Annotated in this window: 51 protein-coding genes, 1 tRNA gene, 1 other RNA gene and 3 pseudogenes (1 of these 56 running past the window's edge); 31 read left to right on the top strand and 25 right to left on the bottom strand. The window is 64.7% G+C overall.

What is annotated here, in order from left to right:
• From AC13D8_RS03130 to AC13D8_RS03105, 6 genes are all read left to right on the top strand, one after another.
• Positions 1 to 573, top strand: partial view of an HAD-IA family hydrolase gene (locus AC13D8_RS03130; protein ID WP_482967574.1) — the 3' portion only. Its footprint begins 111 nt before the window's first position; 573 of the gene's 684 nt are visible here — the last part of the coding sequence; its start codon lies beyond the left edge, outside the window; the stop codon is at positions 571 to 573.
• Positions 570 to 1292 (top strand): ATP12 family chaperone protein, encoded by a 723-nt coding sequence (locus AC13D8_RS03125; RefSeq protein WP_482967573.1) that lies wholly within the window; start codon positions 570 to 572, stop codon positions 1290 to 1292. The genes AC13D8_RS03130 and AC13D8_RS03125 overlap by 4 nt, the downstream gene beginning before the upstream one ends.
• A gap of 202 nt (positions 1293 to 1494) precedes the next feature.
• Positions 1495 to 2514, top strand: a complete 1020-nt coding sequence (locus AC13D8_RS03120; protein ID WP_129432265.1) for an amino acid ABC transporter substrate-binding protein — start codon at positions 1495 to 1497, stop codon at positions 2512 to 2514.
• 120 nt (positions 2515 to 2634) lie between these two features.
• Positions 2635 to 3849 (top strand): amino acid ABC transporter permease, encoded by a 1215-nt coding sequence (locus AC13D8_RS03115; protein WP_129432264.1) that lies wholly within the window; start codon positions 2635 to 2637, stop codon positions 3847 to 3849.
• A gap of 3 nt (positions 3850 to 3852) precedes the next feature.
• On the top strand, positions 3853 to 5142 hold the full coding sequence (locus AC13D8_RS03110; RefSeq protein ID WP_482967572.1) for an amino acid ABC transporter permease: 1290 nt from the start codon (positions 3853 to 3855) through the stop codon (positions 5140 to 5142).
• Positions 5143 to 5156: 14 nt separating this feature from the next.
• Positions 5157 to 5924, top strand: coding sequence for an amino acid ABC transporter ATP-binding protein (locus tag AC13D8_RS03105; protein ID WP_482967571.1), 768 nt, complete (start codon positions 5157 to 5159; stop codon positions 5922 to 5924).
• 96 nt (positions 5925 to 6020) lie between these two features.
• Here AC13D8_RS03105 and AC13D8_RS03100 read toward each other — a convergent pair whose 3' ends face one another.
• The 4 genes from AC13D8_RS03100 to argB are packed head-to-tail and all read right to left on the bottom strand — an operon-like array spanning position 6021 to position 9180.
• Positions 6021 to 7136, bottom strand: a complete 1116-nt coding sequence (locus AC13D8_RS03100) for an acetoin utilization protein AcuC (protein WP_482967570.1) — start codon at positions 7134 to 7136, stop codon at positions 6021 to 6023.
• Between the two features lie 5 nt (positions 7137 to 7141).
• Complete coding sequence (locus tag AC13D8_RS03095; RefSeq protein ID WP_482967569.1) at positions 7142 to 7630, bottom strand: SixA phosphatase family protein; 489 nt, start codon at positions 7628 to 7630, stop codon at positions 7142 to 7144.
• Positions 7627 to 8277 carry a ferredoxin gene (locus tag AC13D8_RS03090; protein WP_482967568.1) on the bottom strand — a complete coding sequence of 217 codons (651 nt, stop codon included), beginning with the start codon at positions 8275 to 8277 and terminating at the stop codon, positions 7627 to 7629. Before AC13D8_RS03090 ends, AC13D8_RS03095 begins: the two co-directional genes overlap by 4 nt.
• 9 nt (positions 8278 to 8286) lie before the next feature.
• Entirely contained in the window at positions 8287 to 9180 is an 894-nt protein-coding gene (gene argB, locus AC13D8_RS03085) for an acetylglutamate kinase (protein ID WP_482967567.1), read from the bottom strand.
• 118 nt (positions 9181 to 9298) lie between these two features.
• On the opposite strand from argB, the gene AC13D8_RS03080 reads away from it, so the two are divergent.
• On the top strand, positions 9299 to 10030 hold the full coding sequence (locus AC13D8_RS03080; protein ID WP_482967566.1) for an SDR family NAD(P)-dependent oxidoreductase: 732 nt from the start codon (positions 9299 to 9301) through the stop codon (positions 10028 to 10030).
• A 244-nt stretch (positions 10031 to 10274) separates the two neighbouring features.
• Here AC13D8_RS03080 and yihA read toward each other — a convergent pair whose 3' ends face one another.
• The 5 genes from yihA to ttcA form a co-directional block, all read right to left on the bottom strand.
• Positions 10275 to 10937 (bottom strand): ribosome biogenesis GTP-binding protein YihA/YsxC, encoded by a 663-nt coding sequence (gene yihA, locus AC13D8_RS03075; protein ID WP_482967565.1) that lies wholly within the window; start codon positions 10935 to 10937, stop codon positions 10275 to 10277.
• Positions 10937 to 11680, bottom strand: coding sequence for an MOSC domain-containing protein (locus AC13D8_RS03070; protein WP_482967564.1), 744 nt, complete (start codon positions 11678 to 11680; stop codon positions 10937 to 10939). The genes yihA and AC13D8_RS03070 overlap by 1 nt, the downstream gene beginning before the upstream one ends.
• Positions 11680 to 13524, bottom strand: a complete 1845-nt coding sequence (yidC, locus tag AC13D8_RS03065) for a membrane protein insertase YidC (protein WP_482967563.1) — start codon at positions 13522 to 13524, stop codon at positions 11680 to 11682. Before yidC ends, AC13D8_RS03070 begins: the two co-directional genes overlap by 1 nt.
• A gap of 183 nt (positions 13525 to 13707) precedes the next feature.
• The gene (locus AC13D8_RS03060) at positions 13708 to 14331 is read right to left on the bottom strand and encodes a hypothetical protein (RefSeq protein ID WP_482967562.1); all 624 of its coding nucleotides are present in this window, start codon (positions 14329 to 14331) and stop codon (positions 13708 to 13710) included.
• A 41-nt stretch (positions 14332 to 14372) separates the two neighbouring features.
• Positions 14373 to 15242, bottom strand: a complete 870-nt coding sequence (gene ttcA / locus AC13D8_RS03055) for a tRNA 2-thiocytidine(32) synthetase TtcA (RefSeq protein WP_482967561.1) — start codon at positions 15240 to 15242, stop codon at positions 14373 to 14375.
• A gap of 242 nt (positions 15243 to 15484) precedes the next feature.
• Here ttcA and AC13D8_RS03050 point away from each other — a divergent pair, with 242 nt between their 5' ends.
• The 5 genes from AC13D8_RS03050 (at position 15485) to AC13D8_RS03030 (ending at position 19344) form a co-directional block, all read left to right on the top strand.
• The gene (locus AC13D8_RS03050; RefSeq protein ID WP_482967560.1) at positions 15485 to 15985 is read left to right on the top strand and encodes a type III secretion system chaperone family protein; all 501 of its coding nucleotides are present in this window, start codon (positions 15485 to 15487) and stop codon (positions 15983 to 15985) included.
• A 36-nt stretch (positions 15986 to 16021) separates the two neighbouring features.
• Entirely contained in the window at positions 16022 to 16837 is an 816-nt protein-coding gene (gene proC / locus AC13D8_RS03045; RefSeq protein WP_482967559.1) for a pyrroline-5-carboxylate reductase, read from the top strand.
• Positions 16830 to 17168 carry a tRNA-binding protein gene (locus AC13D8_RS03040; RefSeq protein ID WP_482967558.1) on the top strand — a complete coding sequence of 113 codons (339 nt, stop codon included), beginning with the start codon at positions 16830 to 16832 and terminating at the stop codon, positions 17166 to 17168. Before proC ends, AC13D8_RS03040 begins: the two co-directional genes overlap by 8 nt.
• Positions 17165 to 18121, top strand: coding sequence for a 2-hydroxyacid dehydrogenase (locus AC13D8_RS03035; RefSeq protein ID WP_482967557.1), 957 nt, complete (start codon positions 17165 to 17167; stop codon positions 18119 to 18121). The genes AC13D8_RS03040 and AC13D8_RS03035 overlap by 4 nt, the downstream gene beginning before the upstream one ends.
• Positions 18122 to 18222: 101 nt before the next feature.
• On the top strand, positions 18223 to 19344 hold the full coding sequence (locus AC13D8_RS03030) for a beta-ketoacyl-ACP synthase III (protein ID WP_482967556.1): 1122 nt from the start codon (positions 18223 to 18225) through the stop codon (positions 19342 to 19344).
• 23 nt (positions 19345 to 19367) lie between these two features.
• Here AC13D8_RS03030 and AC13D8_RS03025 read toward each other — a convergent pair whose 3' ends face one another.
• The 4 genes from AC13D8_RS03025 to AC13D8_RS03010 all read right to left on the bottom strand — a co-directional run bounded on the left by AC13D8_RS03025 (position 19368) and on the right by AC13D8_RS03010 (position 22627).
• Entirely contained in the window at positions 19368 to 19697 is a 330-nt protein-coding gene (locus AC13D8_RS03025; RefSeq protein ID WP_482967555.1) for a DUF1294 domain-containing protein, read from the bottom strand.
• Positions 19698 to 19745: 48 nt separating this feature from the next.
• Complete coding sequence (gene recR, locus AC13D8_RS03020; RefSeq protein WP_104020344.1) at positions 19746 to 20339, bottom strand: recombination mediator RecR; 594 nt, start codon at positions 20337 to 20339, stop codon at positions 19746 to 19748.
• Positions 20340 to 20408: 69 nt separating this feature from the next.
• Positions 20409 to 20753: a YbaB/EbfC family nucleoid-associated protein gene (locus AC13D8_RS03015; RefSeq protein ID WP_482967554.1), complete on the bottom strand. Its 345-nt coding sequence runs from the start codon at positions 20751 to 20753 to the stop codon at positions 20409 to 20411.
• A 104-nt stretch (positions 20754 to 20857) separates the two neighbouring features.
• On the bottom strand, positions 20858 to 22627 hold the full coding sequence (locus AC13D8_RS03010; RefSeq protein ID WP_482967553.1) for a DNA polymerase III subunit gamma/tau: 1770 nt from the start codon (positions 22625 to 22627) through the stop codon (positions 20858 to 20860).
• A gap of 112 nt (positions 22628 to 22739) precedes the next feature.
• Between AC13D8_RS03010 and AC13D8_RS03005 the strand changes: the two genes are divergently transcribed.
• On the top strand, positions 22740 to 23237 hold the full coding sequence (locus AC13D8_RS03005; RefSeq protein ID WP_482967552.1) for a protein-tyrosine phosphatase family protein: 498 nt from the start codon (positions 22740 to 22742) through the stop codon (positions 23235 to 23237).
• Here the strand turns inward: AC13D8_RS03005 and ffs are convergent.
• Both ffs and AC13D8_RS02995 read right to left on the bottom strand, forming a co-directional pair.
• Positions 23232 to 23329: signal recognition particle sRNA small type (ffs, locus tag AC13D8_RS03000), an RNA gene on the bottom strand. The genes AC13D8_RS03005 and ffs overlap by 6 nt on opposite strands.
• 111 nt (positions 23330 to 23440) lie before the next feature.
• Positions 23441 to 25270: pseudogene (locus tag AC13D8_RS02995) on the bottom strand (bifunctional 2',3'-cyclic-nucleotide 2'-phosphodiesterase/3'-nucleotidase); the annotation flags it as partial.
• Positions 25271 to 25481: 211 nt separating this feature from the next.
• Here AC13D8_RS02995 and nudC point away from each other — a divergent pair.
• The gene (gene nudC, locus AC13D8_RS02990) at positions 25482 to 26453 is read left to right on the top strand and encodes an NAD(+) diphosphatase (RefSeq protein ID WP_482967551.1); all 972 of its coding nucleotides are present in this window, start codon (positions 25482 to 25484) and stop codon (positions 26451 to 26453) included.
• Positions 26454 to 26509: 56 nt separating this feature from the next.
• The gene (locus AC13D8_RS02985; protein WP_104020339.1) at positions 26510 to 26977 is read left to right on the top strand and encodes an SRPBCC family protein; all 468 of its coding nucleotides are present in this window, start codon (positions 26510 to 26512) and stop codon (positions 26975 to 26977) included.
• 9 nt (positions 26978 to 26986) lie between these two features.
• On the opposite strand, the gene AC13D8_RS02980 is transcribed toward AC13D8_RS02985, so the two are convergent.
• Positions 26987 to 27682, bottom strand: a complete 696-nt coding sequence (locus tag AC13D8_RS02980; RefSeq protein ID WP_482967550.1) for a GntR family transcriptional regulator — start codon at positions 27680 to 27682, stop codon at positions 26987 to 26989.
• Positions 27683 to 27842: 160 nt separating this feature from the next.
• Here AC13D8_RS02980 and AC13D8_RS02975 point away from each other — a divergent pair, with 160 nt between their 5' ends.
• Positions 27843 to 29264: an NCS1 family nucleobase:cation symporter-1 gene (locus AC13D8_RS02975; RefSeq protein ID WP_482967585.1), complete on the top strand. Its 1422-nt coding sequence runs from the start codon at positions 27843 to 27845 to the stop codon at positions 29262 to 29264.
• Between the two features lie 57 nt (positions 29265 to 29321).
• On the opposite strand, the gene AC13D8_RS02970 is transcribed toward AC13D8_RS02975, so the two are convergent.
• On the bottom strand, positions 29322 to 30164 hold the full coding sequence (locus AC13D8_RS02970) for a prephenate dehydratase (RefSeq protein WP_482967549.1): 843 nt from the start codon (positions 30162 to 30164) through the stop codon (positions 29322 to 29324).
• A 123-nt stretch (positions 30165 to 30287) separates the two neighbouring features.
• On the opposite strand from AC13D8_RS02970, the gene AC13D8_RS02965 reads away from it, so the two are divergent.
• The 5 genes from AC13D8_RS02965 (at position 30288) to AC13D8_RS02945 (ending at position 37348) form a co-directional block, all read left to right on the top strand.
• Positions 30288 to 31322 carry a c-type cytochrome gene (locus tag AC13D8_RS02965; RefSeq protein ID WP_482967548.1) on the top strand — a complete coding sequence of 345 codons (1035 nt, stop codon included), beginning with the start codon at positions 30288 to 30290 and terminating at the stop codon, positions 31320 to 31322.
• A gap of 221 nt (positions 31323 to 31543) precedes the next feature.
• Positions 31544 to 33409, top strand: a complete 1866-nt coding sequence (locus tag AC13D8_RS02960; protein WP_482967584.1) for an extracellular solute-binding protein — start codon at positions 31544 to 31546, stop codon at positions 33407 to 33409.
• Between the two features lie 30 nt (positions 33410 to 33439).
• The gene (locus AC13D8_RS02955; protein ID WP_482967547.1) at positions 33440 to 34528 is read left to right on the top strand and encodes a microcin C ABC transporter permease YejB; all 1089 of its coding nucleotides are present in this window, start codon (positions 33440 to 33442) and stop codon (positions 34526 to 34528) included.
• Positions 34529 to 34622: 94 nt separating this feature from the next.
• The gene (locus AC13D8_RS02950) at positions 34623 to 35729 is read left to right on the top strand and encodes an ABC transporter permease (RefSeq protein ID WP_129432309.1); all 1107 of its coding nucleotides are present in this window, start codon (positions 34623 to 34625) and stop codon (positions 35727 to 35729) included.
• Complete coding sequence (locus AC13D8_RS02945; protein ID WP_482967546.1) at positions 35726 to 37348, top strand: ABC transporter ATP-binding protein; 1623 nt, start codon at positions 35726 to 35728, stop codon at positions 37346 to 37348. Before AC13D8_RS02950 ends, AC13D8_RS02945 begins: the two co-directional genes overlap by 4 nt.
• A gap of 27 nt (positions 37349 to 37375) precedes the next feature.
• Here AC13D8_RS02945 and AC13D8_RS02940 read toward each other — a convergent pair whose 3' ends face one another.
• The 3 genes from AC13D8_RS02940 to dapF are packed head-to-tail and all read right to left on the bottom strand — an operon-like array spanning position 37376 to position 40102.
• On the bottom strand, positions 37376 to 37996 hold the full coding sequence (locus AC13D8_RS02940; protein WP_482967545.1) for an FMN-binding negative transcriptional regulator: 621 nt from the start codon (positions 37994 to 37996) through the stop codon (positions 37376 to 37378).
• A gap of 13 nt (positions 37997 to 38009) precedes the next feature.
• The gene (gene mtaB, locus AC13D8_RS02935) at positions 38010 to 39266 is read right to left on the bottom strand and encodes a tRNA (N(6)-L-threonylcarbamoyladenosine(37)-C(2))-methylthiotransferase MtaB (RefSeq protein WP_482967544.1); all 1257 of its coding nucleotides are present in this window, start codon (positions 39264 to 39266) and stop codon (positions 38010 to 38012) included.
• Positions 39263 to 40102, bottom strand: a complete 840-nt coding sequence (dapF, locus tag AC13D8_RS02930; RefSeq protein ID WP_482967543.1) for a diaminopimelate epimerase — start codon at positions 40100 to 40102, stop codon at positions 39263 to 39265. Before dapF ends, mtaB begins: the two co-directional genes overlap by 4 nt.
• Before the next feature lie 109 nt (positions 40103 to 40211).
• On the opposite strand from dapF, the gene AC13D8_RS02925 reads away from it, so the two are divergent.
• Positions 40212 to 40287: transfer RNA gene (locus AC13D8_RS02925), tRNA-Lys, on the top strand.
• A gap of 329 nt (positions 40288 to 40616) precedes the next feature.
• Here the strand turns inward: AC13D8_RS02925 and mntR are convergent.
• Positions 40617 to 41090: a manganese-binding transcriptional regulator MntR gene (mntR, locus tag AC13D8_RS02920; RefSeq protein ID WP_482967542.1), complete on the bottom strand. Its 474-nt coding sequence runs from the start codon at positions 41088 to 41090 to the stop codon at positions 40617 to 40619.
• 140 nt (positions 41091 to 41230) lie between these two features.
• On the opposite strand from mntR, the gene AC13D8_RS02915 reads away from it, so the two are divergent.
• From AC13D8_RS02915 to phnE, 4 genes are read left to right on the top strand one after another with little or no spacing between them, the layout of a single operon-like run.
• Complete coding sequence (locus AC13D8_RS02915) at positions 41231 to 43093, top strand: cytochrome c peroxidase (protein WP_482967541.1); 1863 nt, start codon at positions 41231 to 41233, stop codon at positions 43091 to 43093.
• Positions 43093 to 43971 carry a phosphate/phosphite/phosphonate ABC transporter substrate-binding protein gene (locus tag AC13D8_RS02910; RefSeq protein ID WP_482967540.1) on the top strand — a complete coding sequence of 293 codons (879 nt, stop codon included), beginning with the start codon at positions 43093 to 43095 and terminating at the stop codon, positions 43969 to 43971. Before AC13D8_RS02915 ends, AC13D8_RS02910 begins: the two co-directional genes overlap by 1 nt.
• Before the next feature lie 5 nt (positions 43972 to 43976).
• Complete coding sequence (locus AC13D8_RS02905; protein ID WP_482967539.1) at positions 43977 to 44747, top strand: phosphonate ABC transporter ATP-binding protein; 771 nt, start codon at positions 43977 to 43979, stop codon at positions 44745 to 44747.
• Positions 44744 to 45505, top strand: coding sequence for a phosphonate ABC transporter, permease protein PhnE (gene phnE / locus AC13D8_RS02900; protein WP_482967538.1), 762 nt, complete (start codon positions 44744 to 44746; stop codon positions 45503 to 45505). The genes AC13D8_RS02905 and phnE overlap by 4 nt, the downstream gene beginning before the upstream one ends.
• 375 nt (positions 45506 to 45880) lie before the next feature.
• Here the strand turns inward: phnE and AC13D8_RS02895 are convergent, their stop codons facing one another.
• The 3 genes from AC13D8_RS02895 to AC13D8_RS02885 form a co-directional block, all read right to left on the bottom strand.
• Positions 45881 to 47863: an ATP-binding protein gene (locus tag AC13D8_RS02895; protein ID WP_482967537.1), complete on the bottom strand. Its 1983-nt coding sequence runs from the start codon at positions 47861 to 47863 to the stop codon at positions 45881 to 45883.
• A gap of 201 nt (positions 47864 to 48064) precedes the next feature.
• Complete coding sequence (locus AC13D8_RS02890; RefSeq protein WP_482967536.1) at positions 48065 to 48820, bottom strand: winged helix-turn-helix domain-containing protein; 756 nt, start codon at positions 48818 to 48820, stop codon at positions 48065 to 48067.
• A 173-nt stretch (positions 48821 to 48993) separates the two neighbouring features.
• Complete coding sequence (locus tag AC13D8_RS02885; protein ID WP_482967535.1) at positions 48994 to 52284, bottom strand: PAS domain-containing protein; 3291 nt, start codon at positions 52282 to 52284, stop codon at positions 48994 to 48996.
• Between the two features lie 328 nt (positions 52285 to 52612).
• Here AC13D8_RS02885 and AC13D8_RS02880 point away from each other — a divergent pair, with 328 nt between their 5' ends.
• The gene (locus AC13D8_RS02880; protein ID WP_482967534.1) at positions 52613 to 52819 is read left to right on the top strand and encodes a hypothetical protein; all 207 of its coding nucleotides are present in this window, start codon (positions 52613 to 52615) and stop codon (positions 52817 to 52819) included.
• 109 nt (positions 52820 to 52928) lie between these two features.
• Entirely contained in the window at positions 52929 to 53291 is a 363-nt protein-coding gene (locus AC13D8_RS02875; RefSeq protein WP_482967533.1) for a hypothetical protein, read from the top strand.
• Here AC13D8_RS02875 and AC13D8_RS02870 read toward each other — a convergent pair.
• On the bottom strand, positions 53227 to 54333 hold the full coding sequence (locus tag AC13D8_RS02870; RefSeq protein ID WP_482967532.1) for an NADH:flavin oxidoreductase/NADH oxidase: 1107 nt from the start codon (positions 54331 to 54333) through the stop codon (positions 53227 to 53229). The two genes, AC13D8_RS02875 and AC13D8_RS02870, sit on opposite strands and share 65 nt — an antisense overlap.
• 92 nt (positions 54334 to 54425) lie before the next feature.
• Here AC13D8_RS02870 and AC13D8_RS02865 point away from each other — a divergent pair, with 92 nt between their 5' ends.
• From AC13D8_RS02865 to AC13D8_RS02855, 3 genes and pseudogenes are all read left to right on the top strand, one after another.
• Positions 54426 to 54791 carry a hypothetical protein gene (locus AC13D8_RS02865; RefSeq protein ID WP_482967531.1) on the top strand — a complete coding sequence of 122 codons (366 nt, stop codon included), beginning with the start codon at positions 54426 to 54428 and terminating at the stop codon, positions 54789 to 54791.
• A 22-nt stretch (positions 54792 to 54813) separates the two neighbouring features.
• Positions 54814 to 55162: pseudogene (locus AC13D8_RS02860) on the top strand (DUF6441 family protein); the annotation flags it as partial.
• Positions 55062 to 55571: pseudogene (locus AC13D8_RS02855) on the top strand (phage tail tube protein); the annotation flags it as partial. The pseudogenes AC13D8_RS02860 and AC13D8_RS02855, both read left to right, overlap by 101 nt.

The following is a 55571-nucleotide window of genomic DNA, read 5'->3' as shown; positions in this document are numbered from 1 at the left end:
GCGCCTTCGCGCGAGACGATCCTCGGGATCGTCGGTTTGTCGCTCGACGTGGCGGTGGCGCGGCTCGCGCCGCACCTTCCGGACGCGGCGCGGCGCGAGATCGTCGAGGGCTACAAGTCGGCCTACATGAAACTGCGGGCCGGGCAGGCGGTTGCCACCTCCTCACCGTTCTACCCGCAAGCGCGCGAGACCCTGGACGCGCTGCGCGCGGTGCCCGAGCTGCTCTTGGGCGTGGCCACCGGCAAATCGGCGCGCGGGCTGGCGAAGCTGGTGGAGGGGCATGCGCTGGAGGGTTATTTCGTCACCAGGCAGGTGGCAGATCATCACCCCTCCAAGCCGCATCCCGCGATGCTGCACGCGGCGCTGGCCGAGACGGGTGTCGCGCCGCAAGACGCGGTGATGGTCGGCGACACGAGCTATGACATGGAGATGGCGCGCGCCGCCGGGATCGCCGGAATCGGCGTAACATGGGGCTATCACCGCGCCGACGCGCTGGATGGCGCCGCACGGCTGGTGGACGATTTCGGCCAGCTTGCGGCGGCGCTTATGGATGACTGGGGGATGTGGCGATGAGCGAATGGGCGGCCAAACGGTTCTGGAATGCGGCGGAAGTCGTGGAGGCCGGGGGCGGCTTTGGCGTGCGGCTTGACGGGCGGGCGGTGCGCACGCCCGCCAAGGCCGAACTGGTGGTGCCGACGCAGGCGCTGGCACGCGAGATTGCCGCCGAGTGGGACGCGCAGGAGGGCGAGATCGTGCCCGCGACCATGCCCCTGACCCGCGCCACCAACGCCGCAATCGACCGGGTGGCGCGTGAGCAGGCAGCGGTGGCCGCGATGCTGGCGGAGTATGGCAGCAGCGACCTGCTGTGCTACCGGGCAGAGAGCCCCGCCGAGCTGGTCGCGCGGCAGGCAGAGGCGTGGGATCCGCTGCTCGATTGGGCCGAATCGGTCTTTTCGGCACGGCTGCGCACGACCAGTGGCGTCATGCACGTGACGCAGGACGCGGCGGCGCTGGAGCGGCTGCATGCGGAGGTTCGGCTGCTCGACATATGGGCGCTGACGGCGTTTCACGATCTCGTTTGCCTGAGTGGCTCGCTGGTTGTCGGTCTTGCGGCGCTGCGCGATCAGGCTCCACTGGAGGCGCTCTGGCGGGCGTCGCGCATCGACGAATCCTGGCAGCAAGAGCAATGGGGTAGCGACGAAGAGGCCGAAGCGGTGGCGCGAAAGAAAGAATGTGACTTCTTCAACGCCAAACGCTTTCACGATCTTTCGCGACCCCTTTGGGCGCGGTGATTTCACCGGCATGCCGCGTTAACCCTGCGGCACCGGCGCCGGGATTTGCGGAACAAAGTCTTGACGGCGCGAGGTGAATCCACACAAACTCGCGGTCACTGTCGGGGGTTTGAACCCCTTATCCAGTGTCATACGGGCCTCGTGACAACGCGGGGTCTAAAGAACCGCTCTTGAAAGAGCGGGCAATCAGGAAGAGGTAAACATGAAAAAAACCGTATTTCTGGGCGCTCTGACCGTGGCCGGCCTTGTTGGCGGTGCGGCGGCTGCGGCCACGCTTGACGACGTGAAGGCGCGCGGCACGCTCAATTGCGGCGTGACCACCGGTCTCGTCGGCTTTGCCGCGCCCGACGCCAACGGGGTTTGGGAAGGCTTTGACGTGGCCGTGTGCCGCGCCGTCGCTGCCGCCGTTCTGGGCGATCCGACCTCTGTCGAATTCGTGCCGACCACCGGCAAGACGCGGTTCACCGCGCTCGCCTCTGGCGAGGTCGACATGCTGGCGCGCAACACGACGTGGACCTTTTCGCGCGACACCGACCTCAAGTTCGATTTCGTCGGCGTCAACTACTATGACGGCCAGGGCTTCATGGTGCCCAAGGCGCTGGGCGTGAGCTCGGCCAAGGAACTCGACGGCGCGACCGTCTGCATCCAGACCGGCACCACCACCGAGCTGAACCTTGCGGACTTCTTCCGCAAGAACAACATCAGCTATGAGCCGGTGCCGATCGAGACCAACGCGGAAGGCCAGCAGCAGTACCTGGCCGGGGCTTGCGATGCCTACACGACCGACCGCTCTGGCCTGGCCGCGACGCGTGCCGCGTTCGAGAACCCGGGCGATCACGTGATCCTTCCGGAAACCGTCTCGAAGGAGCCGCTTGGCCCGCTCGTGCGTCATGGCGACCATGAATGGGAAGACGTTGTGCGCTGGACGCTTAACGCGCTTATCACCGCCGAAGAGCTTGGCGTGACCAGCGCCAACGTCGCGGAACTGGCCTCCGGCCCGACCAACAGCCCGGAGACCAACCGTCTGCTTGGCACCGAGGGCAATCTCGGCGAGATGATCGGACTTGACTCTGACTGGGCCGTGCGGGCGCTTTCCGCCGTGGGCAACTATGGCGAGGTGTTCGAGAAGAACATCGGCGAGAAGACCCCGATTGGTCTTGCGCGTGGACTGAACGCGCAGTGGACAGATGGTGGCATTCTCTACTCGCCGCCGTTCCGGTAAGACAAGAACTGACGAAGGGCGCGGGACATTCCGCGCCCTTCGCGCATGACGGATCTCAAAGAAACGGCCCACGGCGAAAACGCCGATAAAAAACCGGGTCGAAGAACAGGGAAATCCCAGATGACGACCATGACCGACCCTCCACAGGCGTCGTTCCGGCTGTCGCAGTTGATCTACGACACGCGGTATCGCTCCTACACGTTTCAATTCATCGCGCTGATGCTGCTGATCGCGCTGATGGCCTATCTCGGCGCCAACCTGGTGACGAACCTGGCCGAGCAAGGCCAGAATATCGCCTTCGGGTTCCTGGCAGAGCCGTCCGGCTATGACATCAACCAGCGTCCGATCGAGTATGACAGCCAATCAAGCCATCTGCGGGCCTCGGTGGTGGGCGTTCTGAACACGCTGATAGTGGCCTTTCTCGGGTGTCTGACCGCGACGATCCTCGGCGTGATCGCCGGTGTTCTGCGGCTCTCGCCCAACTGGCTCGTGCGCAAGCTGATGGCCGGGTATGTCGAGGCGTTCCGCAACGTGCCGGTGCTGATCTGGATCCTCATCATCTTTACCATCATGACGGCGGTTCTGCCGTCGCCGAGCGCGTTCCGGGGCGACACCCCGGATGCAAGTATGCTCTTCGGGTCCTTCGCATTCACCAATCGCGGCATCTATGCGCCTCTGCCGATCTGGGAGCCGGGCTCGTCGGTGGTGGTGCTGACCTTCCTTGCCTCGATCGCGGGCGCGATCTATTACCGTCGCTACGCCACCAAACTGCTCTACGACACCGGAAAGCTGCTGCCGATGGGGTGGCCGTCTCTGGTGATTCTGTTTGTCCCCACGATCCTCATCTTTTTCGTCATGGGGCGGCCGATCTCTCTGGACTATCCCGCGCTCGAAACGTTCAATTTTCAGGGCGGCATGCAAATCCGCGGCTCGCTCATCGCGCTGTGGTTCGCTCTTGCGATCTACACGGGGGCCTTCATCGCGGAGAACGTGCGTGCGGGGATCCTGGCGGTGAACCGCGGCCAGACCGAGGCGGCGGCCTCGCTGGGCCTGCGCCCGGGGCGGATCATGAACCTCGTGATCCTGCCGCAGGCGCTGCGCGTCATCATCCCGCCGGTGATTTCGCAATATCTCAACCTCACCAAGAACTCGTCGCTGGCCATCGCCGTGGGCTACATGGACGTGACCGGCACGCTGGGGGGGATCACCCTCAACCAGACGGGCCGCGCCATCGAATGCGTGCTGCTGCTGATGCTGTTCTACCTGACGATCAGCCTCGCAATCTCGTCGGTGATGAACCTCTATAACAAGTCCATTGCGCTGAAGGAGCGGTGAGCCATGTCGCACGATAATGTCGCCTTCCACCGCGAGCATATGCTCCCCGAGGCACCGCCGCCGGTGACGGAGACGGGGGTCATCAAGTGGCTGCGTGAGAACCTGTTTTCCTCGGTGGCCAACGGCCTGCTCACGGTGGCTACTGCTTATGTCATCATCAGTATCGTGATCGCGGCGGCGCCGTGGTTTTTCAACGGTATCTGGGACAGCCCCAGCCTTACGGCCTGCCGCGAGATGCTCGATGGGCGAACGGGGGCCTGTTTCGCGGTGCTGACCGAGCGCTGGAACCAGCTTCTGTTCGGGTTCAAGTATCCCGACGAGCTCTACTGGCGGCCGACGCTGGCCTTCGTGCTGCTGTTCGCGGCGATCGCGCCAGTGCTGTTCATCAAGTTCCTGCCGCGCATCCTGCTGATCTTTACCGGGCTCTACCCGTTCATCGCTTATTGGCTGATCTGGGGCGGGTCGATCATGGTGCCGATCATGGCGCTCCTGGGCATGCTGTTCGGCGTTCTCGTCTACCGGCGCACCCTGACCGTCAGCGCCGGTGTTGCGGTCCTTGCGGGGATCGTGGGAGCGATGGTGTTCTGGTGGGCTGCCGGGTTTTTGACCGGGACCACTGCCGGTTTCATGGCGCTCGAGCCGGTGGCGTCGCGCGACATGGGCGGTTTCATGATCAACCTGATGCTGGGTGTGGTCTGCGTGTCGCTGTCGCTGCCCTTCGGGATCGCGCTGGCGCTGGGGCGGCAATCCAACATGCCGATCATCAAGTGGATCTGCGTGATCTTCATCGAGTTCATACGCGGTGTGCCGCTCATCACGCTCTTGTTCGTGGCGAACGTGGTGCTGGCATATTTCCTGCCGCCGGGCACGAATTTCGACCTCATCCTGCGGGTCATCATCATGATCACGATGTTCGCCTCGGCCTATATCGCCGAGGTGATTCGGGGCGGGCTCGCGGCGCTGCCGCGCGGGCAATACGAGGCGGCTGACAGTCTCGGGCTCGACTACGCGCAGTCGATGCAGTTCATCATCCTGCCGCAGGCGCTGAAAATCTCGATCCCGGGCATCGTCAACGTCGCCGTGGGGCTGTTCAAGGATACCACGCTGGTCTCGGTGATCTCGATGTTCGACATCGTCGGCATGATCCGCGGCCCGATCCTCGCCTCGGCGGAATGGAACGGCGTCTATTGGGAGCTGTTCGGCTTCGCCGCACTGCTGTTCTTCATCACCTGCTACGGCATCTCGCAATATTCGCAATGGTTGGAGCGTCAGCTTCAGACCGATCATCGGTAAGGAGGGTCATCGACATGGCCGCAGAAGCACAAATGAAGGTCTCCGACGAGGTTGCCGTCGAGATCAACAAGATGAACAAATGGTTCGGCGCGTTCCACGTGCTGCGCGATATCGACCTGACAGTCTATCAGGGCGAGCGGATCGTGATCGCGGGGCCCTCGGGATCGGGGAAATCGACGCTCATCCGCTGCATCAACGCGCTGGAGGAGCATCAGAAGGGGTCGATCACCGTCGATGGCACGGTGCTGTCGAACGATATCAAGAACATCGACCGGATCCGATCGGAAGTCGGGATGGTGTTCCAGCATTTCAACCTGTTTCCGCACCTGACGATCCTCGAGAACTGCACGCTGGCCCCGATCTGGGTGCGCAAGACGCCCAAGCGCGAGGCCGAGGAAATCGCGATGCATTTCCTCACCAAGGTCAAGATCCCCGAACAGGCGGACAAGTATCCCGGCCAGCTCTCGGGAGGGCAGCAGCAGCGGGTGGCGATTGCCCGGTCGCTGTGCATGAAGCCGCGGATCATGCTCTTTGACGAGCCCACCTCGGCGCTCGATCCCGAGATGATCTCGGAGGTGCTCGACACCATGATCGAGCTGGCAGAGGAAGGCATGACCATGCTCTGCGTGACCCACGAGATGGGATTTGCCCGCAAGGTGGCGAACCGGGTGATCTTTATGGACCAGGGCCAGATCGTGGAGCAGAACGAGCCCGAGGAGTTCTTCAACAACCCCAAGAGCGAGCGCACCAAGCTGTTCCTGAGTCAGATTCTGGGGCACTGATGGTCTTGGGGGCGCTGCCCCCGTCGCGCGATGCGCGACTCCCCCGGAATATTTTTGGCAAGATGAAGGGGCGGTCCGAGTGGCCGCCTTTTCGCATCAGACCCACGCGGCGCGGCGTTCGCGCAGGGTGGTAATCGCGGCACGCAGGTCGTCGGCGATCACGCCTTCGCGTGGACGGTCGCGCAGCGTATCCACCAGGGTATCGGGCGGCAGCGCCGGGCGGCGCGACCACGTGAGCGCGGCGAGGATGCTGCGGGCGCGTTCGGGCAGGCGGTCAGGGATGTCATACCCGTTCAGGGTGGCCCAGACACCCGCCCAGAGGCGGCCTACGGTCCACGGGTTGTAGCCGCCGCCGCCGAGGACCAGCAGGCGGGGGCCGAGCGTGCGGAGGGCCGCGACGGTGGCCCAGTGGGCGTTATTGGAGAGCGCGAGGCGCGAGAGCGGATCCTCGGCCACCGCGTCGGCCCCGCATTGCAGGACGATGGCCTGCGGCCGCATCGCCTGCAGGCTGGGCAGGATCACCTCGTGCAGCGCCATCGAGAAGCCGCTGTCATTGGTGTCGCGCGGCAGCGGCAGGTTGATGGCGTGACCGCCTGCGCGGTCGTCGAGCGCGCCGGTGAAGGGCCAGCGCCCGGCCTCGTGGGTGGAAATCATGAGCACGCGGCTCTCGCCGTGAAACGCCGCCGCGACCCCGTCGCAGTGATGGGCGTCGATATCGACATAGGCGATGCGGGTGAGGCCCTGGGCGAGGAACGCCTTCAGCGCCAGAACCGGGTCGTTGAGGTAGCAAAATCCCGCCGCCCGGTCCGCCATGCCGTGATGGGTGCCGCCGCCGGGATTATAGACTGTGCCACCCTTGCCGAGCAGGTCGGCCGCGAGGAGCGAGCCGCCCGCCGCCGTCGCGGGACGACGGAACATCTCTGGAAAGACCGGGTTCGACAGCGTGCCGAGGTGGTGGCGGGCCCGGGTTTCGGCGGTGACGTGCCCCTCGGTCTCGGCGCGTTGCAGTGCCGCGATATAGGCCGGGCTGTGCCACGCGGTCAGGGCCTCCGCCTTCGCGCGGGGGCTGGTGACATACTGGGTGTCCGGGAGCCAGCCCACGGCGCGGCAGAGGTCGATCACCGTCGGCACGCGCGGGATCGAGAGCGGGTGGCGCGGCCCGTAGCTCGAGCCGCGGTAGATGTCCGAGCCGATGAAGCGCGGTGTCTGCATCGCGCTCAGATCAGGTCTCGCGGGATGACGAAGTGCAGCGCCGTGCCGGTGCCGGGGGAGACATCGGCCCAGTCGTCGATGTCGAAGCGTGCGACCAGCGTCGCCCCGGTGGGGTAGTCATGGAAGCGGTCGTGGTCTGGCGGGGCGGCGACGAGACGGGCGGCGAACTCGGCGATGCCCGGGTTGTGGCCGAGCATCAGCACCTGCGAACCGGTGGCCCCGCGCAGCACCCGAAGCATGTCCGGTGCCTCGGCGAGGTAGAGCGCGTCGTGAAGCTCGGGGGCGAGCGGCAGGTTCAGGCGCGCGCAGGTTTCCTGCGTGCGTTCGGACGAGGAACACAGGATCTGATCCGGCAATGCGCCCATTGCGCGCAGCCAGTCGCCGAGCGCGGTGGCCGAGCGGCGGCCGCGCTCGTTGAGGGGGCGGGCGTGGTCGGGCAGCGCCGGGTCGCCCCAATCGGACTTGGCGTGGCGCATGAGGACCAGGCGTTTCATCGGAAGTATCCCATGTGGAAGGCGGATTGTGCCTCGGTCCGGCCCGCGCCCTGGCTGAGCGGGCAGGCGCGGCGCACGGCGCAGCCGCGCGCCATGCAGTCGTTGCCGGGCCGGTCGAGATCGGCCTTGCAGGCGGGTACGTCGTAGCCATCGGGCGACAGCGCGCTCACCGGGCAGGCGGTGCGGCAGGGCTGGCCATCGCAGGTGTCACAGGGGCGCGCGGCGGGGGCAGGCAGGTCGATCCGGTGGGGCAGGGCGAGCGCGCCGCGATAGGACAGCATCAGGCCCGTGGTGTCGTGCACCAAGAGCCCAACCGGCGAGGACCAGGCCCGCCCGCTGCGCCGTGCCCAGCCGGTGAAGGATGGCCAGGGCGGGCCGTCGAAGGGAAAGACCGCGCGTGCGCCGAGATCGCTGGCCAGCGCGCCGATCACCCGAAGTGACCAGCGGTCGAGCGGGTCGGGCGCGCCATCGGCGAATTCGGGCGCGGCGGTGACATGCGGCCAGAAGTCCGGCCCGGCGGGGCCGAGCAACACGAGGCTGGTGAATCCCGGCACCTCGTCCGGTTCGAGGTGCAGCGCGCCAAGCGGGGCGAGGTGGTTGCCTCGGGCCTTGGTGGCAATAGAGGAGAGCGCGGGCCGGGGTGTCATGCCGGAGAGCTAGGCCGGGGGCCGCTTCGTCGAGGGGGCCGCACCGTTGCGGATAAGCGATCCGGCGCCATGCTCGGTGAACAGCTCCAGCAGGGTGGCGTTGGGGGCACGCCCGTCCAGGATGACCACTGCGCGCACACCGCCGGCGATGGCGGCGAGCGCGGTTTCAGTCTTGGGGATCATGCCGCCCGCGATCACGCCTTCGCGGGTGAGCGCGCGGATCTGCTCGGGCGTGAGCTCGGTCACGACGTGGCCCTCGGCGTCGAGCACGCCGTCGGTGTCGGTGAGCAACAGCAGCCGATCGGCGCGCAGTGCCGCAGCGATGGCCCCGGCGGCGGTGTCGCCGTTGATGTTGTAGGTCTCGCCATCCGGCCCGCCGCCAAGCGGCGCGATGACGGGGATCACGCCCGCATCGAAGAGTGTGTGCAGGATCGCCGGGTCGATCTCCGAGGGCTCGCCCACGAGGCCGAGATCGGCGCTGGCCGGGGTGCAGGCAATGAGCCCGGCATCCTTGCCCGAAAGCCCCGCCGCGCGCCCGCCCTGGCCGCCGATGGCCTGCACGATGCGCTTGTTGACGGTGCCCGAGAGCACCATTTCCACCACTTCCATCGTGGCGGCATCGGTGACGCGCTTGCCGCCAACGAATTCCGAGCGGATATCGAGCCGGGCGAGCATCTCGTTGATCATCGGTCCGCCACCGTGGACGATCACCGGGTTGACCCCCACCTGCCGCATCAGCACCACGTCGCGGGCGAATTCGGCCATCGCCTGCGGGCTGCCCATGGCGTGGCCACCGAGCTTGATGACCACGATGGCACCGGTATAGCGCTGCAGGTAGGGCAGCGCCTCGGAAAGGGTGCGGGCGGTGGCGATCCAGTCGCGGTTCATGTCTCGGGCCTTCATTCCTGTCTCCGGGGTCACGCGCCCGCACTTGTTAGCCGCTGCGCCGTGGCGTGCCAAGAGCCGTTGATCCCGGCCGCAGTCGGGCTAGGGTGGAAAGGTCCACGCCGGAGAGATCACCATGACCATGACGCGCACTTTGCTACTGACCGGCGCGAGCCGGGGAATCGGCCATGCCACTGTGCGCCGGTTCAATAACGAGGGTTGGCGGGTGATCACCTGTTCGCGCCACCCGTTTCCGCAGGAATGCCCTTGGGGTGGCGGCGCGGCGAACCATATCCAGATCGACCTCGCGAACCCCAACGACGTGATCGAGAAGGTAGAGGTGATCCGCAGAATGCTGGGTGGCCGTCTTGATGCGCTGGTCAACAACGCCGGTATTTCGCCCAAGGGGCCGGAGGGTGAGCGGCTCGATACCTTCGACACCGACCTGCGGACATGGGGGCATGTGTTTCACGTCAATTTTTTCGCCCCGGTCGTGCTGGCGCGCAGCCTGCGCGACGAGTTGGCGGCAGCCAAGGGGGCGGTGGTCAATGTCACCTCCATCGCGGGCGGGCGGGTGCATCCCTTTGCCGGCGCGGCCTATGCGACCTCGAAGGCGGCGCTGGCCGCGCTCACGCGCGAGATGGCGCATGATTTCGGGCCTCTCGGCGTGCGCGTGAACGCCATCGCGCCGGGCGAGATCCGCACCGACATCCTGTCGCCGGGCACCGAGGAGCTGGCCGACACGATCCCGATGCGCCGGCTTGGCGAGCCGCGAGAGGTGGCTGACACGGTCTATTTCCTGTGCACGTCGCCGTCTGCCTATATCTCGGGCACGGAGATCGAGATCAACGGGGCGCAGCACGTCTGAGGGGGGAGAGTTTGGGCTTGGTGCGGACCTTGCGTTGAGCCGCGCCATCGCATGTCCGCGGGCAGGCGATCCGACGGCTGTTCATAGCGCTTTATTTCTGCTTTCCCGCAAAAGATTTAGTCGGTGCACTGGCTTAGCCAAATCGCCTGTCCGGGGGGGCGGACATGCGATGGCGCGGCGGCCTTCGGCCTTGAATCCGCGCCGGGACCAGATCCCGAACAACCCCTCCAGGCCAACAGCCCCCTCACCCCTCCTGTCCCAGCGCCGCGATGGTGGCGCGCAGGGTGGCGAGCCCCTCGCCCTTTTCCGAGGAAGTGAGGATCAGCTCGGGGTAGGCCGCCGGGTGCGGGGCGAGGCGCTCGCGGACCTGCGCGAGCACCTTTTCCCGGGTGCCTGCGGCGATCTTGTCGGTCTTGGTCAGCACGCATTGGAAGGGCACGGCGGCGCGGTCGAGCAAGGCCATGATCTCTTCGTCCACCGGCTTGACGCCGTGGCGGGCATCGACCAGCACGAAGGCGCGGCGCAGGCTGGCGCGGCCCGAGAGATATGTCTTTAGCAGCGCCTGCCATTTGCGCACCACGTCGAGCGGCGCATTGGCATAGCCATAGCCGGGCAGGTCGACGAGGTAGTGACTGTCGCCGAGGGTGAAGTAATTGATTTCTTGCGTGCGCCCGGGCGTGTTGGAGGCGCGCGCCAGTGCCTTGCGCCCGGTGAGCGCGTTGATGAGCGAGGACTTGCCCACGTTGGAGCGACCCGCGAAGCAGACCTCGGTGCGGTCGGCGGGTGGCAAGCCGGACATGGCCACCACGCCCTTGAGGAAATCCACCTCGCCGGCGAAGAGCTTGCGCCCGGCCTCGGCGTGCTCGGTGTCGGGCGGCTCGGCCTCCGGGAAGGGCAGGCGTTGCATCACAGCACCTCGATCCGGTCACCCACGGCAAGCGTGCCGCCGCGGGTCACCTCGGTATAGATACCGAAATCCTGCGCTCCGCGCGTGTTGTTGAGCGCCCCGAGCGTGTCGAGATCGCGCGCCCCGGTCCCGGGATTGGCCGTGGTCGCCATGCAGCGCCGGATCGGCTCGCGCACGCGCAACTCCGCCTCGCCGATGCGCAGCGTCCGGTCGACGAGATCGAATTCTGCCCACGGCTCCATGCCATCGACATGGATGTTGCAGCGCCACCGCAGCGGCGACACCTCGGCGCCCATCTGCGCGGCCAGGTCGGCATTGGAGGCAAGGTTCAGCAGGCTCACCGAGGGGTAATCCGTATCCGTCAGCCCGCGCCCGTCGAGCCGGAAGAGCCGCACCGAGCGCGCGCGGCTTGAAGGCATGAGCGGCGCGACCCAGTCGAGAAACGCCTGTGCGTCGCGGTCGGGATCGAAGGTCAGGTCGGGGCGGTCAGGGTGGGTGAGGGTCACGCGGCCTGCCGCCTCGTCCACCTGCGCGTCGATCGCCATCAATGCGGGCGCCTTGGCCCCGATGGAGAAATTCGTGCAGGGTGCCCATTCGCCTTCGGTGAGGCGCGCCAGCTCGTGCGCGACGGCCCAGCGTCGATCCCACGGCATCGCCTGCCCGCGGCTCAGCGTCACGCGGCGCAGCGCCTCGCGCCCGTGCCCCTTGACCGGGTGGCGCCAGAGGGCACTGACCCGCGCCATCACTTCTTCTTGCCCGTATCCGGGGCGGGCTTGTTGGCGCGCCTGAAGCTCGCTTTGATATTGCCGAACACGTCCGGCTTGTGCCCGTGGCTGCGCATGATCGCGTATTGCTGGGTGAAGGTGATCATGTTGTTGGCGATCCAGTAGATCACCAGACCCGAGGCGAAGCTGCCGAGCATGAACATGAACACCCAGGGCATCCAGGCAAAGATCATCTTTTGCGTGGGATCGGTCGGGGTCGGGTTCAGCTTTTGTTGCAGCCACATCGACACGCCGAGGCAGAGCGGGAGGATACCAATGAAGATGAGCGCGAGAACCGAGCCGGGCTCGGGCGCGGCCCAGGGCAGCAGGCCCCAGAGATTGTAGAGCGACGAGGGATCGGGCGCGGAGAGATCGCGGATCCAGCCGATCCACGGCGCGTGGCGCAATTCGAGCGTGACGAAGATCACCTTGTAGAGCGAGAAGAAGATCGGGATCTGCAGCAGGATGGGCAGGCAGCCCGCCGCCGGGTTGACCTTTTCCTTCTTGTAGAGCGCCATCATCTCCTGCTGGAGCTTCTGGCGGTCGTCGCCAGCGATCTCCTTGATCTTCTCCATCTCGGGCTGGAGTTCCTTCATCTTGGCCATAGAGACGTAGGATTTGTAGGCCAGCGGCAGCACCAGCGCCTTGATCGCGAGGGTGAGCGCGATGATCGCCCAGCCCATGTTGCCGATCATCAGGTTGAACCAGTGCAGCGCCGCGAAGATCGGCTTGGTCAGGAAGAAGAACCAGCCCCAGTCGATCGAGTCGAGAAAGCCGTTGACGCCGTCCTCGTCCTGGTAGCGGCGGATGGTGGCCCATTCCTTTGCCCCCGCGAAAAGGCGGCTGTCGGCGGTGACCGTCTCGCCGGGGGCGAGACTCCGGGTCTGCTGCACGGTTTCGGTCTGGTAGATGCCGCGCTGCGGATCGTACTTGGTGACGGCCTTGAAAGGCGTGCCGGGCGCGGGGATGAGCGTGGTCATCCAGTAATGATCGGTGAATCCCAGCCAGCCGCCTTCGGTGACCTGCGTGACCTCGGCGGGCGCGCCCTCGCGGGGGTTCAAGGGATATTCCTCGACATCGTCGTAGTCGATCTCGGACAGCGTGCCGTCGGCCATGCCGATAAGGCCTTCGTGCAGGATGAAGAAATTCTTCATGTCGGCGGGCTGGCCGTGGCGGGCGATGATACCATAGGGGGCGAGGCTGACCTCGTTGTTGCCCCGGTTCTCGACCGTTTGGCGCACCGAGAACATGTAGTCCTCGTCCACGGATATCTCGCGGCGGAAGGTGAGGCCCGCGCCATTGTCCCACGACAGGGAGAGCGGCGCGCCGGGGCTGAGCGTGCCGCCGCTCTCGACCTGCCAGAGCGTGTTCGGCCCGGGCACCTGATCTGGCGCCAGTCCGGCGCCAGGGGCCCATCCGTGCAGCGCGTAATAGGGCGTGTCGCTGCCCAGCGGCGTGAGCAGGCGGACGACCGGGGATTCGGGGTCGATCGTCTCGCGGTAGTCCTTGAGCGACAACTCGTCGATGCGCCCGCCCTTTAGCGAGATCGAGCCGACGAGGCTCGGTGTGTCGATGGCGACGCGCGGCACATCGGCGGCGGCCTCCGCGGCGGCACCGGTCCCAGTCGCGGCTGTTGCGTCATTGTTGGCGGCGGGATCAGCGCTCGGCGTGGGGGCGAGCGGATCCTCGGCTTGCGACTCGGCGGCGGGGGCGTTGGGATCGGTGGGCGCGGGTTCCGGCGGCGGGAACATCACGAACCAGACGAGGATCACGAGAAAGCTGAGCGCCGTCGCGAAAATGAGATTCTTGTTCTGATCGTCCATCGCCGGGACCCGTCCGTCATTTATTTGCCTTGGGGCGTTCAACAGAGTGAGGCCCCAAAGGTCAAGCGGATTCCGGGATCGGGTGGTGACCCGGGCGGTATCGGTCGGGATATGCGGCGGTAGCGGCGCCGCACGCGTGAGCGGCCCCGCGCGCCCGTCCCTTGTACCGGCGGTCAGCCGCCTTCATGGACGGATGGCGGCGAGGCTATCGGCGATCATCGCCCGCCCGCTGCGTGTGCCCGGCTGTGGCTCCAGGCAGAAGCCGGACGCGACGGCGAGCCCCTCGGCCCGTTGGAGGCCGGACAGGCACGCCGCGGCATGAGCCTGAAGCCGGGCGGCGAGGCGTTGGGCCGCCGCGGTGTCCATCCCTCGCGCGCCGCTTGGGATCACGCCGAACTGCCCGCAGCCCAGGTCGAACAGTGCATCCTCGCGCCGAAGGCGATGGGAGAGGTGGTCGAGGCACGTCGTCACCAGCCGTTCACCCAACGTGTCCCGTACCCCGTCGAAGCCCGCAATCTCGAGCGTGACGCACAGCACCGGGTGGCGCGTGCGCCGGGCGGTGCGCAGGCGGCGATCGAGGGCCGCAGCCATTTCCGCCATCTGACCGGGCATGACACGACGGCGCCGCCCGCTGCCGTGGGTGGTGGTCTTGCGCGGGATCAGAACCAGGGCGAAGGGCAGGCCGAGCGCCAGCGCGGAGGGGCCGAACCACACGAATGCCAGCCCCAGCGCCAGCGCGAGGATCGCGACTTGCGGCCCGCGCATGGCGGCCAGCGCGCTTCGCAGGGCGTATCGAGCCTGGTGCATGGAAATCTCCGTCAACAGGGGCGCAGCCTAGGCGCACGCGGTTAACGGAGGGTTGGCATCGCCGGCTCTTTTGTCTCGGATTTTAGGGGGTCGCGGGTCAGCCCGGCGAAATCGAACAACGCCGGGTCGAGCAGGTGCGAGGGGCGGGCATTCATCAGCGCGCGGAACATCTTTTGCCGCCGACCCGGATGGTTGGCCTCCCACTCGTCGAGCAGGCGCTTGACCTGCTGACGCTGAAGCCCGTCCTGCGACCCGCACAGGTCGCAGGGAATGATCGGGTAGTCCATCGCTCGCGCGAACCGCTCGCAATCGGCCTCGGCCACGTGGGCGAGGGGGCGGTAGACGAATAGGTCGCCCTCTTCGTTGACGAGCTTGGGCGGCATGGTGGCGAGCCGCCCGCCATGGAAGAGGTTCATGAAGAAGGTCTCGAGGATGTCGTCGCGGTGATGGCCGAGCACCACCGCCGAGCAGCCCTCTTCGCGGGCGATGCGGTATAGATTTCCCCTGCGCAGACGGGAGCATAGCGCGCAATAGGTGCGCCCCTGCGGCACCTTGTCCATGACGATGGAATAGGTGTCCTGATACTCGATCCGGTGGGGCACGCCGCGTGCTTTGAGGAACTCGGGCAGGACCGTGGCGGGAAATCCGGGCTGCCCCTGATCGAGATTGCAGGCGAGCAGGTCGACCGGTAGCAGGCCCCGCCATTGCAGCTCGTGCAGCACGGCGAGCAGGGTGTAGCTGTCCTTGCCGCCCGAGAGGCAGACAAGCCAGCGAGCCCCCTTCTCGACCATGCCGTATTGCTCCACCGCCTCGCGCACCTCGCGCACGATGCGCTTGCGCAGCTTGCGGAATTCGGTGCTGGCGGGAGCGCCGTGGAAGAGTGGATGGATATCGTCGGCTGTGTCGGTCATGGCCCGCGCTTTAGGGCCTATCGGGGCGTCGGGCAAGGGCGGCGGCGGTGGTCTGCATCTTGAGGCCACCCCTCCTGCCTCAACAACTTATTGCGGAAATCCCCAACAAATTGCTTTACAGCCCATGAATATGCCCGCACCATATCTTGTATGGGCGGGTGGATGCACCTCCGCTCGTAGAGCAGGCACCTAGCGTTTGGGGTGCAAGGCCACCCCCGCGCTACAGCATATGAGGCGGCGCCATGGCACTTTCCGAGCATGATCTGAGCGCGGATCTTCATCCCATCGACCTTGTCGAGCACATAGCAGAACATCACGACTGGGAATTCGACCGCATTGGTGATGATCAAATCGCGATGGCGATCGAGGGGCAGTGGCGCACCTATTCCATCACGCTCGCATGGTCGGGCCATGACGAGACGCTGCGCATGGTCTGTACCTTCGAGATGGAGCCCCCCGAAGAGCGCCTGCCGGTGCTCTACGAGATGCTCAACCTGATCAACGATCAGTGCTGGTCGGGCGCGTTCACCTGGTGGGACGAGCAGAAGCTCATGGTGTGGCGCTATGGATTGGTCATGGCGGGCGCGCCGGGGGCGACGGCAGAGCAGATCGACACGCTGCTGGGCGCGGCGGTGATGAGCGCCGAGCGCTATTATCCGGCCTTTCAACTGGCGATCTGGGGCGACAACAGCCCGAAGGACGCGATGCAGGTCGCCATTGCAGAGGCCTACGGTCGCGCGTAAACCTCGGCCCGCAACGAGACGGCGCGGGAGGGGTTCATGACGAAGGAAGAGATCGGCGAGCGGGGCCTCGTGCTTCTTGGCTGCGGCAAGATGGGCGGCGCGATGCTGAAGGGCTGGCTCGATGGCGGGCTGACGCCGGGCGCGGTGCACGTTGTCGATCCGCACCCGGCGGAGTGGCTGGGCGCGGCGGGCGTGAACGTCAACGCCGAATTGCCGCCCGACCCGGGCGTGGTGCTGATCGCGGTCAAGCCGCAGATGATGGCCGACGCGTTGCCGACGCTCAGGGGCTATGGCAACGGCGCGACGCTGTTCGTGTCGGTGGCCGCCGGCACCACCATCGCCACCTGCGAGGAGATGCTGGGCGCGGCCACGCCAATCGTGCGCGCCATGCCCAACACCCCCGCTGCGGTGGGGCGCGGGATTACTGCGATCATCGGCAACGCCCACGCCACGCCCGCCCATCTGGACGCGACCGAGGCGCTGCTCAGGGCGGTGGGACAGGTGGTGCGGCTGGAGAGCGAGGATCAGATGGACGCGGTCACCGGGCTGTCGGGCTCGGGACCGGCCTACGTGTTTCACATGATCGAGTGCATGGCGCGGGCGGGCGAGGCGCAGGGGCTGGCCCCTGCGCTGGCGATGCAACTGGCACAGGCCACCGTCGCAGGCGCCGGTGCGCTGGCCGAGGCCGCCGACGAGACGCCCGCAGAGCTGCGCAAGAACGTGACAAGCCCCAATGGCACCACGCAAGCGGGGCTGGAAGTGCTGATGGACGAGGCCACCGGCCTGCCGCCGCTGATGGCACGCACGGTCGCCGCCGCTGCCGACCGTTCGCGTGAGCTACGCGATGGCTGAGATCAGTTTCGACGATTTTCTCAAGGTCGATATCCGGTTGGGCCGCGTCACCCGTGCCGAGCCCTATCCGGAGGCGCGCAAGCCCGCGATCAAGCTCTGGGTCGATTTCGGCCCGGAGATCGGTGAGAAGAAATCGAGCGCGCAGATCACGGCGCATTACACGCCCGACGCGCTCGTCGGGAGGCAGGTGCTGGCGGTGGTCAACTTTCCGCCCCGGCAGATCGGCAAGTTCGTCTCGGAGGTGTTGGTGCTGGGGCTGAGCGATGCCGCGGGCGAAGTAGTGCTGATCGCGCCGGACAAGGACGTGCCCGAAGGCGGGAGGCTGCATTGAAACGGATTCTCATTACACGTCCCATGCCCGCGCGGGTGGTGGCCGAGGCAGAGACGCATTTCGATGTGGAGATGCGCGAGGAAAACACGCCCCTCAAGCCCGGGCAGATGCGAGGCGCGCTGGCGCTCTATGACGGGATCCTGCCGACGCTGGGCGACATGTTCTCGGCGGAGGTGTTCGAGGACGCGGAGGGAAGCCGCTGCCGGATTCTTGCCAATTTCGGGGTGGGCTACAATCATATCGACGTGGCCGCCGCGCGCGCCGCGGGGATTGCCGTCACCAACACGCCGGGCGCTGTGACCGATGCCACCGCCGATATCGCGATGATGCTGATCCTGATGAGCGCGCGCCGAGCGGGCGAGGGCGAGCGGTTGCTGCGCGCGGGCCGCTGGACCGGCTGGAACCCGACGCAGATGCTGGGCACCCATGTCACCGGCAAGACGGTTGGGATCGTTGGCATGGGGCGCATCGGGCAGGCCATTGCACGGCGCTGCCATCACGGTTTCGGCATGGAGGTGCTCTATTACAACCGCTCTGCCAAGGCGGTGGATATCCCGTCGCGGCAGGTGGAGAGTATCGAGGCGCTGGCCTCAGAAGCCGATTTCCTCGTGGCCGCCGTGCCGGGTGGAGCCGAGACGCGGAAAATCATCGGGCCGGAGGTGCTGGCGGCGATGAAGCCCACGGCGCATCTAATCAACATCGCACGCGGCGACGTGGTTGACGAGGCGGCGCTGATCGACGCGCTGCGCGAGCGGCGCATTTCGGGCGCGGGGCTCGATGTCTACGAGCGCGAGCCCGAGGTGCCCGAGGTGCTGCGCAAGATGGAGAACGTGACGCTGCTGCCGCATCTGGGCACCGCTGCATTGGAGGTGCGCGAGGCGATGGGGCTGCTGGCAGTGGAGAACCTGCGCGCCTTTTTTGCCGGAGAAGACCCGCCCAACCCGGTGAATTGAGTATTTCGGGAAAGGTGAATCCGGGTGGTCTTGCGCGACGTCGCGCTTGACCTTGGCGCGCGGCTGCGTTGATCTGGCGGGAAACTCTGGGGGAGAGGTTCATGGTGCAGCCCGCGATCACGGGATCGGGCGTGTTCACGCCGCCGCAGGTCATCAGCAACGAGGAACTGGTGGCGGCCTACAATGCCCATGCCGAGGCGTTCAATGCGGCCCACGCCGATGCGATCGCAGCCGGGGAGGTAGAGGCCAAGGCGCCGTCTTCGCCTGAGTTCATTCTCAATGCCTCGGGGATCGAGCGTCGGCATGTCATGGACAAGGCTGGGGTGCTCGACCCGGAAGTGATGCATCCGATCCTGCGGGAGCGCAGCGATGACGAGCCGGGGATCATGACCGAGATCGCGCTGGAGGCTTGCGGGACGGCGCTGGCGCAGGCGGGGCGCGAGGCGGGCGAAATCGACCTGGTGATCTGTGCCGCGTCGAACCACGAGCGGCCCTATCCGGCGATCGCCATCGAGATACAGGAGGCGCTCGGCGCGGGCGGCTTTGCCTTCGATATGAACGTGGCGTGCTCCTCGGCGACCTTCGGTATCCAGGCGGCGGCGGACATGATCCGCGCGGGCAGTGCGCGGCGCGCGCTGGTGGTCAGCCCCGAGATCTGTTCGGGGCATCTGGAATGGCGCGACCGGGACTGTCATTTCATCTTTGGCGACGTGTGCACGGCGCTGGTGATCGAGGCGGCAGAGGAGGCGCGCGCGCCGCATTTCCGCATCCTCTCGACCCGCTGCGCCACGAAATTCTCCAACAATATCCGCAACAACAACGGCTTTCTGCGACGCACCCGGCCCGGCCACATGGAGGACCGGCGCGACATGCTTTTCGTTCAGGAGGGGCGCCGCGTGTTCAAGGAGGTGCTGCCGCTCGTTTCGGCGCATATCGCGGAGCATCTCGACGCGGTGGGGGTGGCGTCGGGCGATCTGCGACGGCTATGGCTGCACCAGGCCAACAAGACGATGAACGATTTCATCGGTCGCAAGGTGATGGGGCGCGTACCCGACCCGGGCGAGCAGCCCAACATCCTGCAGGATTATGCCAACACGTCCTCGGCTGGCTCGATCATCGCGTTCTCGCAGTATTCCGACGATCTCAACCCTGGCGACAAGGGGCTGATCTGTTCGTTCGGGGCGGGCTATTCGGTGGGGTCGGTGCTGGTCGAGCGCGCCTGAGGGTTGGTGCGGGCGGGCGCTGCTCAGCCGAATAGCGCGCTCGAGGCATCCCTCAGCACGGTCACGACCGAGGCCCGGAAATCCGGCAGGACCAGCGCCGACACCAGACCGATATGCAGTACGATGATGGCGTTGAGCGAGGTGCGGAACGGCTCCTTGCGGGTCTTGTGGCGGAACACGCCCTGCCCGGTCTTGGCCCCGAACGCGCCGCCGACGAGGCACAGCGTCAGTAGCGTGCTCTCGGGCACGCGCCAACGCCGGTGAATGGCGCATTGCTTGTCCCACCAGAACAGTCCGAAGGTCACGAGATTGAGAAACAGAAGATAACTGGTAGCGAGAGCCAGCGGGGTCATGGCGGCCTATCGGATAGCAGGCGGCAGGGGATGCCGCGGTGATGGTGTCTAGATCGACTTGCGCGCCGCGAACGCCGCGCCGATCGTTCCGTCGTCGAGATAATCCAGTTCGCCGCCGATGGGAACACCCTGTGCGAGCGATGTGAGCGTCACTGTGCCGTCAAGCTGATCGGCGATGTAATGGGCGGTGGTTTGCCCATCCATGGTGGCGTTGAGCGCGAGGATCACCTCGGTCACTTCCTCCTCGGCTACGCGCGCCACGAGTTGCGGGATGCGCAGGGCCTCGGGTCCCACCTGATCGAGCGCGGAGAGCGTGCCGCCCAGCACATGATAGCGCCCGCGAAACGCCTGCCCGCGCTCCATCGCCCACAGGTCGGCCACGTCCTCGACCACGCATATCTGACCTTGCGCGCGTTTCGGCGAGGCACAGATGTCGCAAATCTCGGTGGTGCCGATATTGCCGCAGCGTGCGCATTCACGCGCAGTGGCGGCGACGGTCTGCATGAGGTCGGCGAGCGGGGTGAGCAACAGTGTGCGCTTGCGGATCATGTGCAGCACCGCGCGCCGGGCCGAGCGCGGCCCGAGGCCGGGCAGGCGTGCCATCATGTCGATGAGGGCGTCTATGTCTCGGGTGCTGCTCAATCGTCGGATCCGTTTCGATGGCGGGTGCCTGTCGCGCGAGAGTATTGCCGGAAAGATGAAGATCGCGTGTCAGAACGGCAGCTTCATGTCCTTGGGCAGGCCCATGCCCTCGGTGATCTTGCCCATCTCCTCTTGTGCGCGCTCGCTGGCCTTGGATTGCGCATCCTTGATCGCGGCCAGGATCAGGTCCTCGACCACTTCCTTGTCATCGGCGTTGAAGATCGAGGGGTCGATGTCGAGGGATTTCAGCTCGCCCTTGGCCGTGCATGTCGCCTTGACGAGGCCCGCGCCGCTTTCGCCCTCGACCATGATGTCGTGCATCTCTTCCTGCAGCGCGGCCATCTTCTCCTGCATTTCCTGCGCGGCCTTCATCATCTTGGCCATGTCGCCCATCTGGCCCAAACCCTTGAACATGATGTGATCTCCTCTGGATCGGGGCCCGCGTGCGGGCGGGCCGGAGTAATAGAAGTCGTCTTGAACCATATCGGTGCGCGAAAGGCCACGGACAAGCAGTCAGGTCAATCCTCTTCGAACGGATCCCATTCGTCCTCGACCTCGGGCAACGCCTCTGCGCCGGCCTCGGTGGTGATTTCCTCGGCGGTGCGGATGCCGGTGATGCTCGCGCCGGGGAAGGCCGCGAACACCGCCTTGACCAGCGGGTGGTCGCGCGCCTCCTCTCGGAGCGCGTTCTCCTCGGCCTCGCGGGCCTCGCGCAGGGTGGGGGTGGTGGCGGAATTCGTGAGGCTGACCGCCCAGCGTGCGCCGGTCCAGCGTTGCAGCGCGCTGCCAAGCCGCTGCGCGAGATCGGCGGGTGCGTCCGGGGTGGGGGTGAATTCGATCCGCCCGGGACGATAGGCGGCGAGGCGCAGGCAGCCCTCGACCTCGATCAGCAGCTTCGCGTCGCGATGGGCGCGGATGAGCTCGAGCACATGCTCGAAGCTGGGGTATCCGGCAAGCGCCTCCTGCGTCGCTGGCGCGCGGGCCGTCACCTGCCCGCCGCCGTGCGCGCGCGGGCCTTGCGGTGCGGCATGGGTGGGGTGGGGCAGCGGGGTGCCCTGCGCTGGTTCGCCCTGGCCCTGCGCCTGCGGGCGTGCACCGCCGCCACCGCCCGGGGCCGGGGTCGGGCCGTCCGACAGGCGGCGTACGAGATCCTCGGGCGTGGGCAGGTCGGCCACGTGGGTGAGCCGGATCACGGCCATCTCGGCCGCCATCATCGCGTTCGGGGCCTCGGCCACCTCGTCGAGCGCCTTCAAGAGCATCTGCCACATGCGGGTGAGAACACGCATCGGCAGCTTTGCCGCCATCTCCTGCCCGCGGGCGCGCTCGTCAGGGCCGATGGTGGGGTCGTCGGCGGCGTCCGGTGTGATCTTGACCACGGAAATCCAGTGCGTGATCTCTGACAGGTCGCGCATTACGGCGAGCGGGTCGGCCCCTTCGGCATACTGCGCGCCGAGTTCCGACAGCGCGCCCGCCGCGTCGCCGCGCAGGATCATGTCGAACAGGTCGAGCACCCGGCCCCGATCGGCCAGCCCCAGCATGGCGCGGACCTGGTCGGCGGTCGTTTCGCCCGCGCCGTGGCTGATCGCCTGATCGAGCAGCGAGGTGGCATCGCGGGCCGAGCCTTCTGCGGCGCGGGTGATGAGGGCGAGCGCCTCGTCGGTGATCTGCGCATCTTCGGTGTCGGCGATCCGGTGCAACAGGCCGATCATCGCCTCGGGCTCGATCCGGCGCAGATCGAACCGCTGGCAGCGCGACAGCACGGTGACCGGCACCTTGCGTATCTCGGTGGTGGCGAAAATGAATTTCACATGCGCTGGCGGCTCCTCGAGCGTCTTGAGCAGCGCGTTGAAGGCCGAGGTGCTGAGCATGTGCACCTCGTCGATGATGTAGATCTTGTAGCGGGCCGAGGCGGCGCGGTAATGCACGCTCTCGATGATGTCGCGGATGTCGCCCACGCCGGTACGGCTGGCCGCGTCCATCTCGAGCACGTCGACATGGCGCCCCTCCATGATCGCCACGCAATGCTCGCATTGCCCGCAAGGGTCGGTCGTCGGGCTGCCGTTGCCATCCAGACCGATGCAGTTCATCCCCTTGGCAATGATGCGCGCCGTGGTCGTCTTGCCGGTGCCGCGGATGCCGGTCATGATGAAGGCCTGCGCGATGCGGTCGGCCTGGAACGCGTTTTTCAGCGTGCGCACCATCGCATCCTGCCCGACGAGGTCGGCAAAGGTCTCGGGGCGGTATTTCCGTGCGAGGACCTGGTAGCCGGTATCGGGGGATCGGGACATGCGGGGCACCTGCCGGATTCGGATGACGGGCTCAGGGTAAGGCCCGGCCGGGGACGCGTCCACCTTGCTTTTCGCCGTGGGTTGCAGAAACTCGGGTGAGGGGGAGGGTGCCATGAGTGACTTTGTCATCCATGCCTTGCACGTGGGCGGCGGCACGCTGGCGCTGGCGCCGGTGCCGGGTGCGGGCGGGGCCTATGGCGCCGATATGGCGCATCTGCGGGACTGGCGCCCGGCGCTGGTGATCTCGCTGACAACCGAGGCCGAGATGGTTGCCGCGGGGGCGGGCGGACTGGCGTTCGATGTACAGGCATCGGGCGCGCGCTGGATCGGCGTGCCGGTCGCGGATTTCGGTGTGCCGGACGCAGCACAGGCGGGGAACTGGACGCGGGCGCGGGCCGACGCGTTGGCGGCGCTGGCCGGGGGCGGCCGGGTACTGGTGCATTGCCGGGGCGGGTGCGGGCGCTCGGGCATGGCGGTGCTGCGGCTCATGGTGGAGGCGGGTGAGACGCCGGGGGCGGCCTTGGCCCGGCTGCGCGCTGTGCGGCCCTGCGCGGTCGAGACCGAGGCGCAGTTGGCCTGGGCCAAGGCTGGTGCTGAGGGAAAAGGGTGAGAGGCTGACAACGACCCAAGCGAGGCTCGTTACGGCTGCTTCCTTCCGGATCTGACCGGGTTGGCGAGGTGCCTGCCCGCGCCAACCTCTCGATCCCGGATATAGGCGTGCGCGCGCGGATTCGCAAGGGTGTGCGTGCTGTCGAGCGGCAGGCGCAGGTTCAGGAAACCCCTGTCATCCATTCCGATATCCTCGGCACCGAGCGCGGCGATATCGGAAGGATAGGCGCGCAGTCCCGGGCCGGTGACGAACAGGACCGAGGTATTGGGCGGCATGGGGGCGAAGCGCCACGTTTTCCGTGGCGCGGGCGCGACAACGCCGGTCGCGGCGACATGGCCAGCGAGGATCTCGCGGATGGGACGCTCGGCGCTGTGAACGAGCGCGTGCCCGGCCATTGCCTCGAATGGGCCGCCGCCCCATGCGCGGTAGGAATTGGTGGCGATGACGAAGCGATCCGCGTCGCGCACCGGGCGACCGTCATGGGTCAGGTCGCGGATGCGTCGCGCGTCGGGGGCGATGAGCGTGCCCGAGAGGTCGTAGCGCGCCGGCGCCGCGAGGTCTATGGTGTAGCTAAGCCCGTCGATCACGTCGAATACATGGCCCGGGACATTCGCATTCCGGAGCGGCTGATCTGCCACCCCCGGCGAGATCCGGTTGAAGCAGATCGCCGCGCGTTCGAGCCAGTCGCGCAGCATGGCCCCGGTGACACACAGGCCGCAAAGCGTGTTGGGAAAGCCGTAGAGATCGGCGAGATGGCGCAGGCGCAAGGGGCCTGCGGGAATATCGGTATAGTGGCCCGGGCCGCCGCGTCCGCCGGTCTTGAACGGAGCCGAGGCCGACAGGACCGGTAGCCCGGCATGGGCGGTGCCCTTGAGCGCGGCGACGAGGGCGGCGCGCTGGGCGGCGTTGACAAGCGCGAGGCCGGGATCGTCGCGCGCAAGCGCGAGATAACTGTGCAGCGGCGCGCGGCTTTCACCGAGGGGGCGGCGAGTCAACCGCAGCGTATGGGCATGGGCGCGCGCCAGGCTTCGCCCGAGTTGAGGGCAGGGCGCGACCGTGCTGGCGGCGTGCAGTGTGGTGCGGTGCCCGGTGACGTGCCAGCCATCGCGGGTGTGCGCGAGGTGCAGGTCGATCATCCCGAGATGCGAGGCGGCAAATCCGGGTTTGACGCAAGGCGTGCCGTGCAGCGTGCCGGCCCCGATATCGGCGCCGGGCGTTCCCCGGTGGCCGGGGTCGGGAAAGCGGCGGTGGCTGTGTCCGGCGATAAGCGCGTCGAGGCCGGGCAGGCGCGCCAGCGCCAGCGCCGCGTTCTCCATCATCGGCCGGTCTGGCCCTGCGTCGATCCCGGTATGGGCGAGCGCGATCACCACGTCGGCCCCGGCGCGCCGGATCGCGGGGAGCCAGGCGCGGGCGGTCTCGACCATGTCGCGCAGCGCCAGTCGCCCCGTGAGATGGCCGTGATCCCAAGTGGTGGCCTGCGGTGGGGTGAGGCCGATCACCCCGATGCGCAGGTTGCGCGCGTTCCCGTCGCGGTCTTGCAGGGTGCGGTGCAGGATGGTGAAGGGTGGCAGGAACGGGGTGTCGTGCCGCGGCGTGGCCCCGAGGGCGCGCACGGCATTGGCGCAGATCACCGGAAACCGGGCCTGCGTCAGGGTGGTTTCGAGCCAGTCGATGCCGAAGTTGAATTCGTGATTGCCGAGCGTCGCGGCGTCATAGTGCATGTGGTTCATGGCGCGGACCACGGGGTGGTGCCCGCGCCAGCCATGTCCGGGCCGGGCGGTCAGGTCGGTGAGTGCCGTGCCTTGCAGGAAATCGCCGTTGTCGAGCAATAGGCAATTGTCCTCGCCCATCTCGGCCCGCGCCCGATGGACGAGTGTCGCCAGCCGAACGAGGCCTTGTCCGGCATCCGTTTTTCCATTGAAATAATCGTATGGCAGGAGGTGGCCGTGTACGTCCGAGGTGGCGAGAATCCGCAGCGTGGTCTCGGGGTGGCCCTGGATTTGTGGGTCGGGGGCTGTGAGCGGTTGGAACAATGCGAACGTCTCGTTGGAAGAATAAACGGGTGTGCCGAGCCTCTGCGTAGCACGGATGATGCTTGTTTTATCTTATGGTGTGTAAATGGCGGCACAATACCGCAAAGATTGAATTCGTTGATCTTCTCGGATTCGTGTGCACGCGTGATCTCCCGGCTTGCCCCCCGGCCCTTGCCGGTGACAGTAAGGGGCCGGGGCGAAGGAGGCAGGGATGCGGTGCGCGGAAGATGTGACATTCGGCGGCTCGGGGTTTGATCGGGCGGATGATCTGCGCGGGGACAGCGCCACGCTCGACGCGGCGTTGGCGGCTGGCCGTGCGCAGGCTGCGGTGCTGTGGCGCGGCAAGCCGCTGCTGGCGGGCGAGGGGCGCGATGGGCTGGCGCCGATGCGCTGCGATCATCCGGTGCTGGCGCGCTACAAGGTGCCGCCGATCCTGATTGGGCGCGACGACGGCGGTGAGCCGCTCTTTGCCTTCGACATCTCGGCATGGGTGCCGCCGGGCCTCGATCCGGAACAGCTCGACAGTTTTCTCGACGCCACGGAGCAGGTGCATCCCGACCTGCCCGAAGGCACTGTGTTTGCCGAATTGCGCCGCGTGATGTCCCGGCTCTCGCCGCGCGACGCCGAGATCGCGGCCACCGCCAAGGCGATCTTCGGCTGGCACGAAAGCCATCGCCATTGCGCCCGTTGCGGTGCGAAGAGCCGGATGATCCGGGCGGGCTGGCAGCGGGCCTGCGATGATTGCGGCGCGCAGCATTTTCCGCGCACCGACCCGGTGGCGATCATGCTGGTGACCCTTGGTAATGCCGTGCTGATGGGGCGGTCGCCCGGCTGGCCGGAGGGGATGTATTCGCTGCTTGCGGGGTTTATCGAACCCGGCGAGACGGTCGAGGCCGCGGTGCGCCGCGAGGTCTGGGAGGAGGCGGGCGTGCGCGTGGGCCGGGTGGACTATCTTGCCAGCCAGCCGTGGCCATTCCCGGCGTCGCTGATGCTGGGCTGTCGCGGAGAGGCCCTGAGCCGCGAGATTGCCATCGACCCCTACGAGATCGCGGACGCGCGCTGGATGAGCCGCGAGGAAATGCTGGCCGCCTTTGCCGGAGAGCACCCGCAGGTGTTGCCCGCCCGCGAGGGCGCGGTGGCGCATTTCCTGCTCAAGAACTGGCTTGCCGACAGGCTCGATTGAAGCGAGACTGTCACGCGGCGCACGGTAACGGCAGGCGCGTCAAGGGCAGGGTGAGAATGCAGTTCAAAGGCAGGGAAGACATCGAGGCACCGATCGATCAGGTGTTTGCCGAGATCACGGATTTCAAGCGGTTCGAGCGCGGGGCCATGCGTCGCGGCGCGGACGTGCAGCGCACCGATACGATGGCGGAGCCGGGTGTCGGCATGACATGGCAGTCGCGGTTCAAGCTGCGAGGACGGATGCGCGACCTTTCTCTGCGACTATGCGAGCTCGATCCGCCAAACGGGATCGTTCTCGGGGCCGAGGCGGCCACAGTTGAAGCGCTGATGCGGGTCGAACTCGTTTCTTTGTCGCGCGCCCGCACGCGGCTCAGCGTTGATCTGGGCATTACGCCGCGCAACCTGGCGGGTCGACTGATGATCCAGTCCATGAAGCTGGCGAAGGGCAACCTGTCCAAGCGGTTTAACCTGCGGCTCGCGGAATACGCGATGGACGTCGAGAATCGCCACAAGCGCACCGCCTGAGCGGACGGGTCACTCGGGATAGATACCCCACCAGCGCAGCGTGTGGCGCAGGTGCTCGCGGATTTCGTGCGCCGCGCGGGCCGTGTCGGCGGCGTCGATCGCGTCGAGGATCGCGAGATGCTCGCGCATGGCAGAGGCGACCCGGTCGGCGAGAAAGGGCCGCGTGTTCTGGATCACCGCGATCCGGTCACGGTTCTCGGCATAGAGCCTGCGGGCGAGGGCAGAGCCGAGCCCGGCGGCCAGCGCGTCGTGCAGTGACAGGTCGGTGCGGATCGCGCGCCCCGGCAGATCGGCGGTCATCGCTGCCGCCGCCTCGTCGCGCAGGTGCTCATGCGCCGTGCGCAGCGCGGCGAGAGGGAAGGGGGCGCCAGTCTCGATGATGCGCCGCGCGCCCTCGCAATCGAACATGGCGCGCAACTCCAGGCATTCGCGCGTCGTCTCGGGCCCGGCATCCATCACCGTGATCCCGCGCTTGGGCAGGATGGTGAGCAGTCCGCTCGCCTCGGCACGCTTGACGGCCTCGCGCGTGGCGGCCATCGGCAGGCCGAGCTCTTCGACCAGCATCGGCATGGACAGGAAGCTGCCACTCGACAGTCGCCCATCACGCAACCGCGCGAGCAGGGCCTGGTGGGCCCGCTCGGTCAGGCCCTCTGCCGCGGTCCCGCGCGGCGAGGACTCGAAGGTGGCGACGTCATTGTCTTGCAAGTTTTGAAAGTCCTTTCGCGATTCACATATTATCAATTGCTAACATAACATCTAACATTTCAGATGCAATATAACAGGTGCGATCACGGCGGGATTCCAAAGGACACAGCCATCCACATCGCCGCGCGCGGCCTTATCAGGGAGTTAAGACATGCAGACCATGACACTCGACGGACAGGTGGCACAGGGGGCCGACGACACGCTCGATCCCGTGGCGCCAGAGGACAAAACCTGGAGCTGGTTCGCCATTTTCAACGTCTGGGCGAACGATATCCAATCGCTATTTGGCTATTCGCTGGTGGCGTCGCTGTTCATCTCCTACGGGGTGAGCGGCTGGACCGCCTTTGCCGCGCTCATCTGCGCGGGGCTTTTCGTGATGTTCCTCGTCAACCTCTCGGGCGCCGCGGGCGAGAAATACGGTATTCCCTATCCGGTCTTCGCGCGCGCCAGCATGGGCACGGCGGGGGCGATGCTTCCGGCGGTGCTACGCTCTACGGTGGCGGTGTTCTGGTACGGCGTGCAGGTCTATTTCGCCTCGACCGCGCTGGCGCTGCTGATACGGTCCGTGACGGGCGTCACCGGCGGGGCCGAAGTGCTGGGCCTGACGGGCATCGACTGGCTCTCGTTCGTGCTGGTCTGGGCGTTTCACATTGTCATTTTCTGGCGCGGAATGAACTGGGTCGAGACCTTTCTCAACATTGCCGGGCCTTTCGTCTACCTGGTGATGATGGGCCTTCTGGCGGTGTTGTGGGTGAAATCCGACGGCCAGCTTCTGTCGCAGGCGCAGACGATCTTTGCCAATCCAGAGGCGACCTGGGCCACGGAATTCAACGGCTTCATCGCGATCATCGGCACTATGGTGGCCTATTTCGCGGCCGTGATGATCAACTTCAGCGACTTCTCGCGCTATGCCCGTGACAAGCGCGCGATGGTGGTGGGCAACCTCGTGGGGCTGCCGTTCAACATGATCCTGTTCTCGGCGCTGGCGCTGCTGACCACGGCGGGGGCAGCGGTGGTTTACGGCGAGGCGATCATCAACCCGACCGAGATCGTCGGGCGCACCGACAGCGTGCTTTTGGGCGTTATCGCCGCGATCACCTTCTTCGCGGCGACGGTGGGTATCAACCTGGTGGCCAATTTCATCCCGGCGGTGAACGGAATCGCGAGCCTTGCGCCGTCGAAGATCGGGTTTCGCAAGGCGGGTCTCATCACGTCGGTTTTTGCCCTCGTGATCGGCGGGTTCTGGACCAGTTTTATCAGCGAGTTCGGCATCAGCGGTTTCGTCAACACGCTCGGCGCGACGCTGGCCCCGATCTACGGCATCATGATCGTGGATTACTACCTGCTGCGCAAGGAGGCGCTGAAGCGCGACGATCTCTATAATATGGAAGGCGGCACCTACCACTACACCGGCGGCTGGAACCGCAATGCGCTCTTCGCCTTTGCCATTGCGGCAGTGTTTTCGGTGGCGACGGTCTGGGTGCCTGCGCTTGGCCAGCTTTCGGGCTATGCCTGGGTGATCGGGGCACTTCTGGGTGGCATCATCTATTTTGTCCGCTGCCGGGCGTCGCATCTGGTGTGACGCCATCCCTCAAGAGTTGCGAAACCCGGCCCGGTGCCGGGTTTCGTGCGTCTGGAATCAGACGCCGTCGTGCCGCCGCGGATCGGCGGGATAGACGCCGAGGATGGTGATGTCGGAGGTGAAATAATCCAGCTCATCCAGCGCGCGGGCCACGGCGGGATCGTCCGGGTGCCCCTCGATATCAGCGTAGAACTGTGTCGCCGTGAACGACCCGTTGATCATGTAGCTTTCCAGCTTGGTCATGTTCACGCCATTGGTGGCGAACCCGCCAAGCGCCTTGTAGAGCGCGGCGGGAAGGTTGCGCACCTGAAAGACGAAGGTCGTCATCATCCCGTCCTCGCCGCGTGGCGAGAAATCGGGTTCGCGCGCCATAACCAGAAAGCGCGTGGTGTTGGTGTCCTGATCCTCGATGTGCTGGGCGATCACGTCGAGTCCGTAAATCTGGCCCGCCAGTTCGCTGGCCAGCGCTGCCAGTTCCGGGCGGCCCTCCTCGGCGACCTGCCGGGCTGATCCGGCGGTGTCGGCGCCGGTCACGCGATGGATGCCGTGGCGTTCGAGAAAGCCTCGGCACTGGCCGAGAAGCACGGTATGGCTCATCGCGCTCTCGATCTGGTCGAGCCGCACGCCGGGCAGCGCGAGCAGGTTGATGTGCACCCGCACGAAGGCCTCGCCGACGATGTGCAGCCCGGACTCGGGCAACAGGTGATGGATATCGGCCACGCGCCCGAATGTGGAATTTTCCACCGGGACCATCGCCAGGCGTGCTGTGCCCTCGCGCACCGCCGCGATCGTGTCCTCGAAGGTGCGGCAGGGCAGCACCTCCATGTCGGGATAGGTCTCATGGCAGGCCTGATGCGAATACGCACCAGGCTCCCCCTGAAAGGCAATGCGGTCGGTCATCGTGAAAACCTGTCCCTCCTGAAGCCCCTGTCGGGCGTTTGGTCGCGGAAACTATACCTTGCGAAGCGGTAGGGGAAGCGGATAGATACCCGCGCAAGCGACAGATCTAACGGAAGCGAGCCAATGTTCGACACGATGACACTTACAAAGGCCACGGGTGCGATTTGCGGCTCCCTTCTGGTCTTCTTGCTGGGAGGCTGGGCAGCCGAGAGCATTTATTCGATGGGGGGCGGCCATGGCGAGGATCACGCGCAGGGCTACGTCATTGATACCGGCGACGAGGGTGCCAGCGAAGAGCCCGTGGACGAGGGCCCCGATCTCGCGGCGCTGTTTGCGGAGGCCGATGCCGGCAAGGGCGAGCGCGTTTTCAACAAGTGCAAGGCCTGCCACCAGGTCGAGGATGGCGCCAACGGTGTCGGCCCGCATCTGTATGATGTGGTTAGTCGCGATGTGGGGAGCGTTGACGGGTTCGGCTATTCTGGCGCGCTGAGCGAGGCTGCGGATGTCTGGACCGCAGAGAACCTCTTTGCCTTTCTCGAGAACCCCGCTGGTTACGCGCCCGGGACGAGCATGGGCTTTGCCGGGCTGGGCAAGCCCGAAGATCGCGCCAACGTGATCGCGTATCTCGACGGGGTCGATGGTAGCGACGATATTGCGATCGAAGCCCCGACCGAGGAGGCCGCCGCCGAAGAGGCACCTGCGGAGGAAGTGCCTGCTGATGAGGCTGCTGCCGAAGAGGCACCTGCGGAGGAAGCACCTGCCGAGGAGGCCGCTACCGAAGAGGCCGCTGCCGAAGAAGCTGCCACCGAGAAAACCGGTGGCGAAAGCGGCTTTGCCGCGATGGTCGCCTCCGCGGATGTTGCCGCAGGTGAGAAGGTCTATCGCCGCTGCGCCGCCTGTCATGCGGTCGAGGACGGCAAGAACAAGGTCGGCCCGCACCTCTTCGATGTCGTGAACCGGGACATCGCCAGTGTCGAAGGGTTCAGCTATTCCGACACGCTCAAGGGGCTCGAGGGCGACTGGACCGTGGAAAAGCTGAGCGCATGGCTGGAGAACCCGCGCGAGTTCGCACCGGGGAACCGGATGGGCTATCCGGGCCTCAAGGACGAACAGGACCGCGCCAATGTGATCGGCTATCTTCAAAGCGTCTCGAACTGAGGCAGGGTGCCTGGAATTCGGGGCCGCCGCCCGGCAGGGCGGCGGCCCTTTGCATGTGCGCGCCCCTTCTGCGCTTGAACACGGCGCGGCTGGCCCCTAGCTTGCCGTTGAAACGCGCGGGAAACGGCGCGGACCGACAGGAGGACACCATGAACATCATGCCGCCGCGCGCAGGCGCGCCGATCAGTCGCCGCCTTGCCCTGAAGGGGCTCGGGGCGTTGATGGCCGGGAGTGCCCTGCATTTGACCGGCCCAGGACGGGCGCGCGCGGCCGAGGAAGAGATCATCCGCGCGCATGGCTATTCCTTCTTCGGCAACCTGAAATACCCAGCCGATTACCCGCATTTCGACTATGTGAACCCCGACGCGCCCAAGGGAGGCGAGATTTCGCTCTACGCCCCTGGCACGTTCGATTCGATGAACCCGTATTCACGCAAGGGTCGCGCCGGGCGGCTGTCCTGGATGGTCTACGAAAGCCTGCTGGGCGGGTCCGAGGCCACCGGCGAACCGCTGCCCGGGGATCGTTACAACGAGGGCTATGGCCTGCTGGCCGAGAGCCTCGAATACGACCGCGGCAAGACATGGGTCATCTTTCACATGCGTCCCGAGGCGCGCTTTGCCGATGGCACACCGGTGACGGCGCATGACGTTGTGTTCTCGCACAACCTGTTTCTCGACCAGGGCCTGCGCTCTTACGCCGAAGCGGTGCGGCGGCGGGTGCCGGGGGCCGAGGCGCTCGACGATCACACGGTGAGGTTCGAGTTCGCCGAGGGCATTTCGCGGCGCTCGCTCATCGACCAGGTGGGCGGCACGCCGGTCTTTCCGCGCACCTGGTACGAGGAGACGGGCGCGCGCCTGGACGAGCCGCGGCTGGAGGCCGCGCCGGGCTCGGGCCCCTACCAGGTCGAGAGCTATGAGGTAAACCGCAACATCGTCTATGCGCGCAATCCCGATTACTGGGGCTGGCATCTGCCGATCAACAAGGGCCGTCACAATTTCGACCGTATCCGTATCGAGTATTTCGCCGACGACAACGCCGCTTTCGAGGCGTTCAAGGCGGGCATCTACACCTTCCGCCCCGAGGGAAATTCCAAGACATGGGCCACCGGTTACGATTTTCCGGCCGTCAGGAAAGGCCATGTCGTCAAGGCCGAATTGCCCGACGGGCTGCCGCCGACGCCTGCGGGCTTCGTCTTCAACCTCGGGCGCGAGGTGCTCAAGGACAAGCGCGTGCGCCGCGCCATCGCGCTGGGCTACAATTTCGAATGGACCAACCAGTCGCTGCAATATGGTCTGTTCAAGCAGCGGCATTCCTTTGTGCAGGACACGCATTTGCAGGCCGAGGGCGTGCCGGAGGGGGCCGAACGGCAATTGCTGGAGTCGCTGGGCGATCTGGTGCCGCAGGAAATGCTGACCGAACCGGCGGTTCGGGCGCATTCCTCCGATCCCGACCGGCTTAACGATCGGCGCAACCTGCGCCGCGCGATGCGGCTCCTGGACGAGGCGGGTTGGCCAGTGGGCGACGATGGCAAGCGGCGCAATGCGACGGGCGAATTGCTCAGCATCGAGATCCCGATCTCGGCCTCGGGCTCGGCCACCATGTCGGCGGTGGTCGAAAGCTTCGTTTCGAACCTGCAACTCATGGGGGTCGATGCGCGCTTCGACAAGATCGACGCCGCGCAATACACCGCCCGCGAGCGCGACCGGGACTATGACATCGTCTTTGACAGCTATATCCCCTTCCTTGAGGCAGGTACCGGCCTGCATCAGCGTTATGGCTCGCGCGAGGCGGAATTCAGCCTGTTCAACCCGGCAGGGCTGGCCAGCCCGCTGGTGGATGCACTGATCGACGAGGCGCTCGAATCGACCTCAAAGGAAGAGCAGGACGTGGCGCTGATGGCGCTCGACCGGGCCTTGCGCTACGAGTTCTTCATGATCCCGACATGGTATCTCGACAAGAACTGGGTCGCCTACTGGGATCAGTATGCCCATCCCGACCCGTTGCCGGATTACGCCACCGGTGTGCTCGATTTCTGGTGGTATGACGAGGAAAAGGCCGCAGCGCTGCGGGCCGCGGGCGCGCTTTGATGCCGGTTGTTGCCATGGGGGCCGTCTGAGATGGGGGCCTATATCCTGCGGCGGCTGTTGCTGATCGTGCCGACGCTTTTCGGCATCATGGTGATCAACTTCGCGCTGGTGCAGTTCGTCCCCGGCGGCCCGGTCGAACAGATGATCGCGCAGATGCAGGGGCAGGGCGACGTTTTCGAGAGCTTCGCCGGGTCAGGGAGCGATACCGGGCAGGACCTGTCGGGCGGGGGCAACGACCAGTATCTGGGCGCGCGCGGCCTGCCGCCCGAGTTGATCGCCGAGCTCGAGGAACAGTTCGGCCTCGACAAGCCGCCGCTGGAGCGGTTCTTCAACATGATGTGGAACTACATGCGTTTCGATTTCGGCGAGAGCTATTTTCGCAAGATGGAGGTGCTCGACCTCGTGCTCGAGAAGATGCCGGTGTCGATCTCGCTGGGGCTATGGTCCACCCTGATCGCCTATATCGTGTCGATCCCGCTGGGCGTGGCCAAGGCGGTGCGGGACGGGTCGCGGTTCGACACCTGGACCTCCGGCGTCATCATCGTGGCCTACGCGATCCCGGCCTTCCTGTTCGCGATCATGCTGCTGGTGTTGTTTGCCGGGGGCAGCTATTTCCAACTCTTCCCGCTCAGGGGCCTGACCTCGGACAATTTCGAACAGCTGAGTATCTTCGGCAAGATCGTCGATTACCTGTGGCACATCTTCCTACCGGTTCTTGCCTCGACCATTTCGGCCTTTGCCACGCTGACCCTGCTGACCAAGAACAGCTTTCTCGACGAGATCAAGAAACACTACGTCATGACCGCACGGGCCAAGGGGCTGAGCGAGAAACGCGTGCTCTATGGCCACGTGTTCCGCAACGCCATGCTGATCGTGATCGCGGGGTTCCCGGCCGTGTTCATCGGCGTTTTCTTTGGTGGATCGGTGCTGATCGAGACGATCTTTAGCCTCGACGGGCTGGGGCGGCTCGGGTTCGAGGCGGCGGTGGGGCGCGACTACCCGGTGATGTTCGGCACGCTGTTCCTGTTTGGTCTCATCGGACTTCTGGTGGGCCTGCTGAGCGACCTGATGTATGTGCTGGTCGACCCGCGCATCGACTTCGAGAAGCGGGAGGGCTGAGGATGGGTGGCGCATCATGGGGGCGCTGCCCCCGCCGCGCCTTTGGCGCGACTCCCCCGGAATATTTCCGGCAAGATGAAGGAGGGGCACGGTGATCCGGCTGTCGCCGCTCAACCAGCGCCGCTGGCGGAATTTCCGGCGCAACGGGCGTGCGTTCTGGTCGCTGGTGATCTTTTCGGTGATCTTCGCGATCACCCTCTGTGCCGAGTTCGTGGCCAATGACAAACCGATTCTCGTGCAGTATCGCGGCGAGTATTACATGCCGATCTTTCGTTTCTATCCCGAGACGGCATTCGGCGGCGATTTTCGGACCGAGGCGATCTATCGTGACCCGGAGGTGCAGTGCCTGATCGCGAGCGGCGGGCTCGATACCTGTTTCGACGACCCGGAGGGCGTGATGGCGGACGCGCAGGATGGCGTTGTCGGCGGTGATGAGATCGTAAAGGGTTGGTCGATCTGGCCGCCCATCCCCTATAGCTACGATACGATCGTGGATCGCGACGGCGCTGCGCCGCTGCCGCCCAACGAGCAGAACTGGCTGGGCACCGACGACACCAAGCGCGACGTGCTGGCGCGGGTGCTCTATGGCTTCAGGTTGTCCGTGATGTTCACGCTGATCGTGACTTTCCTGTCCTCGGTCATCGGCATCTTTGCCGGAGCGGTGCAGGGGTATTTCGGGGGCAAGACCGATCTGTTCTTTCAGCGCATCATCGAGATATGGGCCTCCACGCCGCAGCTATACGTCATCATCATCCTGTTCGCGATCCTGCCGCGAAGTTTCTGGCTATTGGTGGTCATCACCGTGCTGTTCGGCTGGATGGCGCTGGTCGGCGTGGTGCGCGCCGAGTTCCTGCGCGCGCGCAACCTCGAATACGTGCGCGCGGCCAAGGCGCTGGGGGTGGGCAACATCACCATCATGTTCCGCCACATGCTGCCCAACGCGATGGTGGCGACACTGACGATGCTGCCCTTTGTCATCACCGGGACGATTTCGCTCTTGGCAGGGCTTGATTTCCTCGGCTTCGGGCTGCCGTCGTCCTCGCCCTCGCTTGGTGAATTGACGCTTCAGGCCAAGCAGAACCTGCAGGCGCCGTGGCTTGCGTTCACCGCGTTCTTTGCCTTTGCAATAATGCTGTCGCTGCTCGTTTTCATCTTCGAGGGCGTGCGCGACGCGTTCGATCCGAGAAAGACCTTTCAATGAGCGTGCTGGAGGTTCGCAATCTGAGCGTCGGGTTCCGGCAGGACGGGCAGGTGGTGCCCGCCGTGCGTGGTGTGTCGTTCTCGGTGGACCGGGGCGAGACGGTTGCGATCGTGGGCGAGAGCGGCTCGGGCAAGTCGGTCACCGCGCTGTCCACGGTATCGCTCCTGGGGTCATCGGCGGAGGTGACGGGCAGCGTTACCTATGATGGCCAGGAGATGATCGGCGCGGATGAGCGGCGCCTTCGGCAGGTGCGCGGCAACGATATCAGCTTCATCTTCCAGGAGCCGATGACCAGCCTCAACCCCCTGCACACGCTGGAGAAACAGTTGCGCGAGAGCCTGGAGTTGCACCAGGGGCTGACCGGCGAGGCGGCGCGGGAGCGCATCGTGGATCTGCTGGAGCGGGTCGGTATCCGCGAGGCGGCGAGCCGTCTGGGGGCCTATCCGCATCAATTGTCGGGCGGGCAGCGGCAGCGCGTGATGATCGCAATGGCGCTTGCCAACAAGCCCGATATCCTGATCGCGGATGAACCCACCACGGCGCTCGACGTGACTATCCAGGCGCAGATTCTCGAGCTTCTGGCGAATCTCAAGCGCGACGAGGGGATGGGCCTTCTGTTCATCACCCATGACCTCGGTATCGTGCGGCGCATCGCCGACCGGGTCTGCGTGATGAAGGATGGCGAGATCGTCGAGGCGGGGACGCTCGCCGAGGTGTTCGACGCGCCGCAGCATCCCTATACCCGCAAGCTGCTGGGCGCGCAGGCGGTGGGCGTGCCCGCGCCGGTGCCCGAGGGCGCGCAGGTGGTGGCCGAAACCGAGGGCCTGCGCGTCTGGTTCCCGATCCAGAAGGGGTTTCTGAAGCGGACGGTGGGCCATGTGAAGGCCGTGAATGATGCCACTCTAAGCGTGCGCGCGGGCGAGACGCTGGGGATCGTGGGCGAATCGGGGTCGGGCAAGACCACGCTCGCGCTGGCGATCATGCGACTCATTGCCTCTGAAGGCGGCATCCGCTTTGCCGGCGAGGACGTGCATCGCTGGTCCACGAAGCAATTGCGCAAACGCCGGGCCGAGATGCAGATCGTGTTCCAGGACCCGTTCGGCAGCCTCAGCCCGCGGATGAGCTGCGCGCAGATCATCGCCGAGGGGCTGGGCGTGCACGGCAACCCCGGCGGACGGCCAGAGCGGGATCTGGTGGCCGAGGTGATGGTGGAGGTGGGGCTCGACCCGGTGGCGATGGACCGCTACCCGCACGAGTTCTCTGGCGGGCAGCGCCAAAGGATCGCGATCGCGCGGGCCATGATCCTGCGGCCGAAACTGGTGGTGTTGGACGAACCGACCAGTGCGCTTGACATGACGGTGCAGGTGCAGATCGTGGACCTGCTGCGCGATCTTCAGGTGAAATACGGGCTGGCCTACCTGTTCATCAGTCACGATCTCGCGGTGGTGCGCGCGATGAGCCACCGGGTGCTGGTGATGAAGGAGGGCGACGTGGTCGAGGCGGGCACAGCCGAGGCGCTCTTTACCGAACCGCGTACCGAGTATGCGCGTACGCTGCTGGCGGCGTCGCTGGAAGGGCGCCTCCAGGGCGGGGCGCAGGACTCTTCGGGGATCGGCTGACGCGTCATGTTGAACCGGGTGGCCGCCTCACGACGGGGGCGCGCGCATCAGCCGGGCGAGCGTTGCCACCTCCTGTCCCAGCCCTGCCGCCTCCAGCGGGTCGGCGGCGCGCAGGCGCACGTCGTCGGGCTTGTTCTGGCCCAGCTTCCAAGTGCCTGCGATCTCGTCGATTCGCATCTCGCAGGGCACGATCTGGCGCATCATCCGGTCAAGCACCTCTCGTGTCATCTTGTCCGCCCGCCATTCCGGCTTGGGCGCGAGCCGCGCCTCGAACTGCGCCGACTGCCGGTCGAGCAGGTCGCGCATCCGCTCCTGCGGCTGCAAGGTGATGTCGCCCACAAGGTGCACGGCGACATAGTTCCACGTGGGCACCTGATCGTCCACGCCATACCAATCGGGCGAGACATAGGAGTGTGGTCCCTGCACCGCGAGCCGGGCACGATGGGGTGTCGCGATAAGCCGCGCGATCGGGTTCGAGCGCACGAGATGGAACTCGGCCCGCGTGCCGTCCTCCGAAAGCAGAAACGGGATGTGGCTGACGAGCGGCGCATCGTCGGTGGTCACGGCCAGGAGGCCGAAGCCCTGGTCGCGGGCAAAGGCGATGTTCAGGGCCTTGTCGGCCTTGCGAAAGGCGGGGTTGGGGTGCATCGCGACGTGGCTTTCAGGTAGCGGTGAGCTGCGTGCCGGTATGGCCGGTCACGGTGGCGGCGACGATCGCGCCCTCGGGGCGGTCGCTGTCGAAGGCAACCTCGGTGAATTGCTCGGTCCGGCCCATGCGGGGATGCTCCATCAGGACACGGTGCGCGCGTCCCTGTTGCGCGGCGAGATGTGTCGCCACGCGCGCCGCGCCCGCTGCGCGCAGCCGCGCCGCGCGCGCCTTGATCGTGGCACCATGAACCTGCGGCATCCGTGCGGCGGGGGTGCCGGGGCGCGGTGAATACGGGAACACGTGCAGCCAGGTGAGGTGACACTCCTCGACCAGCCGCAGCGAGTTTTCGAACGCGGCCTCGGTCTCGGTCGGAAAACCGGCGATGATATCGGCGCCGAAGGTCATGTCGGGGCGCAGGCGGCGTGCCTCTTCGGCAAATCGGATCGCGTCATCGCGCAGGTGCCGCCGCTTCATCCGCTTGAGGATCAGGTCGTCGCCATGCTGCAGGCTCAGGTGCAGATGCGGCATCAGGCGCGGCTCGGCGGCGATGGCCTGCATGAGGTTGTCGTCCACCTCTATGGAATCAATCGAGGAGATGCGCAGGCGTGGCAGGTCGGGCACCAGCTTCAGGATGCGCATCACCAGATCGCCGAGCTTGGGCTGCCCCGGCAGGTCCGCGCCCCAGCTTGTCAGGTCCACGCCGGTCAGCACCACCTCGTTATAGCCAGCGCCAACCAGCCGCTTGATCTGATCGACGACGACGCCCGCGGGCACAGAGCGCGAATTGCCCCGGCCGTAAGGGATGATGCAGAAGGTGCAGCGGTGATCGCAGCCGTTCTGCACCTGCACATAGGCGCGGGAACGGGTGCCGAAGCCGTCGATCAGGTGGCCCGCGGTCTCGGTCACCGACATGATGTCGTTGACCTGCACACGCTCGCTATCCCCGATGAAATCGGCGGCGAGGCGGCCCCAGGTATCGGGCTGCATCTTCTCGGTATTGCCGATGACGGCGTCGACCTCCGCCATTGCGGCAAAGGTTTCGGGCTCGGTCTGTGCGGCACAGCCGGTGACGATGAGACGGGCACCCGGGTTCTCGCGGCGCAGGCGGCGGATTTCCTGCCGCGCCTTGCGCACGGCCTCGGACGTCACGGCGCAGGTATTGACGACGACGGCATTTTCCAGCCCCACCTGCCCGGCGAGGTCTTTCATCGCCTCGGTTTCGTAGGCGTTGAGGCGGCAGCCAAGGGTGGCAAAGCGCGGCGTGCTCATGACAGCCCCGCGAGGAATGCGGGTGTCAGCACGCCGGAGGCGACATGCATCGTCTCGCCGGTCATCCACACGCCATCCTCGCGCCAGTCGATCTCGAGGCTGCCGCCGTCCAGTGTGATGCGCACCTTGCGGCCCGTCAGGCCGCGCCGCGCCGCCGCCACCGCCACGGCGCAGGACGACGAGCCGGAGGCCAGCGTAAGCCCCACGCCCCGCTCCCAGACCCGCACGCGGATATGGTCGGGGCCGACGAGGCTCGCCACCTGCACATTGGTGCGCTCGGGGTAGAGGGGATGATGCTCATAGCGCGGGCCGAACCGGTCCAGCGGCACGGCCTCTGCATCCTCGACGAAAAAGGTGCAGTGCGGGTTGCCCATGCCGGTTGCCGTTGGCCCGCCCTCGATGGGCAGCTCCAGCGTCTCCATTGCCTCGGCGAGCGGGATGTCCTGCCAGTCGAACTGCGGCTGCCCCATGTTGACCGAGGTGAGGCCGTCGCCTGCGTCCACCGCGCTCAGGCTGCCGCGCGCGGTGGTCAGGGTCAGCGCCGTCTTGCCGGTCTCGTCCATCAGGTGACGCGCGATGCAGCGGGTGGCGTTGCCACAGGCGGCAGAGGTCGAGCCGTCGGCATTGAAGAAGGTGAGATGAGCGTCGGCACCGCTCTCGCCCGCCGCGATCACCGCGAGCTGATCGAAGCCGATGCCGCGCCGCCGGTCGGCGATCGCGGCGACCAGCGCTGGCGACAGGACGATGGCGCGCGCGCGCGCGTCGAGCACGACGAAGTCGTTTCCCAGCCCGTGCATCTTCATGAAGGGCAGCCCGGTATCGCGCGCATCGTCCATGCGCGCGCATATACGCGTGCGGCGAGCGGATTTCCAGCACCGACCGCGCACGGGCCGCGTTTTCGGGGTTGACCCCCCGCGCACCTCTTTCTAGACACCGCGCTTGAGTGGGCCGTTAGCTCAGTTGGTAGAGCAACTGACTTTTAATCAGTGGGTCGCAGGTTCGAATCCTGCACGGCTCACCACTGAACTCCATAGATTACAGTAGCTTATGCGCAGATTGGCGGCTTTGCTCGTTCTGTGTTTTATGCCGTGGCAACTACCTGGCAACCACTAGGCATAGATATGCGTGGCGTAATGTGGAAAATCGTGGCCAGTGTTCGCCACGTGACAGAGATTCCGAGTCTGCTTTTTGGTGCCTCCTTGCTTGCACAGACGAAGGCTGAAGGGCATCGGTGCGTAGGACGCAGACCATTTAAAATTGCGAACCGTGGGCGGCCAGTCAGTCGCGACCGGCCCTTTGCCGACCTTGCTACCTGGCCAATCGGATGTCTGCTTCATGCCACTGGAGAGTTTAGCCGCGAGACGTGACGAACTGCTCGAACGCTACAAGCGTTTCGTCGCTGACATGATGCTCAATGCCCTCGGCATCGCGCTCGGCCGTCTCTGAATCTACGCCAAGCGCAATCAGCGTCGCGACGACAATTCGGTGGCGGCGACGGCACGCGTCCGCAAGCGCCACGCCTTTCTCAGTCAAAAATATTGAGCGGTATCGCTCGCGGCGCACGAGCCCGTTCCGCACGAGCCGGGATATGTTCTTGGTCACCGTGGGGGGCTTGACACCAAGCCGTTCGGCCAAATCCACAGGCCTCGCCTCGCCATTGCTGTCGACAAGCTCGGCGATCAACTCGACGTAATCCTCGGCCATCTCGCTTTCATGTGCGTTCCTTACCGAGGCAAACGCGTCGGCCCGATCAGCCGCAGCGCGTTCATCAGCGGGCGCCAAGGTGACGTCACGGCCCCCAGATCTGTCGTGAGAATTGTCCATGGACATAGATTGAAACAAATCACGCGGATTGACAATATGTTGGCTCGTGCTATTAAATTTAGCCAAGGCTAACTTAAGAGCATCTCAATCGGAAAGGCGATTCCAGCATTATGCAAGCGACGTTCTCATCCAAATTGCGAATGACATGCATTATCGTAAGTGCTGCCACAGTGCTCGCCAGCGGCGCCGCACTGGCGACCCCGGCGAAAGAGGCGCCCTGGCTGCCGGAAGCGGCCGCCTACCGGCTGACGCTGCATTACGGCAATCTTGCCCCGGTGCCCTGGGAGAAGATCGCGGACGCCTGGAGCGAACCCTATCCCGGCGGGGAGTTCCGCGAGGGCGCCTTCGACCGCATCGCTGAGGACAGAGTGTTGAGCACCGAGGCCGTGGCGGCCGCGATCGCCGACCAGGACCGGCAGGCCCTATTCGCCGCCAGCACCCGGCTTCTGGCCAGCCGCATTGGCGAAGAGCTTGATCGGGCACTGGCGGCGACATCTCCGAGCGCCGCGCAGGCCGCAGTGTCGGAGGCGCAGGAACTTTACCGCGCCTTTGCCGACCATGTGCGGGCCACCGACCCGGAGGCGGCGCGCAAAATCGGGCTGGCCTGGCTGGAGCTGTCCAGCGCAACCGGCTCCAGTGGGATGTTGGGCGCAGGAGTGGCCCCGCGCGACGAGGCACGCATGATGTCCGCCAGCAAGGTCATTCGGGACTATCTCGCGGCTAACTACCTGCCCGACGATTTTGATCGCCGCGCCAGACTGTCGGCGGCGCCAGAAACCCTCGTGGCCGCCGGTACGGCACCGGACATCCCGGCGGCGCTGCCGCCCGGCTCGGACATTTTCGACCAGGACCCGCTGCCGCGCCTGGTACTGAACTTCGAGGAGCAGGGAATCGACGAAAAAGATCTGCCGATGGTTGCCTATGGCGACATGCTATTCGACAGCCCGGAGATCTTCGGCGAACCGGCCCTCAGCGCCGGCATCACCTGTTCCACCTGCCACAACCGGTCGGACATCAACCAGCGCTTCTTCATCCCGGGCGTCAGCCACCAGCCCGGCGCGGCGGATGTGGATGGCGCCTTCTTCAACCCGATGTTCAACGACCGGCGCGACGATTCACTGGATATTCCCAGCCTGCGCGGCCTGCGCTTCACCGGTCCATATGGCCGCGACGGCCGGTTCGCATCGCTGCGCGATTTCAGCCGCAACGTCATTGTCAACGAGTTCGGCGGTGCCGAGCCGACGCCTTTCATGCTGGACGCACTTGTCGCCTACATGCTCGAGTTCGATTTCCTGCCTAACAGGATGGTCACGTCCGAAGGCGCGCTGACCGAGGCCGCGCCCGAGGCCGCCCGCCGCGGCGAAGAGATTTTCAACCGGCCAATGGCCGGGCTGGGCGACAAGTCCTGCGCAAGTTGCCACATCCCTTCGGCAAACTTCCTGGATCGCCGGGCGCATGATATCGGGTCGGCCAGATCGGGCTACGACGGCGCGCGGGCGGGCGCGTTTGACACGCCGACCCTTCTGGGCACGGCCTATACCGCGCCCTATTTCCACGACGGGGCACTGCCGACGCTGGCCAGCGTGGTGAATTGGTTCGACGACACCAAGTCCCTTGGACTGAGCGAACGGGAACGCTCGGACCTCACCGCGTATCTCGAAACCGTGGGTGGCGCGGACGAGCCCTACGAGGAGTTTGGAGAGCGCAACACACCGTTCCGGCTGGCTTTCGAGGAACTCACCACCTTCGCCTCCACGCTCGACACGCTGCTGCCGGAGCGGGACCGCCGGCACACGCTGCTGTTGACCGATACAGTGGCCGCCGAGCTCGCGGCTGATGCCGGCACCATGTCGAACCAAAGCGCCCGGCAGGAAATCTACCGCCTGGCACGCCTGCTTGTCGACGTGGGCGAGGCCGTCAAAACAGACGACTGGGCGGCTGCCGAAGCACATTGGGCCAGTTTCAAGGCCGAGGCCGAAGCAATCGACGAAAGGGTCTACTGATGACAGCACCACTCACGCGACGCACCCTGCTGACCACCGGGGTGGGCGCGCTCTTTGTCGCCAGCGCGCGGCCAGTACCGGCCCAGGCGAGCCCGCTGCGGCTGGCCTTCATTCCGCAGGAGAACCCCGACAAGCTGCTGGGCGACATCGAGGCCATCACCGGCTGGCTGTCGCAGGAGTTGGGGGTTCCGGTCGAGGGCTTCGTGACCATTGACCATGCGGGGGCCGTGGAAGCGTTGCGCAACGGTGACGCGGACATTTCCTTCATGGGGGCGCTGCCCTTTGTACTGGCCGAGGCCGAGATCGGCGCGGTACCGCTTCTGTCCGAGGTTTACCGGGGGAAACCCTACTATACCGGGCGCATTTTCGTGCGACGCGACAGCGGGATCACGTCGCTCGCCGATCTGAAAGACCGCGACATCGCTTTTGCCGATCCAATCTCGGAATCGGGCTATCTCTATCCTCTGGCCGAATTCAAACGCGCGGGGCTGATTGCCGATATCGAAGAGGCCGACGCCTTCTTCGGGCGCGTTTTCTTCGCCGGCGGCTATCAACAGGCGATGCAGGCGATGGCGCAGGGTCTCGTCGCTGCCGCAGGGGCAAGCCAGTATGCCGATCTTCTGCTCACGCCGCAGCAACAGCCGCAGGTCACCTGGATTGCCGAGAGCCCAGAAATCCCCAGTCATGTCGTCATCGCGCGGCCCGGCCTCGACGCGGATCTCCGCGCGCGCTTCGTCGAGACCATGATGCGCCTGAATGAACCCGCACACCGGGACAAGCTGCAGCATCTCTACGGTCCGGACGGCTACGTGCCCGCCGACCCACAGGCGTTCGAGGGGGTCCGCGACATGGCGCGGGAGGCCGGGCTGCTATCGTGAGCTGCGTGGTCGAACTCGACAAACTCGGCTTCGTGCATCCCGGCGCGGAGTTGCCGGCGCTCAACGGCGTCAGCCTGACCGTAAAGCCGGGCGAAGCTGTCGTGCTGCTCGGTCCTTCAGGTGCCGGCAAGACGACGCTGCTCGCGATCCTCGACGGACGACTTCAGGGATGGACCGGTTGTGCGGCCGTCCTGGGCAGACGCCTTGTGCCTGACGCCCCGCCGCCAGTGGCAGCACGGCCCGATACCGGCTTCATCTTCCAGGAATTTGCGCTGGTCGAACGATCCAGCGTTCTGCGCAACGTGCTGAACGGGCGACTTGGGCGGATGTCGGGCGTCGCGGCCTTTCTCAGCCGCCATTCCGAGCATGATCTCGACGTTGCCCATCAGGTATTAACCGATTGCGGCATCGGGGAACTGGCTCACCGCCGGGTCGACTCGTTAAGTGGCGGGCAGCGGCAGCGGGTTGCGATCGCCCGCTGCCTCGCGCAGGAGCCAAGGCTGATCCTTGCCGACGAACCGGTCAGCAATCTCGACCCCGCCCGTGCAGGCGAAATCCTGACTCTGATCACAAGCGCCGCGGCCAAGCGCGGCGCGACGACGGTGTTTTCCTCGCATCAGCCCGAACTCGCCCTGCGCTTCGCGTCCCGCGTCGTGGGCATGACCGGTGGGCGCGTTGCTTTCGACCACTCGGTCGGAAATTCGTTCGACGAAGAGATCGGAGCGCTTTACCAGGACGCGATCAAGGGCGCGGCCGGCCTGAGGCTTGTCCAATGACACGGCACGGCGGCTGGGGTAGTTTCCTTACAGGCGTCTTCCTGGGCGCCGTGGTGCTATGGTCTTTCGCAACCAGCGACATGGACCTGTCGCGCCTTCTCTCCGCCGGTCCGCGTATTGTCGAGTTTGTCGGTCGCATGATACCGCCCGACCCAACCGTCATGGCGGAGATCGTCGACGGGACAGCCGAGACGCTTCGCATCGCCATCCTCGGTACAGTGGGGGCGGTCATCCTGTCGGTTCCATTGGGTTTCGCCGCTTCCGAGACAATGGCGCCACCGGCGATCCATTACAGCGTCAGGACGCTCCTCGCGCTGATCCGGGCGATCCCCTTGCTTTTGGTGGCCATGCTGATGGTCGGGGCTGTCGGTCTCGGCCCGATGCCGGGGATCATCGCGGTCGCCTTCCACGCAACGGGCATGCTCGGCAAGTTCTACGCCGAAGCCATCGACGGTGTCGCCCGTGCGCCGGTGGAGGCGCTTTCCAGCGCCGGCGCGGGGCCGCTCGTCCGGCTTCGCCATGCGATCTGGCCGCAGATGGCCCCGGTCGTTGCGCGCGACACGATCTTTCGTTTTGAATTGAATCTCCGGGAGTCCCTGATCCTCGGCGTCGTCGGCGCAGGCGGGCTCGGTTTCTACATCCAGATCTACGTACGATCATTTCAATATGACAAGGCGGCCAGTGTTACGATCACCGTAATCCTGCTTGTCATCGCCATAGAGGTTCTTAACGTGGCGTTGCGCAGGCGCTTTTCTTGAGCACCGGGTCGTCACCTAGGGCAGGGGGCGCGGAGCTTGCCGCCTGAGCCCGCATGAAACCGAAGGGTCCTGCCAATGGGCGGGCCTTTCACCCATTACTTCCCTGTCCCGCGAGATCGCGGGGCGCAAAAGGGTGCAATCCATTACCGAAGGAAGTCATCACCCAGAATCTTACCCGGGAGGCTGGCAGCGAAAGCATCAGCGGAACGCCCGGCTCCAGTCAGCGGTCGCACCATCCCCCGCTCGCCATTCCCTGATCTGATCCCCGCAAACAGGACCGTTTGAAGGTGGAGTTCTCCGCTATGATTTCCCGGCTGGATGAAAGTTCAGTGGCAGGTCACAACCACAAAAGTTGCTAGGATGGAAAAGAGATAGTCAGCCCTTCGCGGCCAGCTTGGATGCCAGCACCTCTCTCAAGTCTTTGGCACGTACAGGTTTTGGAAGCAGAAGATAGTCTCGCCTCGGACCACTTCCTCCCGCATCCTCCAGCTCTGCGTAACCGGACATGAGAATGACAGGAAGATCGGGAAACCTTTCCCGCACGCGGTCCGCGAGACCGGGCCCCTGTAAAGGGCCTGGCATCACCACGTCCGTCAAAAGTAGATCGAATTCCAAGCCGGAAGTCAGCCGCTCCAGAGCTGCCTGACCGTTTTCGACCGCAGTCACCTGGTAACCCATGTTCTCCAGCTGCATTAGGAGCGTGTTACGGACGTACTCGTCGTCCTCAACCATCAGGATCCGACCGGATGCGGTGGTTTGCGGTGCCGCTTCCTGTGCGCTGGGGGCCGACGATTGGATGTCGGTTTGCTTGAAGTACAGTTCGACAGTGGTTCCTGCGCCCGGCTCGGTCAGGATACGCAGGCCTCCATTCGACTGCTTCATGAAGCCGTGAACCATGGCCAGTCCCATGCCAGAGCCCGCGCCGACCTCCTTCGTCGTAAAGAATGGCTCGACAGCCTTCTCACGCACCTCAGGGTGCATCCCGTGGCCGGTATCAGAGACGCTCACGACGACATATCTGCCTGGTACAAGATCAGCCTCAAGGACTTCGATGCTGTCGCTATCCAGCCTTCTCGCGGTGGTTCTGATCGTCAAACGGCCGCCGTTCGGCATCGCATCGCGCGCGTTGAGTGCGAGGTTCAGGAGCGCGGATTCGAACTGGGCCGGATCGACGCAGGTCTTCAAAGTGCCTTCGGCTTGATCATTCTCGACCTGTATGCTCTCGGGCAGGACACGACTGACGATCCGGTGCACGTCCGGCATCGTGGCGCTGATATCGAGGACTTCAGGCTTGAGCGAGGCGCGGCGCCCGAAAGAGAGAAGCTGCTTTGTCAGGCTCGCTCCGCGTTCCGACGCCCTGATCGCATCTTCGAGCAGGCGGAAAGCCCGCGCGTTCCGAATTTCGTCGCGGAGCATGTCGAGATTGCCCATGATGACAGCCAACATGTTGTTGAAATCATGAGCAACTCCGCCGACGAGTCGCCCGAGCGCCTCAATTCGCTGAGCTTCTATAACCTTCGCCTCGGCATTTTTGCGCTGAGCGATTTCGGCCTTCAGGGAGGTGACCGAGTCCTCCAGGCGCGCCGTGCGGAGTCTGACCGTACGACGTAAGGCGACGATCATTCCAAAGGATAGCAACAGAACTACTATGACAGCCGCGACCGCCGTATGGAACCACTCTGGAAGCGCCGGGGCTTGCTGAGTGATCCAGCGCCTTTCGGCATTCCTGAAAGCCGAGCCGGGGGTTGTTTGCTGCTCGTAAATCGCCAAGTTCAGCGCTTCCAAGAGTAGGTCGGCACTTTGGGGCGACAATGCGAAGTGCAATGTTGAGACGTCAAACGGGATCGGAGCGACGTGAATATCCTCCCTCCTCCGAGGCTGTCTGGCGAAGAAGCTGTTGACTATCGCTGCATCGGCTTTGCCGGATGACAGCTGCTGCACCGTTTCGTCCATGGAGCCGACTTCGATCACACGCGCCTGGTCAAAATCGGTACGAAGACGATCCAGAAGGACTTCCCCCTGAATGCTGTCCTCGACAACCGCGATCCGCAGACCATTAAGATCTTCGATCGTATTCACGGACACCGAGTCGCCGACCAGAATTGACGACCATGCGTAAAGGGCCGGATGGTCGACAAGTTTGAATCGGGCGTCCCTCTCCTCTGAGTGAGCCATGTCGGGCATTATGTCGATCTCGCCGAGCTCAAGCAGTTCAAGGCATTCGGCCCATTGGCAATCCACCCAAACGACTTGGTGACCAAGATCCTGAAGGATGGCGAGGGTGAGCTCAGGCCAGAAGCCCGAGGGTTCACCTTTAGCATCGCGGAATATCTTCGGCGCGTTTTCGTAAATGCCCACCCGCACGGTCTCCGCATGACCGGGGACCGCCATGCCGAATACTAGCGCTAATGTCACAATGCTAATTCGTCTGGAACAGGCTGTCAGCAACCTCGAAGGAAAGGCAAAACTTCGCTTCACGCGTTCCCCTTTACCCCGGACAGACTTATCCCGCGGCCTTTGTGACGAGTATGATGAGCGCGGTGGATCGAACATCTGGCATCAACGATCACCGGCAGCGCTGCCGGATGAAACGGAAAATGCGTATCCGATACCGTGAACCGTTCGGATGTAGTGGGATCGGCCTTCAGGAGCCGGCACCTTGCGCCTCAATCGGCTCACAAGGCTATCGACGGAGCGATCATAGACCTCCCAGTCGCGCCCCTTGACGGCATTCATCAACTGGTCGCGATCAAGAACCTGCCCGCGGCGGGTCAGCAACGCAGCGAGCAAATTGAACTCTGCGGTGGTCAGTTCGATCTCATTGCCATCCGGCGCGAAAAGAAGCCGGGCACCCAGGTCAAGTCTGTACCCATCGAAAGCAATGGTGTTTTCTGTGTCAGCCGCGTTACTGGAGGCATTGGCGGTGTGGTCCTGAGCTGTCTTGTTTTGTTGCGTTCGGCGCAAGACGGCGCGCACGCGCGCCGCCAGTTCGCGCATCCCAAACGGTTTTTGTATGTAATCGTCAGCGCCAATTTCGAGACCAACGATACGATCGGTATCCGCTGCGCGCCCACTCAGAATAATGACACCACAAGCTGGGTTTCGCGATAGTCCTTGAATCAAGGACAGGCCGTTGCCGTCTGGTAGCCCAAGGTCGATGATATAGATATCGAACGCCTCACCAGCTTGCTTGTCCTGAAATTCGGAGATCGTTCTGACGGTGCTTACGTCATACCCGTCTCGGGACAATGCATGATCCAGCATTGACGCGATTTCATCCTCATCATCCAGCACCAGGACTTTTGGTTGTAGCACCAGCAACTCCTGCTCAGTAGCGCCGCGACACTAGTCGGAAATATATTCAAGATTCCCGAAATTGATACAAGCTTATGACCCTGCAACTACAATTCGCCCGAGCGGGGCACATTTAAGCGGTCGCGCGAGTCGGGCCCGTGGCTTCTCTTTCGCGTCGGCAGCGCCTCTACCACCTAAACATCCAGCTGCTCTCGAAGGCGCCGCGCCAGATCTTCGCGGCGATAGGGTTTTGGCAGGAGTTCGACATTCTCGTCCAGTCGGCCTTTGTTTAGGGTCACATTCTTCGTATAGCCAGACGTATAGAGAACCTTTAGGTCCGGGTAAGCGGCCCTCGCCGTACGGGCCAGCTCTGCGCCATGCATGCTGCCCGGCATGATCACGTCGGTGAACAGCAAATCTACACTCGGGTCCTGTTCCAGCAAAGCCAGAGCCTCATCGGCATTCTCGGCTACCGAAACGCGATACCCAAGAGCCCGAATCTGGGCCTCGGCGTGTTGACGCAGGTCGGGATCATCCTCCACGATCAGAATGTGCTCTCCGCGCCCCGGGGGAACATCCTTCTGGGAGGGCGGAGCGACGGCATCCGTCTCTTCGTTCGCCAGCGGCAAGTAGATGTTTACGGTCGTTCCTTCACCGATTTCCGAGTAAATCCTCGCCTCGCCCCCGGACTGCTTCACGAACCCGTAGGTCGAGCTGAGACCTAGGCCAGTGCCCTTCCCTGCAGGCTTTGTCGTGAAGAACGGGTCGAACGCCCGCTGTTGTACATCCCTGGTCATGCCGATCCCATCATCTGTGACAGAAATAGCGAGGTAGCGCCCGGCTGCAAGGTCTGCGGTCTCGACTTCCGACGTGTCGTCAAAGATGCGGGTCGAGGTTTCCACGGTGATCGTGCCGCGCTCCCCGATGGCATGACGACTGTTGATCACCAGGTTCAGGATTGCGCTCTGTAACCGTGCCGGATCAATGAGCACGACAGCATCCTCGGCCTCCAGGGCAAAACGTAACGTGATCCCCTCTTCGACCCCCTGTCTCAACAGGGATTCCGACCGCAGGATGAGTTCGTTGACGTCGACCGGCACCGGCTCCAGCGGTTGGCGCCGTGAGAAGGCCAGCAGGCCATCCGTCAGGTAGGCTCCCCTCTCGGCGGCATTGAGGATCGCATTGGCCATTCTTTCCTGGCCCGGATCGGTCACGCTATCAATCAGCAATTCGGAATTGCCAAGGATGATGGTCAGCAAGTTATTGAAATCATGCGCCACGCCTCCCGTCAGGTGACCGATGGCTTCAAGCTTTTGAGAAGCTCGGAGTTTCTCATCCAATTCGCGCAATTCCGTCACATCTGTCATGCCAGCCACCATCCGTAGGGCCTGTCCCTCCGAGTTGCGAATGATGAACGCGCGGTCCTCCACGATCGAGTAGCTGCCATGCGCGTTTCTCACCTTGTATTCGGCACTCCACGTCGACAGATCACTCTGGATGGCATCAAAAAGACTGTTACGTACCCGCTCTCGATCGTCTGGATGAATGCGAGCGATCGAGGCATCGAATGTCTGAGGCTCATTGCTGATATCGAAGCCAAAAACGTCCTCATAGTTTTCGCTGACCCAGAAAAACCCAGTCGCGATGTCCCAATCCCAAATCACATCGCTACTGGCACGGCTAATGAGGCGGAAGCGCTCTTCGCTCTCGAGAATACGTTCTTCATAGCGCTTGCGGTCCGTAACATCGCGGAGCACTGCAACCCGATGCGTGATCTGACCCTTTCGATCGTGAATTGGGCTGGTGTGAGCTTCGAACCACCTTCCCCCACCCGACTTGGCGTTCACGAATACCTCAGCAGTGGCTGACGTGCCGGCGCTGATGGCACGCTGCAGTTCTGACACAGCCCGCCCGGAACGTACTGTATCAACGAAGAACCAAGGTGACTTGCCGATGAATTCTTCGGAACTGTAGCCGAGCTGCTTCTCCGTGGTGTTATTTGCGTAGATGACTTCTTGCTCGTCCCATTCACCCGTTCCGACCTTTACCACGGTCAGGATGTCGTCCAGGCTTAGCACTGCAGATTCCAGCAACTTGAGCCATTGACGTGCATGCTGTTTCTCACTGTCGTCGCGGAAATAGATCGCCAATCCACCTGGTGTCGGATGGACATTCACATCCAACCACCGCGATATAGCCGACACATACTCAACGGATGAGCGGCTTTCTCCTGTCTCGATCGCTTCTCGGCACTTGTGTTCGAAACGCGAGCCGCGGGCCGCAGGGAAAAGATCCCAAAAGCTTCTGCCCTGCACTTTGCCCGGGTTCAAGCCAAACAGCTCGCTGCCACGACGGTTGATGAAGGTCACGGTCCATTCTTGGTCCAGTGTTGCGAAGCCGTCCCCGATTGAGGCGAGGACGCTCTGCAACTGAGCATTGCGGCGATCAGCTTCCTCTCGAGCCGACACAAGTTCCGTTACATCCTGAATCGCACCCTGCACGGCGACGATCTTGCCTGTCTCGTCGTATTGGGGCTCGCCAAGCGTTCTGACCACTATCTGGCGCCCATCGGCGGTGTTCATTCTGAAAATGTCATCGAAGGCTTCGCCGTCTTCTATACAGGAGTTGAACAGACTTCGCATGCGCTCACGGTCACCATTGGCATAATGCTCCATAGCCTCCACCGGCGAAATCCTGATATTGGGCTGAAGGCCGCGGACACGTGCCGTCCCATCGGACCAGATCTCGTGCTCATCACCAAGTTCATAACGCCAGCCGCCGAAATTCGCCTTTTCCGCTGCCATGCGCACTAGCGCCTCGCGACGCTCGGCCCGCGCTTCGGCCGCGTCTCTTGCGGCCTTGGCCGCCTTGAGTTTCGAAATGTCGCGGATCGTGCCGACGGCGTAGCGGATTTTTCCACCTTCATCTTCTACAAACTCGGCACGCTCCTCAATCCACTTGGTCAGCCCTTGAGGGTCTGCGAGACGGTATTCCAGTTCCAGAGTGCCGCCGTCGCGCCACCAGTCACCGCGCAACTGCGCAACACGGTCCCCATCATCGGGATGGATGTGAGCACGCAGCACGTCTTCAAAGCTTTCTGTGGCCGCGATGGACGTGCCGAACAGCACGTCGCAGTTCTCGCTGCAGAACGTGCGTCCATCACCCAAGTCCTTTTCCCAGCTGGCAATCTCGCCGACGTATTCTGCGCGAACGAGGTGTTCCCGAAGACGCCTTTCCCGACGGTAATATCCGAGAAGCTGGGCATGGAAGCGATCGCCGAAATATTTGGCCAGGGCCGCGCAGATGAAGACGAACAGCAGACCCTTGAGGGTTTGCACCAGCTCGAGATCGGCCACATCGCCGATACTCGCCACAAGCAGGTCACCAATAATGATCCAAGGGACCGAAAATAGTAGAAATATTCCAGCGAGCCATGAGCCGATCCGAGGCTCAGTTTCGTCGCTACGTCGCATCTGCTCCGCCATCGTCTCTCCAAATTTTGTTGTTGGCGGCAGACGAAACCGACCAACCGCAGTGTGCCCCATCCACGAGCCACCCCAAACTGCGCCCTAATTATTCTTTATTCCAGGGAGACGAAGGGATACGAAACCGGTCGGACAATACCAGAGAACATTCCTGACGACAAATTACGTCGGCGGGTCTCCAGCCAAACGGTATCGATCGACGAAAACTCGCTATATCAAATCCTTGCGCAGAGGCTTGGCAATATTGTGTAGAGATTCATGTGATTGGGAAACGCTTCCACTTGCGTCCAAGGATGCAGACGGAGCCGTTGCTCCACTGCTCTGGCACATGGCATTCCGCTGGCTCGAGGAGGTCTTGGTCCAGTATTTCACTTACGGCATCTTCAGCGCGGTGTCGCGGTCAAGCGCTGCGATGCGGACGTTGCTGGCAGCGGCCAAAGGGCATGCATCGGACATGCGCGACTACGTTCCTGTGACACGACTGCCGAATGCGGAAATCTCGCTCAGATTAATCGATTGCTGGTTCGAAGATTAGAACGCGAACCATCCACACTCAGGGCTGAAACGGCGCTCGCCCCTCGAGTTCATCAGGGCTAAGACTGAAACCGCTTAGGTGTCCGGTGAAACGGGGGCTGGATCACAGCATGGAATTCATGCCCGCCCTCCCCACGGCACAATCCGTGACCGCAAACCTGAACCATGAAATGACCGACACAGTCATCGATGATGCCACTCAACGTATGGCGGAGACGCTGGCAGAAACTTCCGACGGTGCCATCGACATCACCGTGCACTCTCGCGACGAGATGGGCCGAGAGCGCGACATGTTCGACCTGATGCAGGCCGACGCAATCGAAATGGGTGTCACTGGCTCGGTGATCGTTTCTGCAGTGGCGCCAGAATACGGCGTACTCGATTCCCCCCTAACCGCCCACGTCCTCGTCAAGACTCAAAGAGCGATTTCAGGTTGTGGGGCTGGCTGCGCCAGTATTGCGCCGGAGCCGTGACGCCAGCGCCAAGTTCGGCAGCGGCATGCCAGGGCCAGCGTGGATTATACAGAATGCCCCTCGCCAGGGCGACCATGTCTGCGTCGCCCGTGCCAATGATCGCCTCGGCCTGCTGCGGTTCGGTGATAAGACCCACGGCGATCACCGGCATGTCCACCTCGGTGCGCACTGCGCGGGCCAATGGCACCTGATAGTTTGGGCCAATCGGGATCGATTGGTGCGGGTCCAGCCCGCCGCTCGATACATGAATGGCTGCGCAACCGAGCCGCTCTAGCTCCCGCGCGAAGACAATCGTCTGCTCGATGTCCCAGCCGCCTTCAACCCAGTCGGTGCCCGATACCCGCACTGTCACGGGGCGATCAGCCGGAAACGCGGCGCGCACGGCTTCGAACACCTCGAGCGGCAGTCGCATGCGATTTTCCAGGCTGCCACCGTAATGATCGGTGCGCGCGTTCGACAGAGGCGATAGAAACTGGTGCATCAAATAACCGTGCGCGGCATGCAATTCGACCGCATCGAACCCCAGACCTGCGGCGCGGCGGGCAGCCGAGGCGAAATCATCGACGAGATGTTTCAGCGCTTCGGCATCCAGCGCCAGCGGAGGTCTGTCGTCTGACGCAAAAGGCTGAGCCGAAGGCGCGACGGTTTGCCAGCTGCGCGGATCATCGGCTGGCAGTTGCTTGCCACCTTTCCAGGGCTGCGAGCAGCTGGCCTTGCGACCGGCATGGGCCAGTTGCAATGCCAACGGCATGGGTGGTGCCCACTGGCGCACGGCCTTCACGACGCGGTCCATCGCGACCTCGGTTGCGTCATCGTAAAGCCCGGCATCGGCCCATGAAATCCGCCCCTCGGGCGCTACGGCCGTCGCCTCGAAGATCAGCAGGCCCGCACCCGACATGGCCAGTTGCCCGTAATGCATCACGTGCCAGTCGGTCAGGCAACCATCCTGTGCCGAATATTGGCACATCGGCGCAATGACGATACGGTTTTCCAACTCGAGCGAGCCGATGCGGGTGGGTGTGAAAAGCGCGGGGATGCTCATACGGACATTCCGGTTCCTTGTGTTCTGAAGCGAAGCAGGGACATCTCTGCCGCCGACACACTGTCACCACTTCGTATGAACGCCAAGGTGCCATGACCTGCCCCATGTGGAGTCCGAGCGTCTGGGTTCTGCTCACAAGCGGGCTCGGCATGCCTGGGCCGCCGCTTCTCGTCTACTTCGCGGGGGCAGGGATCGCGCCCGCGATACTGCGCGGGACCACGCTGGCGTATTTCCTGTTCATCTACTCGGTCAGCCTTGGTCTGCAAATGGTCGCGGGGTCCGCGTCTGTTGGCACTGTCTATACGGCGCTGGCACTAACCCCGGCCACGGCACTCGGCATCGTAGCCGGACAATTCCTTTTCAAACGCATCAGCCATTCGGTCTTCATTAGCCTCGCCTACGGACTGCTCTTGCTGACCGGCACCTATCTTGTCGGAGCGGCGCTGCTGGGGAGGTAGCACCGCGTCGGCTTTAATGCCCAAGGCCGACTGGCGCCGTCAGATCAACGGCGCGGGGCTTGGCCAGAGGCTCGCCAAAAGCATCCGCGCGGAGACCTGGCCCAAGGGCACCACCAGCATCGGCGCGGCCGCGCTCGTCTGGTCGAAGGCGCCCGCCATCGTCGGCGCACACGACACCGGCCCGCTGATCCGCTCGAAGACTGGCTTCTGGCTGGCGATCCCAACGCCGGCCGCCGGCCGCGGCCTGCGTTGGGGGCAGGATCACGCCGGGCGAGTGGGAGCGCCGCCGCGGCCTGCGCCTGCGGTTCGTCTACCGCCGCCGCGGCCCGAGCCTGCTGGTCGCCGACCGCGCCCGCATCAACAAACGCGGCCACGGCACCGGGCCCGTTCACGCATGTGTTCACCTCCGGGGCCTACGAGCTTCCGAGCATGGCGATCGAGACCGGCATGCCGGAAGTGCCGCGGTTTGCCATGTATACCGGCTGCCGTCTCGACAGCCTGTCGTGGCTGATGCAGCGCAGCGGCCAGCTGCAGGCCACCGCGAGCCTCGTCGCGCAGGGCGAGAGCCGCGCGGGCACGGCGCAGAGCGGCACGGTGGCGACGCTCCCGCTGAAGCGCTTCGGCAACTTCAACGGACAAGTCACGCGCAACGGGAGCGCGCTCGGCAACCTCGTCTCGGCCCAGGTCACTTACACCAACAATCTCGACCGCATCGAGACCATCCGCTCGGATGGCCGGATCGACGGGGCCGACCCGACCATCGCCGCGCTCACGGGCCAG

This window comes from Roseovarius sp. B-10, from assembly GCF_056859295.1.
Note: the sequence above shows the minus strand (reverse complement) of the source record. Positions and strands in the feature narration are given on the sequence as shown.

Coding starts and splice junctions, on each gene's coding strand:
- AC13D8_RS03125 (WP_482967573.1), top strand. CDS start 570: ATGAGCGAATGGGCGGCCAAACGGTTCTGGAATGCGGCGGAAGTCGTG.
- AC13D8_RS03120 (WP_129432265.1), top strand. CDS start 1,495: ATGAAAAAAACCGTATTTCTGGGCGCTCTGACCGTGGCCGGCCTTGTT.
- AC13D8_RS03115 (WP_129432264.1), top strand. CDS start 2,635: ATGACGACCATGACCGACCCTCCACAGGCGTCGTTCCGGCTGTCGCAG.
- AC13D8_RS03110 (WP_482967572.1), top strand. CDS start 3,853: ATGTCGCACGATAATGTCGCCTTCCACCGCGAGCATATGCTCCCCGAG.
- AC13D8_RS03105 (WP_482967571.1), top strand. CDS start 5,157: ATGGCCGCAGAAGCACAAATGAAGGTCTCCGACGAGGTTGCCGTCGAG.
- AC13D8_RS03100 (WP_482967570.1), bottom strand. CDS start 7,136: ATGCAGACACCGCGCTTCATCGGCTCGGACATCTACCGCGGCTCGAGC.
- AC13D8_RS03095 (WP_482967569.1), bottom strand. CDS start 7,630: ATGAAACGCCTGGTCCTCATGCGCCACGCCAAGTCCGATTGGGGCGAC.
- AC13D8_RS03090 (WP_482967568.1), bottom strand. CDS start 8,277: ATGACACCCCGGCCCGCGCTCTCCTCTATTGCCACCAAGGCCCGAGGC.
- argB (WP_482967567.1), bottom strand. CDS start 9,180: ATGAAGGCCCGAGACATGAACCGCGACTGGATCGCCACCGCCCGCACC.
- AC13D8_RS03080 (WP_482967566.1), top strand. CDS start 9,299: ATGACCATGACGCGCACTTTGCTACTGACCGGCGCGAGCCGGGGAATC.
- yihA (WP_482967565.1), bottom strand. CDS start 10,937: ATGCAACGCCTGCCCTTCCCGGAGGCCGAGCCGCCCGACACCGAGCAC.
- AC13D8_RS03070 (WP_482967564.1), bottom strand. CDS start 11,680: ATGGCGCGGGTCAGTGCCCTCTGGCGCCACCCGGTCAAGGGGCACGGG.
- yidC (WP_482967563.1), bottom strand. CDS start 13,524: ATGGACGATCAGAACAAGAATCTCATTTTCGCGACGGCGCTCAGCTTT.
- AC13D8_RS03060 (WP_482967562.1), bottom strand. CDS start 14,331: ATGCACCAGGCTCGATACGCCCTGCGAAGCGCGCTGGCCGCCATGCGC.
- ttcA (WP_482967561.1), bottom strand. CDS start 15,242: ATGACCGACACAGCCGACGATATCCATCCACTCTTCCACGGCGCTCCC.
- AC13D8_RS03050 (WP_482967560.1), top strand. CDS start 15,485: ATGGCACTTTCCGAGCATGATCTGAGCGCGGATCTTCATCCCATCGAC.
- proC (WP_482967559.1), top strand. CDS start 16,022: ATGACGAAGGAAGAGATCGGCGAGCGGGGCCTCGTGCTTCTTGGCTGC.
- AC13D8_RS03040 (WP_482967558.1), top strand. CDS start 16,830: ATGGCTGAGATCAGTTTCGACGATTTTCTCAAGGTCGATATCCGGTTG.
- AC13D8_RS03030 (WP_482967556.1), top strand. CDS start 18,223: ATGGTGCAGCCCGCGATCACGGGATCGGGCGTGTTCACGCCGCCGCAG.
- AC13D8_RS03025 (WP_482967555.1), bottom strand. CDS start 19,697: ATGACCCCGCTGGCTCTCGCTACCAGTTATCTTCTGTTTCTCAATCTC.
- AC13D8_RS03015 (WP_482967554.1), bottom strand. CDS start 20,753: ATGTTCAAGGGTTTGGGCCAGATGGGCGACATGGCCAAGATGATGAAG.
- AC13D8_RS03010 (WP_482967553.1), bottom strand. CDS start 22,627: ATGTCCCGATCCCCCGATACCGGCTACCAGGTCCTCGCACGGAAATAC.
- AC13D8_RS03005 (WP_482967552.1), top strand. CDS start 22,740: ATGAGTGACTTTGTCATCCATGCCTTGCACGTGGGCGGCGGCACGCTG.
- nudC (WP_482967551.1), top strand. CDS start 25,482: ATGCGGTGCGCGGAAGATGTGACATTCGGCGGCTCGGGGTTTGATCGG.
- AC13D8_RS02985 (WP_104020339.1), top strand. CDS start 26,510: ATGCAGTTCAAAGGCAGGGAAGACATCGAGGCACCGATCGATCAGGTG.
- AC13D8_RS02975 (WP_482967585.1), top strand. CDS start 27,843: ATGACACTCGACGGACAGGTGGCACAGGGGGCCGACGACACGCTCGAT.
- AC13D8_RS02970 (WP_482967549.1), bottom strand. CDS start 30,164: ATGACCGACCGCATTGCCTTTCAGGGGGAGCCTGGTGCGTATTCGCAT.
- AC13D8_RS02965 (WP_482967548.1), top strand. CDS start 30,288: ATGTTCGACACGATGACACTTACAAAGGCCACGGGTGCGATTTGCGGC.
- AC13D8_RS02960 (WP_482967584.1), top strand. CDS start 31,544: ATGGCCGGGAGTGCCCTGCATTTGACCGGCCCAGGACGGGCGCGCGCG.
- AC13D8_RS02955 (WP_482967547.1), top strand. CDS start 33,440: ATGGGGGCCTATATCCTGCGGCGGCTGTTGCTGATCGTGCCGACGCTT.
- AC13D8_RS02945 (WP_482967546.1), top strand. CDS start 35,726: ATGAGCGTGCTGGAGGTTCGCAATCTGAGCGTCGGGTTCCGGCAGGAC.
- AC13D8_RS02940 (WP_482967545.1), bottom strand. CDS start 37,996: ATGCACCCCAACCCCGCCTTTCGCAAGGCCGACAAGGCCCTGAACATC.
- mtaB (WP_482967544.1), bottom strand. CDS start 39,266: ATGAGCACGCCGCGCTTTGCCACCCTTGGCTGCCGCCTCAACGCCTAC.
- dapF (WP_482967543.1), bottom strand. CDS start 40,102: ATGGACGATGCGCGCGATACCGGGCTGCCCTTCATGAAGATGCACGGG.
- mntR (WP_482967542.1), bottom strand. CDS start 41,090: ATGGACAATTCTCACGACAGATCTGGGGGCCGTGACGTCACCTTGGCG.
- AC13D8_RS02915 (WP_482967541.1), top strand. CDS start 41,231: ATGACATGCATTATCGTAAGTGCTGCCACAGTGCTCGCCAGCGGCGCC.
- AC13D8_RS02910 (WP_482967540.1), top strand. CDS start 43,093: ATGACAGCACCACTCACGCGACGCACCCTGCTGACCACCGGGGTGGGC.
- phnE (WP_482967538.1), top strand. CDS start 44,744: ATGACACGGCACGGCGGCTGGGGTAGTTTCCTTACAGGCGTCTTCCTG.
- AC13D8_RS02885 (WP_482967535.1), bottom strand. CDS start 52,284: ATGGCGGAGCAGATGCGACGTAGCGACGAAACTGAGCCTCGGATCGGC.
- AC13D8_RS02880 (WP_482967534.1), top strand. CDS start 52,613: ATGGCATTCCGCTGGCTCGAGGAGGTCTTGGTCCAGTATTTCACTTAC.
- AC13D8_RS02875 (WP_482967533.1), top strand. CDS start 52,929: ATGGAATTCATGCCCGCCCTCCCCACGGCACAATCCGTGACCGCAAAC.
- AC13D8_RS02870 (WP_482967532.1), bottom strand. CDS start 54,333: ATGAGCATCCCCGCGCTTTTCACACCCACCCGCATCGGCTCGCTCGAG.
- AC13D8_RS02865 (WP_482967531.1), top strand. CDS start 54,426: ATGACCTGCCCCATGTGGAGTCCGAGCGTCTGGGTTCTGCTCACAAGC.